Below are 55396 nucleotides of genomic sequence, written 5' to 3' on the forward strand. Positions count from 1 at the left end.
GCGCCTGGCGCAAGGAAGGGGGCCTTCATGTACTCGGCAAGGTGTGAAGGTCGAGTTTCTTCGGCTGAGCCGAGGGAAGGGGTCCTTCACGCGCCGCCACTGTGGCTGTTCGGGCTGGTGGTGTCGCCGGCGCCTTCGAGTGGCGACCGTGTAGTCCGTCCAGTCACGCGAAACCGCCATCGGCCACCGGACTCACCACTCCAGAGGGGTGAGCACGCGATCCGCCGCGGCCCGGGTCCCGTCGACGGCGAACCATCCGCGCTCGAACAACTGCCAACGCCGCAGTTCCGCCAGGGAGTCCTCGCCGTCACGCTCGACACCGCGCTCCAGGCGTTCGGCCTCGCTCCCGCCGTCCAGCCAGGTCAGCAGGGACAACGACGGCCGCATCCGCGCGCGGCCACTGGAAACGCCCTCCAGCACCAGCACTTCGGGGACCGGGATCTCGACCTCTTCACCCGGCAGCGGGACACCACTGGACCAGTCCACTCGCCGGTACCGGCCTGCCCTGCCCGCGCGCAGCGGTTCCAGGACACCGGTTTCCAGCCGCGGCCACCACGAAACCGGTTCGTCCCAGGTGGCGAACTCGTCGGTGCTCACCAGCGCCACCCGGACGCCGCGGCCGGCCAGTTCGGCCACGATCTTTCCGGCCAGCGTGGACTTCCCGGAGCCGGACGGGCCGTCGACGGCCAGTACGCGGACGGCACCCAGCCTCGGCGGGGCCGCGAGAAGGGCGTCGATCAGCGTGCGCGTGCGGGGCTCACTTCGGGGAGCCCTTTGACGTTGTCGGGCGCGGCCGTCCTGGCTTCGAGCGCGGCGACCCGTTCTTCCAGGGCGCGCTGGGCGTCGGCGAGTTCGCAGCGGAGCAGCGCGATCTCCTCGACGGAGGTCCGGACCTCTTCTTCGAGATGCCCGACCTCGGTCGACAGATGCAGTGCGACCAAGGCCAGCACCACACCGGCCAAGAGGAATACGAAGTTCGACGGCGTCTGCACGCCGGTTATCCGCGCCATGAAGTCGGCCGCCTGCGGAACGAGGGCGAGCACGACCACGCCGACGGCGAGGACGAGCCAGACACCCGCGTACTTTTCCCGCAGTTTCCGCCGCCGCATCATCTCGAGGACGACGAACAGCACGAGACAGGCGACGACGATGCTGAGAATGCGCCAGCCAGCCATAATCAGCTCCTTTTACGCCGAATCCGACGAGTCGACGGCGGGACGGCGGCGCACCAGCGCCAGCAGCAGGGCGAGTCCGGCGCGGCCGAGGTAGATGGCCGATTTCACCGGCGAATGGCTCGGCGTTCCGGCCGCCCGTTCGCGCATGATCACCGGGATTTCCTTGATCTTCAGTTCGGCGCGGATCGCCATCACCAGCGATTCGACCGTGTCGCCGAGGTATTCGGCCGGGTAGTACGCGGCGAACAGTTTGATCGCGCGCGGGCCCATCGCCTTGAACCCGGAGGTCACGTCGGTGAGCTTGGTCTTCCCGAGCCGGGAGAAAACGACCGAGAGCGCGACCATCGCGTATTTCCGCGGGCCGCTCGCCTTGTACGAACCCTTGCCCGCGAACCGCGAGCCGATCGCGATGTCGGCGTCGTCGAGCGCGTCCAGCAGGGCCGCGACCTCGTCGGGATCGTGCTGACCGTCCGCGTCCACCTGGACGACGACGTCGTAGCCGCGGGCGGCCGCGTACCGGAAGCCGGTGCGCATCGCCCCGCCGACGCCGAGGTTCACCGCCAGGCGGGCCACCTCCGCGCCCGCCGCGCGGGCGAGCTTGGCCGTGTCGTCGGACGAGCCGTCGTCGACCACCAGCACGTCCATGCCCGGCAAGGACTGCTTGACCTGGGAAATGACCGCGCCGACACTGGCCTGCTCGTTCAGCGCGGGCATCACGATGAGTACGCGGCGGGTGGTCACGGACGTACTGGACACTGGATCACTCTATCTTCTTACTGGCCGTGAGCGGTGTCGGACCCGGCGGGGGCGCCGGCGGCGACCACACCTTGCTGACCTTCGATTTCGTAAACCGACGCGTCGAGGTTGTGGAAGACGCGCTTGAAACCCGGAGTGACGTCGAGGCGCTGGAGACCCACCGCGGACTGCGCGTTCGGGGCCACCTTGCCCTTGCCGACCAGCACGTAGCGCACCTTGAGGTCGGTGAGCGCCTCGCGCACGCGCGGCTCGCGGTTGAGGTCGTTGAGGAACACGCTGAGCCAGCCCGCCTTGGTGGTGAACTCGGCGCCGTAGTTGGTCCACTCGACCGGCTGAACCCCGGCGAGCGCGTACATCCACACCGAGCCGTCGGCCTTGTTGTTCATGACCCGCTCGCCGGGGACGACGTGCTTCCCGAGCCAGGCGTAGGCCTCTTCCTCGCCCTTGCTGACCGAGGGGCCGTCCGGGCCGTAGCTCATCGCGAGCCGCGCGGAGTTGCGGCCGATGTAACCGCCGCGGCTCAGCACCGCGACGACCAGGCCGACCACCAGCGCGCCCGCGACGGCCGCGGTGAACGGGTTCAGGTTCGGTTTCCGCTCGCCGAGCTTCTCGGCGAACTTGCCCGACGCGGTGTGCACGAACTCGCCGAACGCGACGGCGCCCGCCAACGGCACGAGCGCGCCGATCCGCCAGTGGTCGTTGTAGAACACGCCGGTCAGGGTGTGGATGAGCGGGGTCTCCAGCGAGATCGTCGCGGCGAACAGGCCGCCGAGCACGACGTACGCGCCGACCATCCAGAGCATCCGCCGGTGCTTGACCAGCAGGAACACCCCGATGATCGCCGGGATGCCGATCCACCACTGCGGGAACGCCGCCATCGGCGAGAACGTGATCGTCTGCCCGAGCGCGCCGGACACGCTGGTCTCCGAGGCCCAGAACGCGCTCGTCACCCCACCGGCGTTGTAGAGCGCCGGGAGGACCTGCGGCACGCCGAGCACGACCGCCATCACGACCGTGGCCACCAGCGAGGCGGCGCTGCGGCGCCAGCCGATCTTCTCGAAGCGGAACAGCACCGCGAGCAGGATCAGCAGGAAGTAGACCATGATCACGAAGATCAGGCTGGTGTGCAGGCCGGCCAGCCCGGCGACGCCGACGCCGATCGCGAGCGGTCCGGCGACGCCGTTCGGCTTCAGCAGCAGGCGGGCGAGCGCGAGCATGGCGGGCACGAGCGCCACCCCGGCGACGTACGGCCACAGCGGGCCGCGCCACAGCGAGTCGTACGGGAACGCGGTGAACCAGGTGGACACGGCCGCGGCGGCGGCGGTCGCGAGGACCGGCATACGCCAGGCCCGGCACATCGCCGCGACGCCGACCGGGACGGTCAGCACGACCGCGAGCGCCGCCAGGTTCAGCGTCGGCATCATCGTCAGGCCGCCCTTGCCGAAGATCAGGGCGAGCAGCGCGTGATAGGTGTCCGGGTAGAAGTAGTCGGTCTGGTTCGGCAGGTTCGCGATGGTGCCGACGGTCGACGCGCGCGCGTCGCCGTGTTCGGCGATCCAGCGCACCAGGTTGCCGTGGAACGGGGCGTCCCAGCCCTGCTGGACGTTCTCCAGTGAATGCGAGCCGCGCAGGAAGGTCACGGTGCCGACGCCGAGGCCGACCACGACACCGGCGCCGATCAGCAGGTGGTCGCGCAGGGAACGCTTCGTCTCGTCGTCGTCTTCGTCCTCGGCCCAGTCCGGGTGCCGCTTCGCGGTGAAGCGGAGGACGAGGAACGACAGGGCGAAACCGACGACAGAGAGGATCAGGACCCACAGGCCGACGTTCAGCATCGTCCAGCGGATGCCGAAGCGGCCGAGGATCGGAATGCCGATGGCGACGAGGCCGAAGGTCAGCAGCGGGGCCGCGGCGGCGAGCGTCCAGCCGCGCAGCCTGATGGCGGCACCGAAGACGAGCCCCGGCAGCCAGAACGCCAGCAAGACCAAAAGAACGTTCATCGAATTCGCTGTCCAACCCTATTCGGCGTCAAGGACGCCACCTCGTTCGCGGCGCGCGATGGCGCGGCCACACTATCGAGACGTTTCGGAAGGTCGCGCGTTGCCCGTCGCGGGGGTGCCCCTCACCACGAACGCCATGACGACCAGCAGGCCGACGGTCGGCCCGGCGGCGAGGCCGACGACGGCGCGCACGACCGTGTCGCCGGGGAAGAACAGCAGGACCAGCGCGGTCGCGACGACGACGGCAGCCCAGGTGATCAGCACCTTCGTGGCCTTGGCCTGCGCGACGAGGACGGCGGCGAGCAGCTGCATCGCGGCCAGCAGCACCGAGGACCAGACCAGTCCGGCCATCCACCAGGCTTCGGGATCGTTCTTGGCGCCGTAGACCAGGCGCACCACCCACGGGCCGATCAGCCAGCCGACCAGCGCGCCGAGCGCCGCGAGCGCCAGCGCGCCCGCCGAGCCGAGCGCGAGCAGCTTCCGTAGCCGGTGCTTGCCCTCCTCGGTGCTGGACAGGCGCACCACGGTCGGAACCGCGAGGGCCTGGACCGGCGCCATCAGCGTGAGCGGCGTCCTCGCCACGAACAGGGCGAGGAAGAGCACGCCGAGCTTGTCCATGTCGCCGCCGGGCGCGAGCAGGCTGACCAGCGCGGGGTAGCCGGTGATGACGCTCGCGGTGAGCCCGGCGCCCGCGAGGAGCATCAGCATGTTCGTGACCACCGGCTTCGCGGGCACGTCGGCTTCGAGCTTGGGATCGACCAGCTTGGCGGCGCCGCGGGCGAACAGCAGCCAGGCGAACGAGCCGGTCGCGGCGGCGACGGCGAACCAGTACAGCTGGGTAAGCCCGGCGACCACCAACGCTGCGACCACGAGGATCCGCACCGCGGCCTCGACCAGGATCAGCCACGAGTAGGACCGGACGTGGTCCTGGCCGATCAGCAGGCCTCGCGCGGTGAACTGGAAAGCGAACGAGACTCCGCCCGCGAGCACGATCACGGCGAGCGCGAACTGGCCGCCGTAGACCTTTTCGGTGATCGGCGGGAGCAACGTGACCAGCCCGACGATCGCCACGGCGATCGCGCTGGTGACGAAGGCGATGACCGCCGGGCGCCCTGCCTTGCGGCCTTCGAGCGCGGCGTGCGCGGACTGGCGGGAGATCTCCTGCTCCAGCGGGGAAAGGGCGGCGCCCAGTCCCATCAACATGCCCCAGAACGAGAGCAGGACGGCGTTGTCGGCCTTCGACAGCGTCCGGCCCCAGACCACGGTGAGGACGTAGCCGAGCGCGATGGCGATCAGCAGGTAGACGCCGATGCGGCCGGCGGACTTCCCGGTGTCCTTGGCCAATTCTTCACTGCTCACCGCGTTGCTCATCGCCGCAGCTTGGCCCGCAGCGCCATGAAGAGGCCTCGGAGCGCTCCGGCGCCGAAGCCGGCCGCGAACACCGGGGTGAGCTGGGCGACGGCCTTGGCCTCGGCCTTGGTCGCGCCGAACTTCGTCACCGCGAAGCCCGCGGCCGTGGACCCTGCGGCGGCCAGCGCGACAGCGGCCTTCGGGCGCTTCGCGGCGACACCGAGCCCGAGCACTCCGACGGCCATCGCGGCGAACAGGCCGTTGCGCGCGGGGCCGGGTGACGCGAGATACGAATCGACGAACGTGGTGCCGCGGAAATACGACTGCCCGACGAACTTCTTGAACGAATCCCGGCCGTGGTAGGTCGCGGAGAACTCCGGCGCGAGGAAGATGCGGTGGCGTTCGGCGATCCAGCGCAGAACGCCCGTGTCGTCACTGGCGAAACGGACGTCTTCGAAGAGCGACTCGAACGCGTTGGACGAATCCTCGAGAACGTCCTTCGGCGCGGAAAAGAATCCGGTGCCTTTGGGGAAGACGTCGAACTCCTCGATACCGAACGACATCAACCGCGGATCCGCGCAATAACGGCGCCACGGGATCTTGACCAGTCCCGCCATGAATCCCGCGTACGGATTGTGTTCGGACGCGACGTTGATGTGACCGTTCCACACCGTGCGCTCGGGATGATCGACGAGCTGGTCGCGGAGGAAGGTGAGCGAACCGGAGTCCACGATCACGCGGCTGTCGAGCAGCAGGATCTGCCGCCCGGACGCCTTCGCGATCCCGGCGCGGCGCGCCTCGAACCGGCCGCTGTTCGGCTGGGTGAGGACGGTGATGCCGTACAGCTCCTGCAGCTTGGCGAGCTTGTCGCCGGTGCCGTCGGTGCTGCCGTCGTCGACCACGACGACCTCGACCGGCCAGTTCGCCGTCTGTGCCGACGCGATCAGCGCGCCGACACTGCGATCGATCCAGTCCTGCTCGTTGTAGACCGGGATCACGACGGACAGGGCCGGGAGGAGCGAATTCGCACTCACCCCGGCGAGGCTACCTTGCGCGGCCCACCAGTATCCTTCGGGCACCGCAGACCCCGACAGAATGGCTCTTCCGGTGATTTCCTTCATTCTCGGCACCACGGCGGAACTGATCAAAATCGCGCCGGTCTACCACGGCATCCTCGAACGCGGGGTCCGGCCGAAGATCTGGTTCACCGCCCAGCACGTCGACGAGGTCTCGGACGTACTCGCCGATCTGAACCTTCCGGAGCCCGACGTCTGGCTCGTGCCGAAGGAGAAGGCGCACAACCTGGAGTCGCCCGCGCAGGTGCCGGGCTGGGCCACGCAGGTCCTGCGCACCGCGTGGAGCCGCCGGGCCGAACTGAAGGCCGCGCTGGTCGAGGACGGGCGTCCGCCGCTGGTGCTGGTGCACGGCGACACCTTCACCACGCCGTACGGCTCGCTCATCGGGAAGCGGATCCTCAAGTCGCGGGTCGGGCACGTCGAGGCGGGCGCGCGGTCGGGCAGCATCATGTCGCCGCTGCCGGAGGAGCTGAACCGGAAGATCGCCGCGAAGATCGTCGACATGCACTTCGCGCCGAGCGCGCGTGAGGTGAACAACCTCCGCAACGCGCGCGGCGTCGTCGTCGACACCGAGGCGAACACCGCGATCGACGCGATGCGGATGGCCATCAACGGGCCGCTGGACGTCGAGGGCCTGCCGGAGAAGTTCGGCCTCGCCACCCTGCACCGCTTCGAACTGGTCTCGCGCGCGGAGAAGTACCGCGAGGCGCTGGAGATCCTGCGCGAGCAGAGCAAGCAGATGCCGATCCTCTACATGGCGGGCGCGCCCGAGCGGGAGAAGATCCGTTCGCTCGGCCTGGCGAACCTCTTCGACGAGAAGAACTTCATCATCCAGCCGAAGATGCGGTACCTGAAGTTCCTGCCGCTGGTCGCGCGCGCCGAATACGTCGTCACCGACTCGGGTGGCCTGTCGGCCGAGTGCTACTACCTCGGCCTGCCGTGCGCCGTGCACCGCGAGCGCACCGAGACGCCGCAGCACCTCGGCGAGACCGTCGTGCTGACCGAGATGCGCGGGGACAAGCTGCAGAACTTCCTCGACACCTACCAGAACCGCCGCGGCGAGTCCTGGGTCGACAAGTTCCACCCGTCGGAGATCATCGTCGACACGCTGGCCCGCCTGGGCTACTGCTGACGCTTCGCTCGGCCCTTCACGCGCCATGAACGGTCCGTTACTTGCAAATTTTGCAAGTAACGGACCGTTCATGGCGTTTCGTGAGTGACTTCAGGGTCCGCAGGAGCTCCTCGCGGCCGTCACAGTGCGCGAGGGCCTAAAGAGCCCGGCGGCCCGAGAGCGCCCGGCCCAGCGTCAGCTCGTCCGCGAACTCCAGGTCGCCACCCATCGGCAGACCGGACGCCAGCCGCGTCACGGTCAGGCCGGGGAAGTCGCGCAGCATCCGCACGAGGTACGTCGCGGTCGCCTCGCCTTCGGTGTTCGGGTCGGTCGCGATGATGATCTCGCTGATCTCCGCGCCCCCGATCCGCGCGAGCAGCTCCCGCATGCGCAGCTGCTCCGGCCCGATGCCGGACAACGGGTCCAGCGCGCCGCCGAGCACGTGGTAGCGACCCTTGAACTCGCGCGTCCGTTCGACGGCGAGCACGTCCTTCGGCTCCTCGACCACGCAGATGACCGTGAGATCGCGGCGGGTGTCGCGGCAGATCCGGCAGGTCTCCTGCTCCGAGACGTTGCCGCAGACCTCGCAGAACTGCACGCCTTCCTTGACCTTGCCGAGCACTTCCTGCAGACGCGCGATATCCGCGGGATCGGCGGCCAGCAGGTGGAAGGCGATCCGCTGCGCGCTCTTGGGACCGACGCCGGGCAACCGCCCGAGTTCGTCGATCAGATCCTGGACGACACCCTCGTACAAGCTAGCCGCCGAGCCCGGGGAAGCCACCGAGGTCCGGCATCCCGCCGCCGAGGCCGCCTGCGAGCGGGCCGAGCTTCTGCTCGGTGAGCTTCTGCGCGTTGGCGGAAGCGTCCCGCACGGCCGCGACGACCAGGTCGGACAGGGTCTCGACGTCGTCGGGGTCGACCACCTTGGGGTCGATGGACAGCGATTTGAGCTGACTGTCGCCGGACACGGTCGCGGTGACCAGGCCGCCGCCGGAAGTACCGGTCACCTCCGTGTTGGCCAGCTCTTCCTGGGCCTCGACCAGCTTCTGCTGCATCTGCTGGGCCTGTTGCATGATCTGCGACAGGTCGAAGCCGCCACCGGGTTGCACCATGATCCGATCGGTCCTCTCCTGGAAAATCCCGTGCCGCCTACCAGCCTAGCCGTCACGCGTGTGGCACCGTGGGCGCCGTGCGACGACGGCTGGGCCTGGTGGTGGCGATCGGATTGACGCTGTTCACGGCGTGCGGGGTGGACACCCCCGCGTCCTCGCCGTCGAGTCCGGCTCCACCCGGCACCACGACGGTCCTCACCACCCTTCCGCAGCCGAGTCCCACGACGAGCACGGCACCTTCGAGCGCGCCGCCGCCTTCGAGCACGCAGCAGCCGAAGACGGGCAAGGTCGTCGTGCTCGATCCCGGTCACAACGGCGGGAACTCCGGCAAGCCCGGCGAGATCAACCGGCAGGTCCCGGCGGGACGCGGCAAGACGAAACCGTGCAACACCACCGGAACCTCGACGAATTCCGGCTATTCCGAGCACGCGTTCACCTGGGACGTCTCGCAGCGGATCTCACAGGCGTTGACGGCCAAGGGAATTCGCGTCGTCCTCACGCGGCAGAGCGACACCGGAGTCGGACCGTGCGTCAACGAACGCGCCGCGATCGGGAACGACGCGCAGGCCGACGCGGTCGTGTCGATCCACGCGGACGGCTCGAATTCCGCCGGGGCGCACGGTTTCCACGTCGCCTACTCGGCACCGCCGCTGAACGCCCAGCAGGGCGAGCCCTCGGTGAAACTCGCGACGGCGTTGCGGGACGGTCTCCGCGCGGGCGGCTTCCCGACGTCTACGTACCTCGGGACGAACGGGCTCGCCCCGCGCGCCGACCTCGGCGGGCTCAACCTCTCGACGCGGCCCGCCGCGCTCGTGGAATGCGGGAACATGCGCAACGCGGCCGAAGCGGCGGCGATGGCGAGCGAAGAAGGACGTCAGCAGTACGCCGCCGTCATCGCGAAGGCCATCGAGGACTACCTCGCCGGTTAGGGCTTGAGCAACGCCGGGCTGCCGGTGATCTCGACGGAGCCCGACCCGGTCTCCGGCCGCGTCCCGTCCAGCAGCTCCACGGTGCCGGGGGCGGACGATCTCGCGGTGCCGGCGGGCGCCCACGCGATCCGGAACTCCTCGCCGTCCCGCTCGAACCGGCATTGCCACAGGTTCTCCGGCAACCCGGCTCGCGTGCCCGCGCCGCAGGAGCGGATCTTCGCGCCGTCGAGCCACCGGCCGAGCCGTCCGACGTGGGCGGCGGCGCGGGTCGGCGGCCCGCCCGCGGGCTGCAGCACGATCGGCACGCGGTCGCTTCCCCAGTTGTAGAAGTACATCCGCTTGAAGCGCGCGTAGAGCCCGGTCAGGTAGAAGCGGGCGGCGTAGTCCGCGGCGAGCGCGGGATCGACCGGCGGTTGCAGTGGGACGTCGAAATCGGTACCGGTGCTCCACAGGTTCGCGTGCCCGTTGGTGCGGTGGAAACTCCGCTCGACCTCGTCCGCGAGCGCGAGCATGGTCTCGGGCGGATCCGCCATCCGGCCCGGGTGCAGTTTGACGGCGGCGGCGTCGCAGCTTTCGTAGCCGCGGAGTTCGCCGAACCGTTCCAGGACCCGCCGGGCCGCGGGATCGCCGAGCTGCCCCATCGACGGGCAGACCACCACGGCGCCGGGATCACCCGCCCTGATGATCCGGCTCGCCCGCCGGACCATCTCCACCAGCCGTTCGACCGGGCCGGTGAAGTACTTGGGGTGGTTGGCCATATCCCACAGCTCGTACGACTCGATCCGGCCGCGGTACCGCTCGACCACCTTCCCGACGAACGTGTCCCAGTCCGCGAGGTCGTCGGGCGCCGCCGCGCGGGAGCCGTCCGGGTAAGCCGACGGCGGTCCGCCCGGCGCCGCCCAGCCGGGTGTGCCACCTAAGACGAACAGCACCGGGAGCCCCGCCCGGCCCGCGCCGTCGACCAGCCTGTCCAAAGTGGACCATTCCGGCCTGCCGCGCTCCGGCTCCAGGTTCTGCCAGCGGGTCCCCGAATCCCAGAGCCGGACGGCCCCGGCACCGAACGACGGCATCAGCCCGGTCTCGCTGTTCGCGGTCACCCCGAAGAACTCGTCGCCCACCGGGGACGGCAGGTCCGTCCACATCGGGGCGTGGAACGTCCGCGCGACCGGTTCCGCCGCGGGCACGGCGCTCGCCCCGACCAGGGTGACCATGACGAGCGAAGCCACCAGCGGCCACCATCCGATCCGGTGCCGGGCACTGGGCTCCGGCACCGGATCGGGCGCGGGAGGCGCGGACACGACATCTCCCCTTGCCGCGTCCGCGCGTTCCCACAACCGGAAGAGCGCCGACAGTTCGTCGCGCCCCGCGTCGCAGGCCGTCGCGATCCGTTCCAGCGGCCCGAACGCGGCCGGGACACTGGCACCGCTGCAATAACGGTGGACGGTCGAACGACTCAGATGCGCCTTGACGCCGATCCGTTCGTAGCTGTGGCCGCTACGCCGTTTCAGCCCTTCGAGCAGTTCCGCCAAGGCCCGGCCGTGTCCTCCCCCTGTCATGGATCCCTCCCCGCGTGGTGCCTACTAAGCGTCACCGATGGACCCGCGACGGGACACACCTTTTCGTCCCAGCGAAAACATCACCGGCCCGAGACCTCCCGATGACGTCTCACGCACCGGCGTCTCCGCAGGTCGGAGCCGGGTTTCCGTCCCACCCTCCCGGATTGGGCCGAATGGCTTGTCTCGGCACGTCCGGCACGTTTGAGTTACCGGCGGAGAAGAAAATGCCGTCTTGAGGGGGACGAGGCATGACTCTGCGGATGATCTTCGATCGCAAGGATCTCCAGGGGATCCGGATAGCCGAAGCACCCGACCCGTTGTGGGAGCTGGTCCTCGGTTCACATCAGCTGAGAGAGGACCGCCCATCGGCATGGCGTCAACAGGTCCGGCTGAACCTGCGCCAGAACGAAGAAGCGGCCCGATCGCTGAAGACGCTGTTCACGCTGGTTCCGCCGAAGGGGAACTTTCCCGACTTCCTGACCCCGCCCACGTCGGCGGGCTCCTTCGAAAGCGGGCTGGAGGCGGTGGCGTGCACGCCGCGCGGACGGCTGCGCGCCGATCTCCGGACGGTGTTCACCGGCGCCGCGCCGGCCTGGGTGAAACGGCTCGCCGACGGCGATCGCGAGGAGGTCGGCGGGGTCGTCGGCGCGCTGCGGGACGCGTACGGACTGGTGATCGAGCCGTTCTGGCACAGCATGCGCGAGACCGTCGCGGCCGACCGCGCCCACCGCGTCCGCACGCTGGCCACCGAGGGGGCGGGGGCGATGATGCGCGGCATCCCCGGCGTCCGCGGCTGGGACGGCGAGGTGCTGGAGATCGCGTACCCGCGGGAACGGACCGTCCATCTCGACGGCCGGGGGCTGACCCTGATCCCGAGCCGGTTCTGCGCGAACACACCGGTCACGTTCATCGATCCGGCGCTGCCGCCGGTGCTGCTCTACCCGGCAAGGCCGACCGGCGCCCGCCCGGCGGACGTGTCTCCCGAACTGGTGGCGCTCCTCGGCAGGACCCGCGCCGAAAGCCTCGGCGCGCTGCGTGTCCCGCGTACGACCAGCAAGCTGGCCTCATGCCTCGGCACGTCGATCGGCACGGCCAGCAAACAGGCCGCCGTGCTGCGCGAGGCCGGGCTCGTCACCAGCGCCAGGCAGGGCAGCGCCATCCTGCACCACCTCACCCGGCTCGGCACGGCACTGCTCACCGGGGAGCTCGACGAAGGGACCGCTCCCTGACGCGTTTCGTCCTCTGAATGCGGTAGTTGGCGGTACGAACCACCGCATCGAGAGGACTACTTGCGCTCGTCGAGCGGGCGGGCGTTGAGATGGTCGGCGAGCAGCTTCCTGGCGATCTCTTCGGGATCCTGCTCGGGCGGGAGCGGCGGAGGCGGCGGGGCGGGGCTCGCGTCCTCGTTGTAGAGGTCCTCGTCCTCCTCGACCGGCTCGGGCGGGAGCGGGATGTCCGGCTCGGCGGTCGTCACCTTCGGCCGCTGAGGCTCCGGCTTGGGCGCGGGCGGCGCGGGAGGGGCGGCGGCCGGCGTTTCGACGGACCGGCGGGTGAAAGACCGCTCGGGCGCCGGTGGCTGCGGCGCGGCCTTGGGTGCCGCGGCCTGCCGAGGCTGCGCGGCGCCGTGGACGCAGCGCACCTGCCAATCGCCGCCGAAGACCTCCTTGAACGCGGTCGCGACGCGCTCCGCGTTGTGCGGTTCGGAAAGCCGCCGGGCCAGCGGCTCGGCGCTGTGCGTGAGCGTGACGGCGTTGCCCTCGACACTCACCACGCTCGCCTGCGTGAGCATCGCTTCGGTGCTGCGGCCACCCGGCACCTTGCGGATGGCGGCGAGCACCTGCGGCCAGCGGCCGCGGATCCCGTCCACGTCCGTCGCGCCACCGGAAGCAGCGGCGGGAGCGGGCGCCGCCGGGGACGGGGCGGGCCGCTCGGCGACCGGCTCGGGCCGCGCGGCGGGCTGGGGTGCGGCCTGCGGGGCCGCTTGGGGAGCCGGGGCGGCCTGCGGCTGCGCGGGCGCGGCGGCCCGTTGCGACGGCCGCTGGAACTCGCGGACGGGCTCACCCGCCGGAGCGACCGGGGCGGACTGCGCCACCGGAGCCGCCTGAACGCCTTGAGCGGCCGGAGCCGGAGCGGCGACGGGTGCCGGAGCCGTAGCGGCACGGCGTTCGAGCCGTTCGAGCCGGGCGAGCAACGCGTCGGTGCCCTCGGCGACCGACGGCAGCAGCATCCGCGCCGTGAGCAGCTCCAGCACCAGCCTCGGCGAGGTCGCGCCCCGCATCTCCAAAAGTCCATTGTGGACGATGTCGGCGTAGCGCGAGAGCGTGGCGGGCTCCAGTTTGCCCGCCTGCTCCTTCATCTTCTTGAGCTCGTCGTCCGGCGCGGCGACCAGGCCGCGCTCACCCGCGTCCGGCACCGAACGCAGCATCACCAGGTCGCGCAGTCGGTCGAGCAGGTCGGTGGCGAACCGGCGCGGGTCGTGCCCGGCCTCGGCGAGCCGCTCGACGGTGCCGAACACCGCGGCCGCGTCGTCCGCGGCCAGCGCGTCGACCATGCCGTCGATGAGCGCGACGTCGGTGACCCCCAGCAGCGACACCGCGCGCGAGTAGTCGACACCGTCCGGCCCGGCCCCGGCCAGCAACTGGTCCAGCACCGACTGCGTGTCCCGCGCCGAACCCCCGCCCGCGCGAATGACCAGCGGGTACACCGCGGGCTCGACCTTCGCGCCCTCGGCGGCGACGTTGCGTTCCAGCAGTTCACGCATGGAACTGGGCGGGATCAGCCGGAAGGGGTAGTGGTGCGTCCGCGACCGGATGGTGGGGAGCACCTTGTCCGGTTCGGTGGTCGCGAAGATGAAGATCAGGTGCTCCGGCGGCTCTTCCACGATCTTCAGCAGGGCGTTGAAACCCTGCGTGGTGACCATGTGCGCCTCGTCGATGATGAAGACGCGATAGCGCGAGTCGGCCGGGGCGTAGAAGGCCCTGTCCCGCAGCTCACGGGCGTCGTCGACACCACCGTGGCTGGCGGCGTCGAGTTCGGTGACGTCGACACTGCCCGGGCCTTCGGGCGCGAGGTTGCGGCACGAATTGCACTCGCCGCACGGATCCGGCGTCGGGCCCTTCGCACAGTTCAGCGAACGCGCCATGATGCGGGCGCTCGACGTCTTGCCGCAGCCGCGCGGGCCGGAGAAGAGGTAGGCGTGGTTGATGCGCCCGGCGGCCAGGGCCGTACGCAGCGGATCGGTCACATGCTCCTGCCCGACGACCTCGGCGAAGGTAGCCGGACGGTACTTTCGGTATAGAGCTAGAGCCACGCGTTGAATCTAACAGTGGCGCGTAGCGTCTCCTTTGAGGGCGGCGGCGGGGGCATGGATGGATACCGGGAGGGCACGACAGGTGAGACCGGCACCGACCCCCGGCAGGTATCCGGTCCGCTTCGGCACCGCCGAACTGCTCCAGGACGCCGACCGGCCCAACGCCTGGATGATCACGGTCGACGGCGTCGCCCAGTCGCACGTCAACCTCGACGACCCCAGGGATCTCGAGTTCGACTACATCCGCCGGATCGCCGACGTAGTCGACTGCCTCGGCGAAGGCCCGCTCGACGTGCTGCACGTCGGCGGGGCGGCTTGCACGCTTCCGCGCTACATCGCCGCGGCCCGGCCGCGCTCACGGCAGCTGGTCTTCGACGCCGACGGCGAACTCGTGGCGCTCGTCCGGGAGCAATTGGGCCTGAAGGGGTTGAAGGTCCGCGTCGGCGACGGCCGCGAAGGCGTCTCCGGCAGGTACGACGCTTCGGCCGACCTGGTCATCGTGGACGCTTTCGAACGCGGAGTCCTGGCAGGCGGGCTCGCGACCGTCGAGTTCACGAGTGAGATCGCGCGGGTCCTCCGCCCGGCCGGGACCTACGTCGCCAACGTCTCCGACGGGCCGAACCTGCCGTTCCTCCGCCGGTTCCTGGCGACCTTGGCGACTTCCTTCCCTCACCTGGCGATCTTGGCCGAGCCAGGCGTCCTGCGAGGCCGCCGCTTCGGGAACATCGTGGTCGCCGCCTCACGCACCGAACTCCCCGTGACAAAGATGACCCGCCGAGCCGCTTCCTCGGCATACCCCGCCCGCTGCGTAGCCAACGACGACCTACGCGACCTCCAAGGCAAAGCCCGACCAATCACCGACGCGGAAGCCCTACCGTCCCCAGTACCACCAAAAGACGTCTTCGGGATCTTCTGAACCGGCCCCCTGGTCACTCACGCAACCGACCGCGGGGGTCCGGGGGGCGAAGCCCCGCCGGCCGGGTGTGGGGTCGGACCCCACAAAATAAGGCGGATCCCGCGCACCCGTCAGAGCTTGCTTATCCTTGCTGCCTTCCGGCCCTGGGGAGGTTCACAAGATGGACGCCGCGCGGGATCCGAGGACCAGTGTAGTCACTCCCGTCCATGTATGGAGGACAGTGGGGGGTATGAGTACTCCGACCTGGGCAGATGTCCGTAAGGCCGCCGAGGCCGTCCACCCGTTCGTGCGACACACGCCGCTGCTGCGCGCGGAGGTCGACGGGCGGCCGCTGGTCCTCAAGCTGGAGCATCTGCAGCGAAGCGGATCGTTCAAACTGCGGGGCGCGGTGAACGCGCTGGTGAGCGGTCCGTTGCCGGAGCGGGTGCTGACGGCGTCCGGCGGCAACCACGGGCTGGGCGTGGCGACGGCGGCTTCGCTGCTGAATCTGCCCGCGACGGTGTATGTGCCGGAGTCGGCTCCGCAGGCGAAGACGGCCCGGATCGAGGCGGCGGGCGCGAAGCTCATCCGCCACGGAGCGACGTACGCCGAGGCCGCCGCGAAGGCGCTCGAAGCCGCCTCCGAGCCGGGTACGCGGTATCTGCACGCGTACGACGATCCCGCCGTCGTCGCAGGTCAGGGCACTGTGGCGGCCGAAGTGATCCAGGACGCGCCGGACGTCGACGCGTTCCTGGTCGCGGTCGGCGGTGGCGGGCTGGTCGCGGGGACGTCGCTGGCCGGGTTGCCGACGTTCGCCGTCGAACCGGAGCGGTGCCGCGCGCTCGACGCGGCGCTGAAGGCAGGCGAGCCCGTGGACGTGGAGATCGACTCGGTGGCCGCGTCCGCGCTCGGCGCGACCAGGATCGGGAGCGTCCCGTTCGCCGTGCTCCGCGATCGGGTGACGTCCGTGCTGGTCAGCGACGCGGAGCTGCTCGCCGCGCGGGACCGGCTCTGGGACGAGTTCCGCCTCGCCGTCGAACCGGCCGCCGCGGTCCCGTTCGCGGCGTGGCTGGCGGGGCGGACCGAGGGCGAGCTGCCCTGCGTCATCCTGTGCGGCGCTAACAGTGACTGGACGCCCTGAGCTCGACCCGGAATTCCGTCCGACCCGGACGGCTGGCGACCCCGACCCGCCCGCCGTGCGCGGCGACGACGGCCGCGACGATGGCCAGGCCGAGTCCCGTGCTGCCGGCGGCCCGCGACCGTGAGTCGTCGCCGCGGGCGAACCGTTCGAACACCTCCGGGAGGATCTCCGGCGGGATCCCCGGGCCACCGTCGACAATGGACAGTGTCACCATCGAGTCCACTATGGACAAAGCGGTGGTGACCTCGGTGCCCGCCGGGGTGTGCGTGCGCGCGTTGCCGAGCAGGTTGATCACCACCTGGTGCAGCTGATCCGCGTCGCCGAGGACGGTGATCGGCTCCGGCGGCACCTCCAGCAGCCATTTGTGCTCCGGCCCGGCGACGTGCGCGTCGGCGACGGCGTCCGCGACCAGCCGGGAGAGATCGACCGGCTGATGCACCACCGGACGCCCGGAGTCGAGCCTGGCGAGCAGCAGCAGATCCTCGACCAGGCCGGTCATCCTCGTCGATTCCGACTCGACCCGGCCCATCGCGAACGCGATGTCCGGCGGCACCTCGGAGCCGGAGCGCCGGGTGAGTTCCGCGTAGCCGCGGATGGCCGCGAGCGGCGTCCGGAGTTCGTGACTGGCGTCCGCGACGAACCGGCGCACCCGGCTTTCACTGGCCTGACGGGCGGAAAGCGCGTTCGAGATGTGGCCGAGCATGCGGTTGAGCGCGAATCCGACCTTCCCGACCTCGGTCCGCGGATCGGTGTCCACTTCGGACACTCGCTCGGACAGGGCGACCTCGCCACGGTCGAGCGGGAGCTCGGCGACCCTGGCCGCGGTGGCGGCCAGGCGATCGAGGGGTTTCATGGTGCGCCGCACGGTCACCGCGCCGAGCGCGCCCGCCAGCAGGATGCCGCCGATGGCGACGCCCCCGAAGATGAAACCCAGGTTCCACAAGGTGTCCGTGACGTCCTTTGTGGGCAGTCCGGTGATCGAGATACCGCCGTTGGACGCCTGTTTGGCCACCACGCGGTACTCCCCGAGCGTTCCGAGGTCCACGTCGGCAGGCCTGTCGGTCGGCGTCGACCGCAACAGGGCCGAGAGCTGGGCCGGGCCGATCGGGTCGTGGGGGAACGGGTCGGCGACCTTCGCGTCGTAGCTGGACCGCAGTACCGCCGCGACCACGCGACCGTCCGGGAGGATGTTCACGAACAACGAACCGGTGCTCTGGCCGTACGCGCGCAGGCCTTCCGGCACCCGTTCCCCGCCGGGACGCCCCGGCGGTGGCGGACGGCTGGCGCGTTCGCTGGTCTCGGCGATCCGCGCGTCGAGCTGGTCGAACAGGAAGTCCCGCAGCGCCAGTTCGGTCACCACGCCCACCACCAGGCAGACGAGCGCGAGCAGCCCCGCGACCTGCGCGATCAGCCGCCGCCGCAGGGACCAAGGCCGCCTACCCCGCGGGTTTGAGGACATACCCGGCGCCGCGCATCGTATGGATCATCGGTTCCCTGTCGGCGTCGATCTTCTTGCGGAGATAGGAGATGTACAGCTCGACGATATTGGCCTGGCCGCCGAAGTCGTAGCTCCAGACGCGGTCGAGGATCTGCGCCTTGGACAGCACCCGCTTGGGATTGCGCATGAGATAACGCAGCAGTTCGAACTCGGTGGCGGTCAGCGGTACCGGATCGCCACCGCGGTGCACTTCGCGGCTGTCCTCGTCCAAGGTCAGGTCGCCGACGACCAGCATCGATCCGCTCGGCCCGGCGACGCCGCCCGCGCGCCGGAGCAGCGCGCGCAGCCGTAACGCGACCTCCTCCAGGCTGAACGGTTTGGTGACGTAGTCGTCGCCGCCCGCGGTGAGCCCGGCGATCCGGTCCTCCACCGCGTCCTTCGCGGTCAGGAACAGCACCGGCAGGTTCGGCACCTCGGAACGCAGGCGCCGCAACACTTCCAGGCCGCTCAGATCCGGCAGCATGACGTCCAGCACCACCGCGTCCGGCCGGAATTCCCGTGCGACGCGGACGGCCTCGGTGCCGTCGGCGGCGGTGCGGATGTCCCAGCCCTCCATGCGCAGCGCCATCGACACGAGTTCGGACAGGGTCGCCTCGTCGTCGACGACCAGCACCCGCACGGGGCTGCCGTCGACACGGCGCAGGACGTTCACACTGGGCATGCTGCCATCCTGGGCGGCGGCGATGAGGCTTCTCTGTGTGCAGCCTGTGCGTTTCCTGTGAACGATCACCCTCCCGGGGCGGAATCACAGCGCGTGCCCACCGATGGCACAGCTCCCGCACAGCGACGGCGCCGAGCATGGCCGCAACCGAGTACACGGAGGCGACCAGATGACCGAACCGACCAAACCCGCCGACCCCCCGGCGGCCGAGCCCGCCGCCTGGGGCGCGCCTGCCCCGGCGGGTGAACCGAAGAAGACCTGGTCGGGTCGCAAGACCGCGATCGCGGCCGGGGTGGCGGTGGTGATCGCCGTCGGCGGCGGGGCCGCGATCTGGGCAGGAACCGCCGCGAACGGCGCCGTACAGGGCGGGATGATGGGCGGCCCCGGCGGCGGCCGGGTGCTCATGGGTCCTGGCGGCGGCATGCCACGCGACGCGCTGCACGGCGACTTCGTCGTCTCGGACGGCAAGGGCGGCTTCAGCACCGAACGGATGCAGACCGGCGAGATCACCGAGATCAGCGCGACTTCCGTCAGCCTGACCAGCAAGGACGGCTACAAACAGGTCTACACGATCGACGCGTCCACGAAGAAGACCGGTGATCCCAAGACCGGCGAAACGGTGACGGTGAACGCGAAGGTCACCGGCGACACCGCGACGGCGACGAGTATCGGCAAGCCCGCGCAGAACCAGCGTGGCGGGCCGCCGGACGGCCAGCGGCGTTACTGAGCCACGACGGCGAGTAGCGCGGCGGCCGTTTCGGGGGGTTCCTGTCCGGAGGTGTCAAGGACGACGCGATCGCCGCCGGAGCGCCGCATCCGGGCAGCCTCGGCGACCGCGCGTGCGGCCACCCGGTCTCGTACGCCGGGTGGCGCGCCGCGTAACTCGTCGCCTGCCAGCAACGCGGACTCGCCTTCGGCCCGGCGCCGGACTCGCTCGGTGAGCGACGGTTCGTCCGCGTCGAGGTGGACGACGGTGACCTCGTCGAAGACCCGCCGGTGCTCAGGGAGGAATTCCCGGGCGACGACGATCAGCCGCTTCGCTCCCGCGTCGCGATAGCCGCGCCAGACGGCCGACAGGAGCGCCGCTTCCAGCGCCGGATCGGGGCCGGGGTGCGCGAACCCGAGTTGCGCGAGATCGACATACGCGACGGGCAGGTCCCGCTCCCACAAGTCCCGCAGCGCGCTGAACGCGGCAGTCGACTTGCCGACCGCCGTCGGACCGGTCACCACGGTCACCGGTCCGGGCCGCGGCTGTCCGGGGTCCGGCGGCCGGACGGTTCCGGCTTCCACGGCACAGCGGTGGAACAGCGCCTCCACGGTCTCCTCGGGCCGTTGCCCGGTCGTGTCCATCTCCTCGCCGAAACCGGCGCGGTCGTAGACATCCGCCACCGCGAAGAGGTCGGGCAAGGCAGCGGCGGGTGAGCCACGGCCGAGAAACCGGCTCCGGAGTTCGTCGCGATCACACGTCAGGCGGACGAGCGTGAGGGCGAAGTCGCGGCTCTCGATGTACGGCTTCTCCGGGTCCACCACACCGGACACGACGAGCTGAGCGACACCGCGCGCACGCAGGATTTCCAGCACCCGCAGCAGGTTGGCCGCCTTGATCGCGTGCGCGGCGTCCCCGCCGCCTGGCGGCGGGCCGATCAGCCCGAGCTGGTCGATGTCGACGTACGCGACGTTGCCGTCGGCTTCCACGACGCGGCGGTACAAACCCCAGGCCGTGGTGGATTTCCCGGTACCCGGCGCCCCGGTCGTCCAGAGCACGGGCGTCTTCGCGGTCCCCATGGCTTTCGATCTTAGGAACCCCTGTCCAGCGAAATAGGGCAGAGTTGAGCGCGTGCGGGACATCAGTGGTTCGCTGGCGAGGCAGGCCTGGGCGGTCGCGGCCGTCTGCCTGGTCGCCGACGCGGGGCTGTTCCTCATCGCGGGACCGCCGCTCTCGCTCGGCTGGCAGGTGTGGGTGGTGCTGCTGGGCGGCATCCTCGCGAACGTCGCGCTCGCCGGGCCTTCGCGGTATTCCGGCTGGGTTTCGGCCGCGCACGGCGTGCTGCTCACCGCCGCGCCGCTCCTGCTGTACCCGTACGACCATTACCTGCAGGCCACCAACGCGGGCGTGCTGATCGCGGGTTACCGCGCGGGCGCCTGGCTTTCGGCCAAACCGGCGCTGGCCGCGCTGGCGGTGATGCTCGCCGGTCTTTTCGCCTGCAACCTCATCCCGGTCGACCGGGCCGACCGGGACTGGCGGCTCCTGCTCATCGATGTCGGCGTGAGCGGCCTGCTGCCGTGGATGGTCGGCCGCTACACGACCGCCCGGCGCGCGTACATCGCCGATCTCCAGCGAGCCGAAGAACAACGGCGACAGCACGAAGCCGAAGCGGTCCGCCGTGCCGTCGCCGAGGAACGCACGACGATCGCCCGCGACCTGCACGACGTGATCTCCCACCATGTCAGCGCGATCGGCGTGCACGCGGGCGCCGCGCGGCTCGGGCTGCCGGAGGGCGAACCGGCCGTCCGGCGTTCGCTGTCCGCGGTCGAATCGTCGAGCCGGGCCGCGATGGCCGATCTGCGGCGTCTGCTGGATCTGTTGCTCGGCAAGGAGAACGGCGACGCGCAGCGGCAGCCGGGGCTGGACAACCTCGACGAGCTGCTCGACAACCTCCGCACCGCCGGGTTACCCGCGCGGCTGACGAGCCACGGTGGGCCGCGGGAACTGCCGGGTTCGGTGGACATCGCGTTGTACCGCATCGCGCAGGAGGCGCTGACGAACGCGCTCCGGCACGGCTCCGGCGGGATCGTCGAGATCGATCTCGCCTACCGGCAGACGGAGGTGGTCCTCACGATCACGAACGGGATCGGCCGCGCGAACGCGGCGGCCGAGTCGACGAAACGCGGGCTCGCCGGGATCCGGCAGCGGGTCGCGTTGTTCGGCGGACAGGCGGAATGCGGACCGCTCGACGACGGCAGGAGCTGGCGGGTCCGCGTCGGTTTTCCTTTGGAGGCACAGTGATCCGGGTTCTGCTCGCCGACGACCACGCGATGTTCCGGTCCGGGATGCGCGCGGTGCTCGACACCCAGGCGGACTTCGAATGCGTCGGGGAGGCGGCGGACGGACGCGAGGCCGTCGCACAGGCGGCCGAACTGCGCCCGGACGTCGCCGTGCTCGACGTCCGGATGCCCAAATTGGACGGTCTGGCCGCGACCGAGGCGATCATGTCCGCGCCGGGGAACGACACGCGCGTCCTCGTGCTGACGACGTACGACTCCGACGAGTACGTCTACCGGGCGCTTCGTGCCGGCGCGAGCGGGTTCCTGTTGAAGAGCCTCGCCCCCGAAGAGCTCGTCTCCGCCATGCGGGTGGCCGCGCGCGGCGACGCGCTGATCGACCCGACGGTGACCCGGCGGCTGGTGTCGACCTTCGCCACGAGCATCGAACCCGTGGCCGCCGAACCGGCGGAACTGGAACGGCTCACCTCCCGCGAACGCGAAGTCCTGCTGCTCGTCGCCGACGCCTCCAGCAACGCGGAGATCGCCGCGCATCTGCACGTGGGCGAGGAGACGGTGAAGACCCACGTCTCCCGGATCCTGGCGAAGCTCGGGCTGCGGGACAGGGTGCACGCCGTCGTCTACGCCTATCGGAACGGACTTGTCGGCGGCCGGTGATCGGTTCGCCGGACGGGGCTCCCGGTGCCAGAATCGCCGCAGGGCACGTCGAGGCGGGGAGCTGTGGATGAAACGCTGGGTCACGCTCACGGTCGGGCTGGTCTTCCTGCTGGTCGGCGGCGTCTGGGTGCTCCAGGGCGCCGGCGTGCTGACCGGCAGCTTCATGACCGGGCAGAAACTGTGGTTCCTGATCGGGCTCGTCGCGTTCCTGGTCGGGGTGGTGCTGGTGGCCGCCACCGCCCGCCGTCCGCGCCGGGCACCCACCGACGACTAGCCCGCGCTCTCCCTTTCGGTCGTTCGGTCGGCACCGGGCGAGTTACGCCTCCAGTCACGCGAGTTACGCCTCTGATCACGCGAGTTCGCCCTCCAATCACGTGAGTTCGCCGTCTGATCACGTGAGTCGTCCGTCTGGACACGCGGGGACGGGCAGTCTGGCGTGATCGGACACGTGACTCGCGTGCTTGAGGGCGTAACTCGCGTGCTTGGAGGCGTAACTCGCGGCATCAGGCGAGTTTGAAGATCGGGTAGCCGGGCGCGATCTCCAGCAACTTCTCGTCGGACGCCTTCGCGTCGACACCGTCGAAGAACACACCGACCTCGAACTTCCAGCGCTTGAGGTACGCGCGCAGGATTTCGGGCTTCTCGTCGTCGGCGAGTTCGGTGTAGGTGAACGTCTCGGTACGGCGCCCGACGCTGAGCTGACCTTCCCCGGCGACGCGCAGGTTCCGCACCCACTGCGTGACACCGCGCGGCGCGACCAGGTAGCGCTCCCCGTCCAGCTTCAGCAGGTTGACCGGCACCGAGCGCAGTTCGCCGCTCTTGCGGCCGCGGACCGAAAGCACCCGGCTGCCCAGGACGCTGACGCCGAGCCTCGTCAGCTTGAGCACGAATTCGTTGAACGCGCTGGTCGCCTTGGCGGGCTCGAGGTAGCGGGTCGTGGCGGCGGAAGCGGCGGTGGTCATCTCGTCTCCTCAAAGTCTGCGAGAGCAGTGCTCTCTGTTAAGAGCAGTGAACACCAGAGCAGTGCGCCATGTCAAGAGCAGCGCTCTCGTTTAGGTGCGATGCTCTAGAGTGAGAGCATGGCTGCCACTCAGACCGCACGGGAACGCGCCCGCGCCGAGCTCACCCGCGAGATCAAGGACGAAGCCCGCCGCCAGCTCGCCGAAGTCGGCGCGCTCGGCCTCTCGCTCCGTGCGGTGGCCAGGGAGCTGGGCATGGTCTCGTCGGCGCTCTACCGGTACTTCTCCAGCCGCGAAGAGCTGCTGACCGCCCTGATCGTCGACGCCTACAACGCCGTCGGCGAAGCCGCGGAAGCGGCCGACGACCCGAAGAAGACCTCACTGGAGCGATGGGAGTCGATCTGGCACGCGGTGCGCGCCTGGGCGAAGGCGCACCCGCACGAGTACGCGCTGATCTACGGCTCGCCGATCCCCGGCTACCAGGCCCCGCAGGACACCGTCGCCCCCGCCGGCCGGGTGGCGTTCGCGCTGGTCGCCGTCCTGCGCGACGCGAACCTCCGCGTCGAGACCGAGGCCGGCGAGATGCCCGTCGCACTACTGCGCCAGCTCGACACCCTCGCCGGGATCCTCAAGATCAACCTGGGCCCCGAGACGGCCTCCCGGCTGATCATGGCCTGGACCCAGCTGTTCGGGATGATCAACTTCGAGCTGTTCGGCCAGTACGTCGGCTCGGTGGATCCGGCGGACGACTTCTTCGCGCACGGGATCCGTCAGATGGCCGAGTTCACCGGGATCAGGATGACCGGCTGAGCGCGGTCCACGACCGCATCAGCAACTGGACCGCGTCCACCACGTCCTCGTCCCCGGTCCCCTCGGGACTGAGGAAACGCTGCAACAGGAGACCGTCCTCGAGCGCGTGCAGGATCAGCGCGAGAAAGGCCGGGTCGGCGGGCGGTTCGACGCCCCGTGCGGCGAGTTCGGTCCGGACCGAGGTCTCCAGCAGTGCCCTTGTCGACTTCTCGCCTTCGCCGACCAGCGGGCGCGCGTCGGGATTCCGCAAGGCGTAAAGCGCCAGCTCGGTGCGCAGGGTCAGCCAGCCTGCGAGATGCTCGGCGCGCTCGACGTTCCACGCGCGCAGCCGGTCCATCATCTCGGCGAAGGAGCCGACGCCGTCCCGCAGCGCCGCGACCTCGTCGGCCTCGCGCTGGGTCCGGCGGCGCAGCAGCTCGACGACCAGCTCGTGCTTGCCGTCGAAGTTGCCGTAGAAGGCGCCTCGGGAGAATCCGGCCCGTTCGGCGATCTGCTCGACGGACGTGCCGTTGACCCCGCGTTCGGAGAACAGCTCGGCGGCCGCCCCGAGCAGGCGCTGCCTGGTCTGCTCGCGGCTTTCTTCCCGCGTCAAGCGTTTCGCCGTCACATGGCGATCTTAGAGTTCGGTGTTCGCCTTCCGGCCGGTCAGCCACACCCCGCCGGCGAGGACGGCGGCGGCGACCACGACGGCCAGTGCGGTGAGCGACCACAACGCCTGGCTCGCCAGGAACGCGGCGACGGCGCCGAAGAGAACGGCGACGAGGAGCAACGGCGTGGTCCGGACGGCTGTGGCGGCGGGGACGGTGGCCATGGGAGCTTTCCCTTCGGGGTGGGGCGCGGAACACTCGGTTTTCACGGAGGGGACCGCACCCGGCCGGTGGCCTTACGCCGAGCTGGGCACGGATCACCCTTCCGGGCGAGATATCGGCGTGGCGGCTAGCGTCACGCCGGGAACGACTTCGAGGGAAAGGCGGCTCGCGGTGGAGAAGTGGGCGGAGCAGGTCGGCAGGATCCGGGTCATCGGAACCGGGGTGATGGGCCGGGGCATCGTCCAGCTCGCCGTGACGGCGGGGCTCGAGGTCGAGCTCGCCGACGCCCGGCCCGACGCGGTCGGCGAGGCCATCGAGCACGTCGGCGCGATGCTCGGCAAGCTCGCTTCGAAGGGCAGGATCAGCGAGGAAGCCGCCGAGTCGGCGAAGGGCAGGCTGATCGCGGCCGAGGGCCCGCTGGCCCCCGCCGACGGCGTCGACCTCGTCATCGAGGCGGTGCGCGAGGACCTGGAGATCAAACGCACGCTGTTCGCCGAGCTGGAACGGGTGTGCGGGCCGGACACCGTGTTCGCCACCAACACCAGCTCGCTTTCGGTGACCGAGATCGGGGCCGCGCTGACCGATCCCGGCCGGTTGCTCGGCCTCCACTTCTTCAACCCGGTCCCGCTGATGCGGCTGGTCGAGGTCGTACCCGGCGCGCGGACCGCCGCCTGGCTGCCGTCGGCCGTGACCGAACTCGTCCGCGGCTGGGGGCACGAACCCGTCCTCGCCCGCGACGCGCCGGGCTTCCTGGTCAACCACGCCGGCCGCGGGCTGGGCACCGAGGCGCTGCAGATCCTCGCCGAGGGAATCGCGAGCCCGGCCGAGGTGGACCGCGTCGCCCGTGACGTGCTCGGCCTGAAACTCGGTCCGTTCGAACTGCTCGACCTCACCGGTCTCGACGTCTCGCACGCCGTGCTCGAAAGCATCTGGAGCGGTTTCCACGGCGAACCGCGGCTGCGGCCGTCGTGGCTGACGCGGCCGCGCGTCGCCGCCGGGTTGTTCGGCCGCAAGAACGGCGAAGGCTTCTACTCCTATGCAGACGGACAGCAGCAGGTCGATCCGGAGCCCGCCGCGCCGGAAGCCCCGGCCACGCCGGTGTGGGTCGACGACGAACGGCTCGGCACGCTGCTCTCGGCGGCGGGCATCCAGGTCGTGCACTCCGCCTACCCGGACACGGTCCTGATCGTCAGCCCGATCGGTTCGTCCACTGTGGACACCGCGCGCGCGGCGGGCCTTCCGGCGGAACGCGTCGTCGGCGTCGATCCGCTCGGTGGCTACGGGAAACGCCTGACGCTCTCGGTCCACCCCGCCCTCGACCCGGCCGCCGGCCGCACCGCCTGGGGCGCGCTCGCCGCGACCGGCCTGCCGGTGACCGTGGTCCGCGACGGTCCCGCGCCGATCGCGCAGCGGCTGCTGGCGTCGATCGTCAACACCGCCTGCTTCATCGCCGGGCAGCGGCTCGCGACGCCGGAGGACATCGACACCGCCGTCCGGCTCGGCCTCGGCTATCCGCGCGGGCCGCTGACCTGGGGCGACGAGGCGGGCCCGGATCTCGTGCTGCGGGTCCTGCGCGGACTCCTCGCGAACACCGGCGACCAGCGCTATCGGCCGAGCGCCTGGCTCACCGAACGCGTCGCGCTCGGTCTGCCGCTGACCTCGACCGGGACCACCCCCGCCGACCTGCTGCGTTGATACCCCGAAGCGCGTGAAGGCCCCTTCCCTCGGTCGAGCCGAGGGAAGGGGCCTTCACGCGTGGATCACCAGGGGCGGTCGGTCACCGCACCGGTGGTGGAGTTCCAGAACACGTAGCCGCCCTGGAAGTTGTTCTGCCGTCCGCCGGTGACCGCCATCTCGTCGGTGGTCGGGTAGCGCAGGTACGAACGCTCCCAGCCGAGCGACGCCCAGCGTTTGCGGATCTCACCCCACACACCGTGCGCGTCGGTCGCCGACGTCCAGTAGATGGAACCACCCTTGGTGAAGTGGTTGTAGCGGCCGACTCCGTCCGGAGTGCTCGTCTCGTCGGTGGCCGGGTAGCCCATCGGCCCGCGCTCCCAATCGAGCGCGGCCCACCGGGCGCGGATCCGTCCTTGGATCGCCTTCACGTCCGTCTGCGCCGTCCAGTAGATGGACGCGGCCTTGCTGAAGTGGTTGTACCGGCCGACACCGTCCGGAGTGCTCATCTCGTCGGTGGCCGGGTAGCCCATCGGCCCGCGCTCCCAATCGAGCGCGGCCCACTTCTGCCGGATCCTGCCGTAGATCGCGTTCGCCCCGGTTCCACCGGTGTAGTAGATCGACGCCTGGATGATGCCTGGCCACACCGGGAAGTGGTTGTACCGGCCGACACCGTCCGGAGTGGACTGTTCGTCGGTCGCGGGCGGCCCGAACTTCACATGCCCGCCCAGAGCGAGGTACTTCTTGAGGATCTCGCCCTCGATCTGCTTCACGCCCGTGTCCTTCGACCAGTACAGCCGTCCGCGCTCGTAGGTGCGGAAGCGGACCGTGCCGTCGACGGCCTCCGGCGCGGTCGGCGTACCGATTCGCTGCGCCAGCGCGGGTTCGTCGCGGTAGCGCTTGTCGATCGGGGTGATGTAGTTCGCCGTGATCGTCTGGTCTGCGGCGCCCATGGTGATGGTGGTCAGCCGCCCGGTGGCCCCGGTGGACCAGCCGGTGAAGGTCGACGCGCCGTCCGAAGCGACCTCGGCCGCCTGGATCTCCACGGTCGCGCCTTCGACCACCATCGCCGAAGCGGCCCCGCCTTCCGGCGTGATGCCGAGCGCCGCGGCGACGTTGCCGACGAGGGTCAGCCGGTGTTCGCGAGGCTTCGCGACGTAGGTCTTCGAGACCGTGACCCCGGCACTGTCGGTCGCCGACGCGGTGAACTCCAGGTTGGAGTCCGTGTGGTCGGTGAACGGCATGGTGAACTCGGGGCCGGTGCCGCTCTCGGCGGGATGCGCGTGGCAGACCGCGTTCTCCGGGCAGTGCCGGACCAGGGTGGTCCAGGTGACCGGGAGCGCGCCGTCCTCGGTGTCGGTGACGGTCGCGCCGACCTTGACCTCCTCGCCGACCGCGAACAGGCTGCCGCCGGGATCGGTCATGGTCAGCTTCGGCGAGTGGTTCCCGGGTGCCACGGCGATGTCCGTGCTCCCGGACGCCTGCAGGCCGTCCTTCACCGTCAGTTTGGCGGTGAACTTCTCGGTCCCGGCCGCGTAGGTGTGACTGACCTTCGCCCCGGTGCCGGTGGTGCCGTCGCCGAAGTCCCACGCGTAGGTCAGCTGGTCACCGTCGAAATCGTACGAACCGCTGCCGTCGAAGGAGACCGTGCGGGTTTCGGGGTTCGTCTCGGAAGTGGCGACCGCGACGGGCGCCTTGTTCCCGGTGGTGTAGCTGAGCCGCCGCAACAGGCCGGTGTAGATGTCCGCGTAGACGATGTCGCCGTTGGCCGCGGCCAGGAACTTGACCGGACCGCCGATACCGGTGAACTTCGGCGGCGTCTCCTGCGGGCGGACGACGCGGCCCTGCGTGTCGTATTTGGCCGTCCACAGCTTCTGCGTGGCGTAGTCGCCGAAGAAGTACGCGCCCCGGTATTCCTCGGGGTACGACTCTCCATTGTAGACAATGCCGCCGGTGACGCTGTTGCCGTTGTCGGGACCCTGGCCGTGCGGGACCACCAGCATCGGCGGGGTGTTCACGGCCGAGGCGCACTGCGGCATCGCCGAGAAACCGTCGGACGGCTGGTTCCCCTCGAAACACGGCCAACCGTGGTTCGCGCCCTTCTGGACGAAGTTGACCTCTTCCCACGTGCCCCAGCCGACGTCGCCGACCACCGGGAGGCCGGTGCTCGCGTCGATGCTGAACCGGAACGGGCTGCGGAAACCACTCGCGAACACCTTGGAGCGCACCGAATTCGGGTTCGTCGCGGTGTAGTACGGGTTGTCCGGCACGCCGGCGCCGTCGGTGGTGATGTGGAAGATCTTGCCGAAGATCTTGTCGACGTCGTACGCGTTGAGCGCGAACGGGTCCGCCGCGCCCTGGAAGCGGGCGCTGTCCCCGATCGAGACCCAGACCGTGCCGTCCGGGGCGGCCACGACACCGGTGATGCCGTGGACGTCGGTGTTGCCGGCGCCTTCGATCAAGATCTTCTCGCCGGTCAAACCGGTCGGCTCCGTGGTGCCGGACACCGTCCAGCTCGACGCCCGCAGAAGGAAGCCGCCACCGGCCTGTCCCACCGCGCGCGCCGTGTAGATCTTGCGCGAAGTGGCGAAGTCGGGCGCGATCGCGAGACCGGTCAGGCCCAGGTCGCCGGTGGTCCGGACATCGGTCAGGTTCGCGATCTCCCGGATCTGCCCGGTGGTGGACACCCAGGCGACCTTGCCCGACTTCCCGGTGGTCAGCATCGACCCGTCTGGCAGGTAGGCGAAGTCGGTCAGGTCGTATGGAGCCTGCCCGCTCTGCTGGTCACGCAGGACGAAGCCGGGCGGCAGCAGGGGTGCCGCGGACGCCGAAGTCGACGTCAACGGCACCAGCAAGGTCGCTATCAGCACCGTCACGACGGCGTGACAGAGCGTACGGAATCTCGAAGGCATGCAAGGACCCCTTTCCCCAGTCGAACGTCTCATCGACGGGACCCACGTGGGCATTTCACACTTTCGAGTGGCTTGACCGAACCGTGATCACCACCGCCGGTCGATCACCTGGCCCGTGGTCCGGTTCCAGGTGACGTAGCCGCCCTGGAAGCTGTTCTGCCGTCCGATGGGGATGCCGAACTCATCCGTCGTCGGGTAACTCAGGTACGACCGCTCCCAGCCGAGCGCGGCCCAGCGCTGCCGGATCGCCCCGTAGATCCCGTGCGAGTCGGTGGCCATCGTCCAGTAGATCGAGCCGCCCTTGGTGAAGTGGTTGAAGCGGCCGACGCCGTCGGGGGTGCTCGTCTCGTCGGTGGCGGGGTATCCCAGCGGCCCGCGCTCCCAGCCCAGCGCCTCCCACCGGACACGGATGCGGCCCCAGATCGCGCGCGCGTCCGTCTGCAGGGTGTAGTAGATCGACGCCTTCTTGCTGAAGTGGTTGAAGCGGGCGACACCGTCCGGAGTGCCCATCTCGTCGGTGGCCGGGTACCCCAGCGGCCCGCGCTCCCAGCCCAGCGCCTCCCACTTGACCCGGATCCGCCCGTACACCGCGTGCGCGCCGGTCGACGGGGTCCAGTAGATCGACGACCGCATCGGGCCCGGCCGGTGCGGGAAGTGGTTGTACCGGCCGACGCCGTCCGGCGTGGCGGTCTCGTCGGTCGCGGGCGGCCCGAACGTCCGGTGCCCGCCCAGCGCGAGGTACCTCGCCAGGATCTGGCCTTCGATCTGCTTCACGCCGGTCTCGGCACTCCAGTAGAGCCTGCCGTTCGTGTACGGCCGGAAGCGCACGGGCCCGTCGGCGACCTCCGGTCCGACGGGCGCGCCGAGCCGTTGCCGCAGGGCGGGTTCCGCCTGGTAGCGCCGGTCGATCGGGGTGAGGTAGTTCGCGGTCAGGGTCAGGTCGCCCGCCGGGGCGGTGACGGTCACCGAGCGCGTGGTCCGCCCGTCGGACCAGTTCGCGAACGTCGAAACGCCGTCCGCGGCGATCTCCTCCGCCACGACCTCGAACGTCGCGCCCTCGGTCACCATCGCGGTGTTGGTGCCACCCTCCGCCGGGATGCTCAGCGCCGCGGGGACGGTGGAGGTCAAGGTCAACCGGTGCTCACGCGGCATCGCGACGTACGTCCTGCCGGCCGTCACCCCGGCGCTGTCGGTCACCGTCGCGGTGAGCTCGACGCGGGAGTCCTGGTGCTCGGTGAAGGGCACCGTGAAAACCGGTCCGCCGCCCGGCGAACCGGGATGCGCGTGGCAGGTCGCCTCCTCCGGGCAATGGCGGATCAGCGTCGTCCACTCGACCGGCAGCGCGCCGTCCTCGGCGTCGGTGGCCGTCACCTCGGCGGTGACCGGCTCCCCGACGGCGAACGTCCGCGCACCGGGATCCGTCATCGCGAGTTCCGGCGAATGGTTGCCGGGAACCACGACGACGTCCGCGCTCGCGGACGCGCCGAGCCGATCGGTGACGGTGAGGCGCGCTGTCGTCCGTTCGGCCTCGTGGCCGTAGACATGGGTCACGCGGACACCGGTCTGGCTCGTGCCGTCGCCGAAATCCCAGTGGTACGTCAGCGGATCGCCGTCGAAATCGTAGGAACCGGCGCCGTCGAAGGTCACCGTCCTCGTCGACGGCTCGGTGCTCGACGCCGCCACCGCGACCGGTTCCGCGTTCGTCCCCGGATAGCTGAGCCGACGCAGGTTCCCGGTGTGGATGTCGGCGAAGACGATGTCACCGTTGGCCGCGGCCGCGAACTTGACCGGACCGCCGACACCGGTGAACTTCGGCGGCCGCTCGGGCGCGCGGACGAGTCTGCCCTGGCTGTCGTAGGTCATCGTCCAGATCTTCTGCGTGACGTAGTCCCCGAAGAAGAACGCGCCCCGGTATTCGTCCGGATAGGACGATCCACTGTAGACGATCCCCGCGGTGACGCTGTTGCCTTCGTCAGCGCCGGAACCGTGGTGGTACGCGGCGATCGGTGGCGTATTGACCACTCCCGCGCACCCAGCGAGACCGGAATACCCTGGCGTCGGGGCGTTTCCTTCCCAGCAGGGCCAACCGTTGATCGCCCCCGGTCGCACGACGTCCACCTCTTCCCAGGTGTTCCAGCCGACGTCACCGACGACCGGAAGGCCGAGCCGCGGGTCGAGGGAGAACCGGAACGGGCTGCGGTAACCGCTGGAGAAGACCTTGGAACGAGTGGCGTTCGGCGCGGCGGCGGAGAAGTACGGGTTGCCGGGGACGCCGGCGCCGTCCGAAGTGACATGGAGGATCTTGCCGTAGAGCTGATCGAGGTCGAGCGAACGCAGCGCGCCGGGATCCACCCGGGTGAAGTCGGCGGCGTCGCCGACGGAGATCCACAAAGTCCCGTCGGGCGCCGCGACGAGCCCGCTGATGCCATGGACGTCGTGGAACCCGGGAAGGTCGACGAGCACTCGTTCGTTCGCGAGCCCCGTGGGGACGTCCGTGCCGGTCACCGTCCAGCGCGCCACCCGCATGGTGAACGCGCCGCCTGCCGTGTCGAACGACCACGTGAGGTAGATCTGGCGCGAGGTGGCGAAATCCGGTGCGACGGCCAGTCCGACGAGACCGAGGTCCCCGTCGTCGTGGACGGGAAGGTTCGCGATCGTCCGCGCCGGACCGCCGGTTGGCACCCACGCGATCTTGCCGCTCTTGCCGGTGCTGAGCACCGATCCGTCCGGCAGATAAGCGAAATCGGTCAGGTCGAACGCGGCTTGACCGCTCGGCTGGTCACGCAGGACGAAGCCGGACGGCAGGGAAGGCGCAGCGGTCGCCTCCGGCGGGCCCACCCATCCTGGGAGAAGGAGGATTGAAACCGACAGTGCGACAAGTATGCGAGTGAGTGCCCTGCTCGGCTTCATCGGCGCTTCCCCATTTCCGGCGTGTCATGGCACGTCGGAGCGGAAGGCCGCGTCATTGCGGCGAAGGGCTTTCATTTACCCCAAAGCAATCGAACCGAAATGATCCACATGAGACGGTGTCGCACGGTGGTCGCGAGCGGTGATTCCGGTTACCGGCGCTCAGGCCACGACCTGGACGACCCCGCCCTTCTGCAGCATCGTGAAGTACTTCTGCGAAGCCGCGGCGGACAGGTGGATGCAGCCGTGCGAGTACACCGAGAGGCTGCCAGTGTGGAACGCGATACCCGGCAGGAAGAACACGGAGTTCGGCATCGGCGCGTCGAAGGCCTTCGAGTGGTAGTTCTTGACCTTGGCCGAAACGTGGAAGACACCCGTCGGCGTCGCGTACCCCTTCTTTCCGGGCAGCTGCTTCACCGGGCCGTAGATGACCTTGCCGTCCTGCAGCAGCCATGTCTTCAGCGCGGAGAGGTCCACACAGGCGCTCACGCCCGGCGAGGCCAGCGCGGCCTTGCAGGGAACGTCGGCGGCGTTCGGGGCGGGCTTGGGCGTCGGCTTCGGGGTGGGTTTCGGCGTCGGCTTGGGCTTCGAGGACGTCGGCTTCGGCTGGGAACTGGAGCTGCTCGGCGACGGCGTCGGCGAAGACGTGGCAGGCGCGGACGTGGTCGTGGTCCCGCCCGCCGGGTCGCCCTGGGCGACGGCCCCGCCGCCGGGCGCGCTGCCGCCCGCGTTGCCGGAACACGCGGTCAGCACCAGCGCGGTGGCCAGTGCGGTCACCCCCACCAGGAATTTCTTCACGACCCGTACCCCCCCGTTTGCCCGTAGTCCGTCTGACATGGGTAAAGACGGAGCTCACCCGTCCGGGGTTGTTGATCGGAAGGTCACGATCGCGTCTCAGGGCACTCGGCCGACGACCCGCGCGTACATCCGGCCAGGATTGGCGCCTTCGTCCAGATAGCCGGGCAGTGACGGCAGCTCCCGCGCGAACCCGGCCAGCCTGCCGAACAGTTCGTTCGCGTCGGCGGGACGCCGTTCCGGGTCCTTTTCCAGCAGATCCGCGAGCAGGTCGTTCAGTCCACGCGGGACACCGTCCACTTCGGCCGGACTCTCCTTGACCTGTTTCTCGAACACCGCGTACGCCGTCGGCCCGGTGAACAGTTGCCTGCCGGTCAGCATTTCGTGCAGGACGCAGCCCAGCGCGTACAGGTCGCTGCGCGGCCCGGCGATACCCCGCTGGATCTGCTCGGGCGCCATGTACGCGGGGGTGCCCAGGATCTGCCCGGCGCGGGTGAACTGGGCGACGTCGGTCTCGCGCAGCATCGCGAGCCCGAAGTCGAGCACCTTCACGCTGCCGTCGGGGCACAGCATCAGGTTGGTGGGTTTGAGATCGCGGTGGCAGATGGACAGCGCGTGCGCGGCGGACAGCACGGCGCAGGCCTGCGCGGCGATCGCGGCCGCCCACGGCACCGGCAGCGGACCGTGTTCGGCGGCGAGATCCGCGACGGTCACGCCTTCGATGAACTGCATGACCTGGTACAACCGCTCGTCGTAGGTGCCGAAGTCGTAGAGCGTCGGCGCGCCGGCGTGCTCCAGGGTCGCGAGGATCCGCGCCTCGCGGATGAACCGCTGTTCGAGCTCGGCGTCGGGACCGCCGGGAAGCCCGAGGAACTTCACCGCCACGCGGCGGCCGAGATGCCGGTCGTGGCCGGCGTAGACCGCGCCCATCCCACCCCGGCCGAGTGGCAGCTCGTCGAGTTCGTAACGGTCCGCGATCAGCACCTAGTTCCCCGGCCTCAGTTGACCTTCCGTGAGCCCGGCCAAGCCTAGCCTCACCAGCTCCAGGCCCGATTCCGCCGCCTCTCGCAGGGCGGCCTCGAAGGCGGCGAGCCGGGTGAACGCCTCCCCGTGGGCGCGCTGCGCTTCGATCGGCAGGCGCGGGATCCGGGTGCGCTTGAGGTCGATCCTGGTCGAAGAGGTCGGGGCGATCTGTCCAGCCGCGCGCAGGCATCCGGCGAGGAACGCGGCATCAAGCCGTTCGGGATCGGTGCGGTACTTCGACATCGTCGGCTCGGGCACGCTCGACTCTCCACTGTGGACATACGCGGGCACGGACGGCGACGCGACGACATCCCCGTCTTCCACCGATTCCGGCACGGTGAGCACGCCGGACTTCAGCAGCTCGCCGATCGTGACGAACGAGGGCTTCTCGTCGGACACCGCCAGCGACGGCAGTTCCGGCCGGATTCCCTCGAAATACCTTCGGACTTCGAGGAAGGCTTCGCCCGCGTGTTCGTCCCGATCCTGGTACCGCGCGGGGGAAAGGTCGATCTCCTCGTCGAGCAGGTCGATGATCCGGACCGCGTCCGGCACCTCGGCGCCGCGGAGATGATCCCGCCACTGTTCCTCCACAGTGGACGGATCGGCCAGCAGGAGCACCCTGGACGGCGGCCGCTCCCCTGGCTCCGGCCGCCGCAGCAGCCAGAGATCCGCACCACCGACCGTGACCACGGCACGCAAAGCCCCGGCCCGCAACAGGTTCCCGCGGATGCGCCGCCCGGTCCGGCGTCCGGCGGCGGCGGGCGGCATGCGGATCGCGACCAGCCCGCCGGGTTTCACATGCGCGAGGCAGTGCTGCACCCAAGCCAGTTCCGGTTCGCCGCGCGGCGGCTGGCCGTACACCCAGCGCGGGTCGCCGACGAGTTCGTCGTAACCCCATTCCCGTTCGTTGAACGGTGGATCGCAGACGACGGTGTCCGCGAGCACCCCTTCGTAGGAGTCCATCGAAAGGGCGTCCGCCCCGTACATCTCCATGTCCGCGCCCGCGAGCAGTAGCCGGTGCGCCGCGATGCACGAGGTCGCCGGATCGTCGGCCTGGCCGAGCAGCCGGGTCCCGCCGGAGGCGAGCAGCAGGGTCCCGAGTCCGCACGCGGGGTCGAGCACCACGCCGGGCGCGGGGCCGACGAGCCGGGACATCAACTCCGCCACCGGCCCCGCCGTGACGGACAGTTGACGGGAGTGCGCCTCGACGTAGCGTTCGCACAGGAACTCGTAGGCCTCGCGCGCGCCTCGCTCGGCGGCGAACCGGTCCAGCAGTTCGAGCAACTCGGCGTCGTCGTAACGCGGCGAGAAGGTCCACTCGCGCGGCCGCGAGAGGTACGACCCCACCCTGCCGACCCGGTCGCCGAGCGCCAGGTCGTCGCCGAGGTTCCGCAGCCGCTGCCAGATCCGGTCCCCAAGCGAGATTTCGACCGGCTTGCCCCGTTCCCGCAGCCATTTCTCGACGGCGACCAGGGAAAAGAAGGGGCTCGACGCCGTCCCGCCGACAGGCGGCGGAAAATCGCCGTAACGTCGACGCCAGTTGCTGACGGCGGCGCGGCCGACGCCGGCGATCCGCGCGATGTCCGCCGCGGTGACGGTGGCTTGCTCCTCCATCGCCGCATCGTAACCGACAGCCGACTATTCCAGCCCTTTGTTTGTGAACTCAGTACACAACTGCTTTACTGGGCCCCATGAGGTACACCCTTCGGTACGCCGCCGGCTCGGACGTCGGGCGGCGCCGCCAGGTCAACCAGGACTCGGTCTACGCCAGCGCCAGGATGCTGGCCGTCGCCGACGGTATCGGCGGCCAGCCGCACGGCGAGGTGGCCAGCGCCGAGGCGGTGGGCGTCCTGTCCCGGCTCGACAAGGACCTCCATGGCTTCGACCTCGCGGACGTCGACCTGGTGGAGATCCTCACCGGCGGCCTCCGCGCCATCGACGACCGGCTCGCCGCGACGGCCGAGCAGGAGCCCGAGACGCGAGGCATGGGCACCACCCTGACGACCGTGCTGTTCGACGGTTCCCACTTCACCGCCGCCCACATCGGCGACTCGAAGGGCTACCTCCTCCGCGGCGGCACGCTTCAGCGCTTCACCCGTGACCACACGCTCGCGCAGGCCCTCGCGGACGACGGGCGCATCGACCCGTCGGAGGTCGAGGGGCACCCTCGCGGCTCGCTGTTGATGAAGGCGCTCCTGAGCACCGGCAGCGGCGAAGCGGACATCTGGACCTTCGACGCGGCGCCCGGAGACCGTCTCCTCCTGTGCTCGGACGGGTTAACGGCAACGGTTGTCGAAACCGTTATCAAGGACGTCCTCGGAGCCTTCCAAGATCCCGCGGAGACCGTTCCGAGGCTGATCGACCTGGCCAACGAAGGCGGCGGGCCGGACAACATCACCTGCGTCGTGGCCGACGTCCTCGCCCCCGCTCCCGCCTGAGCCCGCGAAGCCGCAAACGCAGGTCAGACCCGCCTTCGCGGGGGCGAAAGGGCATCCGGTAAAGTTCCCCACGGAGGATTGGCCGAGCGGCCTAAGGCGCACGCTTGGAAAGCGTGTTGGGTTCACGCCCTCGCAGGTTCGAATCCTGTATCCTCCGCCGTCAGCAAGGCCCCGGACGTTCCGACGTCCGGGGCCTTGTTGATTACTTAGCAGGACCTTCACTTAACAGAGTCAGTTGATCACGCTAAGTTTAATAGTGGTCGTTCCAGCCCCCGACGTCCCAAGGAGTCCGCCAAAATGGCCGGAGTCGAAGAGATCCGCGCTGGTATCGCGCTCGCGAACGAGAAGGCATCCGCGAGCATCGCCGCACTTCAGCAGGCAGCGCAGTCTCTCGAAGAAGCCCAGCTTTCGCTTTCCCAGGCCACCCAGGGCAGCACCCAGCACGAGGTGAGCCAGGCGCACGGGCTTCTCGCCGAGGCCCTGCAGGGCATCACCGGGATGCAGAGCACCATCCAGGCGGGCATCTCGTCGGCCGAGTCGTACTCGACCCGTCTCTGACATGTACCTCGAGGAGCTGCACCAGCTGCTGACGGCCGTCCAAACCGGCCTCGCCGACGGACGCGCTCACGCGGAGCGGGCCAGGAGCCTGCTCGAAGAGTCCCGGCGCGCCATCGTGGAACCCCAGGCCCAAGCCGTGCCATGGGTGCCGCCGCAGCTGGCGCAGGCCGACGAGGGAATGGAAAACCTCCTGACGCGCCTTTCCGCCGCTGACGACCTGGTCAGCGGTTACCAATCCCGCCTCTGAGATCGGCGAGCCGGTATGGGCAGCAAAGCGAGTGAACAGCGCAATCGCGTCGTTACGGCGCTGGAGCGGGTCCGGCACCAGATCGGGCTCGTCCTCGGCGCCGCCGCCGGCGCCCGCCAGAACGCCGAGGCGGATCTGGCCAAACTCGAACTGGAGCAGCACATAGTCCGGGTGGGGATGAACAACTCCACCTCGGACCAGTACGCCGAATGGTCCCGGCATCCCGCCGCGAACGAGGTGTTCGGCCTACTCGGCAGCGTGCGCGGCCAGTTCTACGCCGACTGGGAAGCGGGCCCGAACGCGTTGCGCGAACTCGTCGCGCACAACGCGCCGGGGCCCGCGAGCCAGCCGCCGGGCAACTGGCTCGGCCGCGTCGGCGGGAATCCCGGCATCACCGCGCCGGGACTGTGGCGCGTCGGCTCGGCGACCGTTTCGGGCAAGGACGTCCCGCGCACGTTCGACGTCGCGGTGCCCCTGCTCGACGAGTCGCATCTGTCCATCACGTCGGCGCCCAAGACCAGGGCCGCGGTGGACGGCATCGTGCAGAACCTGCTGATGCGGATCCTGAGCACGTTCGAACCCGGCGCGGTGCGCGTCCACCTGTGGGACGTCGGGCAGCTGACCGCGATCCTGCCCGACCTGTACCCATTGAGCCGCACGAGCGCGCTCACGCTGTACGACCCGGGGCGGCTCGAAGACCTCCTCGACGAGCTGGCGGGCCACATCCGCCGCATCCACGCGACCGGGATGCAGGCGGGGCACACGTCCTTGCGGGAGATCCGGCGGGCGAGCGGCCAGCGCGTCGAACCGTTCCGCGTCGCGGTGCTCTACGGCAACGGCGAGACCCTCGAACCGGAGCGCGCCCGCGAACTGAAACGGGTCGCCACCGGGGCGCTCGCGGCCGGGATCTGCCTGATCCTCGTCGACGTGCCGACCATGCTGTCGACGTCGGTCGAATCGCTGAGCCTGCACGACGAGCGGCGCGCGATGAGCAGCATGACCGGCCCCGACCTGATCGTCGACCTCGACCCGCCGATGCCGTCCGGGCAGGTCATCCGCGCCGCCGGGCGGATCGCCGAGGCGCTGATCGCCAAACAGGGCGGGCCACGCGCGTTCGCCGACCTCCTGCCGACCGAGCTCGGCAAGGAAAGCTCGGCGCGCGAGCTGCGGGCACCGGTCGGGTTCTTCGAGGGCGAGCCGGTGGAGGTCGTGATCGGGGACGCCAGCCCGCACGTGCTCATCGGCGGGCCGAGCGGTTCGGGCAAGACGAACTTCCTCTACTCGTTGCTCGGCAGCCTCGCGGCCCGCTACTCGCCGGACGAACTCGCGCTGTACCTGCTGGACTTCAAGGAAGGCGTGTCGTTCGCCGGGCTCGCGCCGGGGCGGCGGGACGCCAGCTGGCTGCCGCACGCCAAGCTCATCGGGGTCAACGTCAACACCGACCGCGAGTTCGGCCTGGCGCTGCTGCGCTTCCTCGCCGACGAGCTGCGCCGCCGGTCCGCCGCGGCGAAACTGCACGAGGTCACCAACCTCTCGGACCTGCGCGAACAGGACCCCGGCGGGCACTGGCCGCGGATCGTCGCGGTGATCGACGAATTCCAGTACCTGTTCGCCGGCCGCGACGGCGTGACGGCGACCGCGACCCAGCTGCTGGAGGACATCGCGCGGCGAGGCCGGTCGCAGGGCATCCATCTGGTGTTGGCCAGCCAGGACGTCGCCGGGATCGAAGCCTTCTGGGGCAAACCGGCGGTGTTCGAGCAGTGCACGCTGCGGATCGCGATGCCGAAGGCGCGGCGCGTGCTGGCCGAGACCAACAACGCGGCGGTTTCGGCGCCGAAGTGGCACGCGGTGATCAACCATGATTCCGGTGTGGCGCACGGGAACCAGCTCGCCCATGTGCCGGACGCGAGCACCAAGGACGTCTTCAACAAGCTGCAGCACCGGCTCTGGGAGCAGTACTCGGAGTCGTTCAAACGGCCGCGGCTGTTCGACGGCGCGCATTCCCCGGTGCTGGAACAGTTCCCGGCGTTCGCCGACCTGAAGCCGACGGACCGGCCGCGGGCGCTGCTCGGCCAGTCGATCGACGTCGACGAGGCCGCCTGCGGGGTCGAGCTGCCGAAGGCGCCAGGACGCAACGTCGCCGTCCTTGGCGCGGCCACCGCGGAAGCACTGTCCATCATGGACTCCGCCGCCCGGTCGCTGGCCCGCCAGTATCACTGCGAGTCGGTGGAGTTCGTGCTCTCGTGCCCCATCGAAGCGTCCGTCCCCGCGGTGGCGGAGCTGGCCGAGCGGCTGCGCGCGGAGGGACACGAGGCCACCCTTGTCGACGATCTGCCCGCACGGGTAATCGATATCGCGGAGAATCTGTCCTCTTTGGACAAAGCGCGGGTGCTGCTGCTGTACGGCGTCGACGCGTCGATTCCCGCGCTGGAGGCGAAGGCACCCGGACAGCTCAAAAGCGGGCTGGACCAGCTGCGGGTGCTGCTGAAACAGGGCCCGACACACGGTGTCCACACGATCGGCTGGTGGCGCAGCATCGCCCGGCTGAAGGACACGCTCGGTTTCGCGGGCACGGACGACATCGGGACCTGGGCGGCGTTGGACGTCCAGGGCAACGAACTGTCGCCGTTCGCCGCCGGCCAGGTCGTGCACTGGTCACCGCGGCCGGGCCGGGCGCTGTTCTTCGACCGCACCACCCACGGCGCCCCCGAGGTGATCATCCCGTTCCAGCGTCCGGAAGGGCTTCTCGATGGATGACGGCATCACCGCGGCCATGCGGTACAAGGAGATCGTCGGCCTCGCGCGCGCTTCGGCGGAAAACCTCCGCAACTGGGAGATCGGCCGCGCGGACGAACTGGAAGCCCGGCTCGCCGAGGCGCACCAGGCCGTCGCGGACGCCGCCGAACGCGAGCAACGCGCCGTCGACCGGTGCACGCGCTGGTGGAAGATGGCGCAGCACAACGTCGAGGGGCTCTCGTGGCTGCCCGACGATGAGGACCCGAGGCCGGTGCCGACCGCGCGGCCGGGCTACCTGGAGAAGTACCTGGAAGAGGTCAAGCCGAGCTACCAGGAACTCGTGCAGGCGGTGCTTTCCCTGGGATGGCGCGCCAAACGCTCCTGATCACGCGAGTCACGCCTCCAAGCACGTGTGTTACGCCTCCGATCACGCGTACACGATGGAGGGGACTCGTGATCAGACGGACGACACGCGTGATTGGAGGGACGACACGCGTGGCTGGGCGGCCGACACGGCGTAACTCGTGTGAAGGCCCCGTCCCTCGACTGAGCCGGGGGACGGGGCCTTCACACGGGGAAGTTACGGCTTCGGGAGGTGCGAGCCGAGCACCTTCTCCAGGTAGTCCGTCAGGTCGTTGAACGCGTCCTGGACCGGGTTGCCCGCGCTCGGCCGGAACCGCAGCACCTGCGGGTCGTGGTCACTCGCCTGCGTCGCGAACTCCGCGTTCAGGTGGACGACGTCGTAGTCGAGCCCGCGCGGCGCCCTCGACGCCAGGATGTGGTCCAGCACCTGCGACTGGCCCTCGAAAACGTAGCTGTACCGCTCGTTCTCGGGCAGCGACGCGATGAGGTCCTTCAGCGCGCCACCGGCGGTCAGCGTCTCCACGGCGGGCGAGAACGGGTAGTCGTTGATGTCACCGGCGACCACGATGTTCGCGTTCTTGTCCGACGCGAGCAGCTTGTCGACGAAGCCGCGGAGCACGGTCGCCTGCTTGACCCGCTGCACCTCGGAACTCCGGACCGGCGGCTGGTTGCGGCCGTGGGTCGGCTGGTCGCCGCCCTTGGAGTTGAAGTGGTTCGCGATGACGAACACGGTGCGGCCCTTGAAGACGAACTCGCCTGCCAGCGGTTTGCGGCTGGATTCCCACGCCTCGTTCCCGGGGTCGACCCGGCCGGGCGAGACGGTGAGGTGGGTCTTGCCGCGCTCCTTGACCACGCCGACCGGAGTGGTCGCGTCGCCGCCCTTGCGGTCCACAAAGGACACCCGAGCCGGGTTGAACAGGAAGCCGACGCGGATGTTGCCGCCCGGCTGGCCGCCGTCCTTGCCGTTCTCCGGGTCGATCTGACGCCACTCGTAGCGCGGACCGCCGGCGGCGGCGATCGCGTCGACGAACTTCCGCAACGTCTGGTCGGCGGCGACGGTGCCGTCGTTCGCCGGCCCGTTGTCGTCCTGGATCTCCTCCAGGTTCAGGATGTCCGGCTTCGCCAGGTTGCCGACGACGGCCTTTGCCAGCTCGCCGAACTTCTCCGCACTGTCCAAAGCGGACAGGTTCTCGACGTTGTAGGTCGCCACCGAAAGCTCACCGCTGCGCTGCGCGCGGGTGCTCTCGCGCCGCAACCCGTTGTCCTTGGCGGCGCCCAGCTTCGTCGCGAACAACGTGTAGCCGCCGAAGTTGCTGTACTCGACCGGGCCGGAGGTCTCGCCGGTGAGGACGTCACCGGTGTTGACCTTCGGGAACGGCTGCTGGGCGAACGGGATCAGCGAAGCGACCTTGAGGACGCCGGTGTTGAGCCGGTCGTAGTCCAGGTACACCGCGCCGCCGCGGACGCTCGGGTTCTGCTTCGGTTTGGTGGTCACGTAAAGCTCGTTGAACCTCGACGTCGGGCCGACGACGCGCGCGTCGGAGACGCTGACGATCTCACTCTCGTGCGTCTCCCAGAAGTCCAGCGAGTACTTCGCGGGCTCCAGCGGCAACGGCTCGATGCTGCCGCCCGGCGCGGGGGCGACGGTGTCCGGCACCGTGTCGGGCGAGACGACGGTCGGTGCGGGCAGGGCGTTCCCGCTCGACTGGACCGTCCACTGTGCACTCGTCAGCTCGGTGAGTGACTGGTACGGCGAGGTCGCGGGAGCGTCCGGGTAGAACTCGCGGACGGTACCGGTGGCAGTCACCGCGTCGCCGACGGCGACGGCGGGGGTGGTCGAGCCGGTGAAGACGAACAGGCCCTCGCTGGTACGCGGGTCCGCGTCGGGCGCGGTGTCTGTGATCCAGAACCCACGCGCCGAACCGAAGCTCCGGATCGCGGTCACGACGCCGGTGACCCCGGCGACCTTCCGGTCCTTGAACGGCGAAATCCGGGTGGTGCCCTGGATGTCGTGGATCTTGGCGTCGACCGGCGGCGGGCCGGTCTCGCCCGGCGTCTCACCCTTGCCGTTGGTCGGGGTGGGCGCGCCGGAGGTGAAGTCGGCGGCGTTGTCGTCGGTGTCCGCGAGCGTCGTCCCCCTGGCGACGGAGGCGGTGTTGGACGGCGCCGGCGCCGCGGCGCCCTCACGGATGGTGGCTGTCGAGCCGAAACCGACGAGGTCCTTGATCCGGGTGTCTGCCGCGCAGTCGGCGGCCGTCTTGCAGGTCAGCGCCGCGGTGCCCTGGACGAGCGCGATGGTGCCGGCGGTCGCGGACAGGGCCAGCGAGCCGGTGGCGTCCGGCGTCGGCAACGCGACGGTGCCGCCCGAGCCCTTGGCCTGCGCGATGAGGTACCGCGCGCCCGGCGCGACACTGCCCGCCAGCGGCGTGACCTGCCAGCTGTTCCCCGACGCGGGCGCGTACTGGACGCTGAAGCCGTCGAGGCTCACGGCGGCCGTGCCGCGGTTGGCGAGTTCGACGAAGTCGTTGGTCAGCGTGGCGCCCGAATTGCCGCCACCGCCGTAGACCTCGGCGATCACGGCGTCGGCGCTGGGCGCGGCGAGCGCGGCCGGAGCGGAGACGCCGCTCACGACCAGGCCGGAGGCGACGGCCACGGTCAGGGCCCGTCTCCGGGCGGCACGTCGGGATGTGGTCACGCTGAGTCCCCTTTTCACAAGATCGGTCGAGGCATACTCCCCCGAACAAGTGAAATGAGGAAGACGACAAGGCAACGATTCGTCACCGCTAGCCCGTTCGGACCCTCGCGTGAGAAGATCGACCTCCGCCGCCTGTTACGCACCAGGAGGCGTCTTCATGCGCGGACTGCTTTGCGCGCTCATCGCGGCCGGTCTCGTGATCCCGGTTCCCCCGGCGGCCGCCGAACCACCGGAGAAGGCCGCGTTCGAGGTGATGACCCCGGCGAGCACGGTCGCGTCGCGCACCGACCGGCGGCCGAACGCGGGCGGGATCTTCGACCCGGTCGCGCGCAAGACCTTCATCTCGTGGTCCGGCAAGGCCGCGGACACCTACGTCCAGGCCTACGACCACCGGACCGGCGTCTGGACGGCGCCGAAGAAGATCGCCGACGGCGAGTCCGATCCGCACAACTACCCGACGATGCTGCTGGCGGGCGACGGGCATCTGCTGATCTTCCGCGGTATGCACAACAAGCGGACCGTGCTCAGCCGCGCGCCGCTCGCGCATTCCCTCGACGGCACCTGGACCGACGTCGAGGTCCCCGAAGGGACCGCGGCGAGCTACCCGATGCCGGTGAAGACCGTCGACGGCACGCTGTTCCTGTTCTACCGCGAGACCACGAAGGAACTGGACCCGGCGGCGGACTCCGATTTCCGCCCGATGAAGTACCTCGTTTCCCGCGACCACGGGAAGACATGGACGAACTCCGTGCGGTTGACCGGGAAACAGTGGGCGTTCGGCTCGCTGGGCCGGGCCGACCACATGGACGAGATCTACGTCGGGCAGCTGCGGTACCTGCCGTCGACCGGGCGGATCCAGTTCGTCTACACGCTCGCGGGCGGCGGGCCCGCGCAGCACAAGCACGACGTCTACCACCGGAACGTCTACTACCTGTCGTTCGACGTCCGCACCCTGCGCTTCTTCTCCGCCGCGGGCCACGACCTCGGCACGCAGGTCGACGACGCCGAACAGGAGCGGTATCTCAAGGTCGTCGAAACGCCGCTCGAACTCCCCGGCGGGCTCAAGTCGCCGGACTACATCCTGCAGGTCGGCACCCAGCGCGACGGCAAACCGTTCGTCACCTGGTTCCAGTTCGACGCCGCGGGCTCGCCGCGCGATTTCGCGGGCGCGTGGAACGGCCGGAGCTGGGAGGTGCGCGAGGTCGCGAACGGGCTCCGATTGCGCGAGATCGAACAGCTCGATCGCGGCACTTGGCGCGTTTACGCGACCCGCGACGGAAAGCCGGACATGGAAACTTTCCTGCTCGAGAACGGGCGTACGTGGCGGCCGGAAACGGTGATCATCACACCGAAACCGGTCCAGCGTGTCGAAGTGATCACCGGTTTCCGGGACCCGGCCCGCATTCTGGCGACCGGCGCGTCCAGTGCCCGTGACGTCTCCGTGGCCGACGGTGACATTTATGTCGCGGGAGTACCGCGGAAATAGCCCATTGGTGTTCCGCTGCCTTAAATGAACCTCAAGTCCGGGTACAACCCGGCATTCCCGGAGCTACCTTTGGCGACGTGAGCGAGGACACAAAATCCTCGGCTCGCGTCGCCGGAGGAGGTGTCCGATGAACTGGCTCATCGTCGGTACGGCACTGGTTCTGCTGCTGACGATCGCGCTCGCCGTCGATCTGCGCGACCGGAAACGCGGCGTACGGCAGGTGGCCCATTTCGGCGGAGCGCGGCTCGACGCCGTACTGCGCGAGGCCGACATGGCCGACCGGCACACGACCTTCTGACGCTCGCCGGGGAGGGCGAGCAGGGGGAACTGGGGGCGCACCGCCGGTGCACGGGACCCGTCGGGGGAGGACGGAGCCCGTACACCGGCGGTGCGTCATATCCGCCACTCCGCACTCGCGTGATCAGAGCCGTAACTCGCGTGATCAGAGGCGTAACTCGCGTGCTTGGAGGCGTAACTCGCGTGCTTGGAGGCGTAACTCAGCGCTGGAGTTCCTGACGCGCCTTGTATTTCCCGATGAGCGACTTCGCCCCGGCGACCGCCGCCTTGCCCGCGCCCTTCGCGCTCGCGGCCAGGAACGTCGTCCAGTCGAAGTAGTCGCGCCACAGCACGATCCGGCCGTCGCGCACTTCGAACGTGCCGCACACCCAGAACTCGGCCTCCCACGAACCACGCCGCAGGACGTCGGTGCGTTCGGTCAGCACGATCGGCCCGTCGGCGGCGATATGGTGCGTGCGCGCCTCGAACCCGCTGCCGTAGCGCGCCATGGCGCGCAGTTGCTTCTCCACCGCGGAAAGGCCGCGGGCCGGGGGCAGCGGGACGTTCTGGTAGACGATGTCGATCGCCACGAAACCGAGCGCCCGATCGATGTCGAACTCTTCGAGGGCCTGAAGGAAACCGGTCACCACTGTCTTCGGATCCGTCATGCCCGCCAAGGCTAATCCGGTTTTGAACCGCCGGAAGGTCACAGCCGTATCACAGAACGGAGGGCCGCTTTTCCCCTGACTACGGAGGTATCGATGCGACGGCGACTGCCGATGGCCCTGTTCGGGCTGGTCGTCTGGGTGCTCGCGGGCTGTTCGGCGGCCACGGGCGCCGCACCGGCGACACCGGGCGCCAACCAGGCCGACATCACCTTCTCCCAGCAGATGGTCCCGCACCATCAGCAGTCGATCCAGGTCGCGAACCTGGCCTCGGAGCGGTCGGCCTCGGAATACGTGAAGGCCACCGCCGCCAAGATCGTCAAGGCCGAATCCGCCGAGGTGCGGACGATGACCGGCTGGTTGCAATCGTGGAACGCGGCCGTCCTTCCCGCGGCGGGTCACGCCGGGCACGCGATGCCGGGGATGATCACCGAGGGGCAGGTCGCCTCGCTGCAGAACCTGTCGGGCGCCGAGTTCGACAAGGTCTGGCTCCCGCTGATGGCCGAACATCTGCGCAACGGCGTCGCGATGGCCAAGACCGTGCTGTCGTCGGGCGAGCACGCCGAGACGAAGGCGCTCGCGCAGGAGATCGTGGAGAACCAGACGGCGGCGATCGACGAGATCACCGCGCAGCTTCCCTGACCCCCTGAAGACCCCGGAAGACCCTCCGGTATTGTTCTCGGCGGTGGCGTGTCCGAGCGGCCGAAGGAGCACGACTCGAAATCGTGTGACGGTTAATACCCGTCCGTGGGTTCAAATCCCACCGCCACCGCTGTAGGTACAGCGTTCAAGCCCCTGGTTGGAATCTTCTGACCAGGGGCTTGTTCTTCTTGGACCTCTTCGCGCCGGAAGAGGTCGGCGAGAACACCGTCACGTTGTTCTCGCCGCGACCCGAGTGGTCTGCCCTCACCTCTCCAGCTCGTCGACTCCGACCGTGAGCACAAGTACCCCGAACGTTCGAACGGCTCGGCGACCTCGCCCCAAGCGATCTCCCCACATCCGCCGACAGCTTCTCGAAGAAGCTCTGGTTGAGCTGCGTCCGGATGACAGGTGCCGCATCGGTCTACACCTTGGTTGCAGTGGCTCGCGACATAGAGGGGCACGAGCTGGTCGTCAAGGCTGGTCTCGTTCTCCGGGAACTGCGCCCGCCCAGTTCGGTCGTCAGACGCAAATCTCCCTCTTGAGCAGATCCCTGGGATGGCACCTTGGCAATGCGCCGCCAAGGGTCCTGGCGCTACTGTTCCGCCTCCTGGATTCGGCGACGAGCCCGCCGCTTCTCCATGTCTGCGACCGCCTACAGGCGCTCAAACTCCAACTTCGCCATGTAACGCTTGCGCACGCCCTGGCGAGTTCGATCCGACACCACATTGAGGAGGTGAAGTAGTCATGGCACGCAAGGTTTACCGCGTAGTTCCCAATGCCGGGAACTGGGATGTCACGCACGAGGGTCGGGTGCTGTCGCACCATTACCTCAAATCCGCCGCAGTGGAGGCCGGGATCAAGGTCGCGAAGGCGAATCAGCCGAGCCAGCTGGTCGTCCACAAGTCCGACGGCACGTTCGAGTACGAGCACACATACGGGAATGACCCGTACCCACCATCCGGCTGACGGACCAGCGCTCAACGACGAGTGATCACGCCGCGTGTGACGGCGGGATCACTCGTCGTTGACGAGGTTAACAGTCATTCAGCCCTTGGCGCTGCGGCTACTTCTCACAGAAGACATCTACCCAAGGCTTGGCAATCGCCGATCTTCTGCGCGTGGGTTTAAAGATCACCCACCGCCACCGCGGCGAAGAGCCGGTCTCCACGGAGACCGGCTCTTCTGCGTCCGGGACTACTTGTTGAACTTGTCCTTGAGGTCCTGCACCCCGCCTTCCGCACGGTCCCGCAGGTCGTGCCCGGCCTCCTTGACCTGGCCTTCGGTCTGGTCCGCCCGGCCGGAGTTCGCGAGGTCCTGGTTGTCGGTCTTCTCGCCGAGCTTCTCCTTGGCGGCGCCGATGGCCTGTTCGGCCTTGTCCTTCGCCTTGTCGAAAACGCTCATGGCGGATGTTCCTCCTTCGACCGCGGCCGCCGTTTGCGGCCGCCTGCCTCCGGGTTACCCGGGCCACGGGATCCGACACATCTGTCACCCGGTGCGGTTACCCCGTTGCCCGTGGAAGAAGTCTTCGAGCAGCGCCGCGCATTCGGCCTCCAGCACGCCGCCGACGACCTCCGCGCGGTGACTGAGCCGCCGGTCGCGGACGACGTCCCACAGCGACCCCACGGCCCCGGTCTTGGGTTCCCAGGCGCCGAAGACGACCTTCGCGACCCGGGCCATCACGAGGGCGCCGGCGCACATCGTGCACGGCTCCAGCGTCACGGCGAGCGTGCAGCCTTCGAGCCGCCAGCCGTCGCCGTAGCGCTCGGACGCGGCCCGCAGCGCGAGGATCTCCGCGTGCGCCGTCGGGTCGCCGAGTTCTTCGCGGGCGTTGCGCGCGGACGCGAGCGGGGTCCCGTCCGGCGACAGGACGACGGCGCCGATCGGCACGTCGTCGCCCGCACCTCGCGCCGCCGCGATCGCCGCCCGGACGGCGGCGATGTCGGCGGCGGAGGCGGCGGGACTCAGATCTCGTCCAGGATCTTGGAGAACTCGGCGGCGAATCCGCACCGCTGCGCGACCATCTGGAGTTGTTCGTCCGGATAGAGATCGACCTCGCCGACGATCACCTGCAGTTCGGCCCCGGGGAGTCCGAGGTCGGACAGGATCTCCAGGTCGCCTTCCGGCCAGACCGCGTCGTCGTCCTCGTCCGGGGGATCGACTCTCAGCACGTCGAGGACGTCCGCGGCGATGTCGTAGTCGAGCGCCGCGGCGGCGTCGGACAGCAGCAGCGAGGGACCTCTCGGGCTCGGCCGGACGATCACGAAGAACTCGTCGTCGACCGCCAGCAGCCCGAACGCGGCACCGGTGGAACGCAGTTTTCCCAGCTCGGTGATCGCAGCGTCGAGTTCGGCGAGCGCCCCCGGATCAAGAGAGCTGCACCGCCACCGACCGTCCTCCCGCACCACGGCCACCGCGAACCCCGTGATCGGCTCTTGCACCGCCATGCGCACACCGTATTCCGCCCGCATTCGGAACGCACGCACGGTGCGCCCGAAGCGCCGCATGCGCCACTATCGAGACATGACCGGACCCACCGACCTGCCCACCCTCCCCGACGCCCGCTTCGCCGGATTGCTGGAGGAGGCCCGCGCGCTCCAGACGAAAACCGTAGGGCTCCGCCGGGAGATCCACCGGAATCCGGAGATCGGGCTCCACCTGCCGAAAACCCAGTCCTCGATCAAAGCTGCCCTCGAAGGCCTCCCGCTCGAGATCATCGAGGGCAAATCGACCACTTCACTGACCGCCGTCCTCCGCGGCGCGAAGCCGGGCCCGGCGATCCTGCTCCGCGGCGACATGGACGCGCTGCCGCTGCACGAGGACACCGGCCTGGACTTCGCCTCCGAGGACGACGGCGCGATGCACGCCTGCGGGCACGACACCCACGTCGCGATGCTCGCGTCTGCCGCGCGGCTGCTCTGTGAGCACGTCGACGAGCTGGCCGGGTCGGTCGTGTTCATGTTCCAGCCCGGCGAGGAGGGCGAGCACGGCGCGCGCCACATGATCCACGAGGGTGTGCTCGACGCCTCGGGCGAACGCGTCGAGAAGGCGTTCGGCCTGCACATCTTCACCCAGGTCGCGTCGGGCATCGTCCAGACGCGGCCGGGGCCGATCATGGCGTCGGCCAACAGCTTCCACGTCACCGTCACCGGCAGGGGCGGCCACGGCTCGGCGCCGCACCAGGCGATCGACCCGGTGCCGGCGGCGGCCGCGATGGTGAGCGCGCTGCAGACGATGGTGACCCGCAAGGTCAGCGTGTTCGAACCCGCGGTGGTCTCGGTCACCCGGATCGAGGCGGGGACGACGACGAACATCATCCCGGAGACGGCGTTCCTGGAGGGCACGATCCGCACGCTGTCCGAGCGGACCCAGGCGTACGTGCGTGAGGAGCTGCCGAAGGTGTGCGAGGCGGTCGGCGCGGCGCACGGCGTCCGCGTGAGCGCCGAAGTCCTCCCCGGCTACCCGGTCACGGTGAACGACCCCCAGGTCGCGGCGCGGGTGCTGGACCTGGCGGCCGAGGTCCTCGGCGCGCGCAACTCCGAGGTCATGGAGAACCCGGTGATGGGCGCGGAGGACTTCTCCTACGTCCTGCAGCGGGTTCCGGGCGCCTTCGCGTTCCTGGGCGCCTGCCCGCCCGACGCCGACCTGGCAACGGTCGAGGCGAACCACTCGAACCGCGTGGTCTTCGACGAGGACGCGATGGCCAGCGGCGTCGCGATGTACGCCGCGTTCGCGCTGGACGCCCTTCGCTAGCCATTACACAACAGCGTTGATTTAATGGGTGCCATGAGCGATGACACCCTGGCCGTCCTGGCCGCGCAGGAGGAGCGCCTGGTCTTCCGCCGGTTCGACAACGAGACCGCGCTGGAGCTGGGCGCCCACCTGCTCGCGGCGGCACGGGACCGCGCCCACCCGGTGACGGTCTCCGTGCGCCGCGGCGGGCAGCGGCTGTTCCACGCGGCGTTGCCGGGCACCTCGGCCGACAACGACGCGTGGATCGACCGGAAGAGCCGCGTCGTCGACCGGTACGGGCACAGCTCGTTCCTCGTCGGCGAGCAGTTCCGCGCGAAGGGCACGACGTTCGAAGCCGATTCCCGGCTCGACCCGGATCTCTACGCCGCGCACGGCGGCGTGTTCCCGGTGATCGTCGAGGGCGTCGGCCCGGTCGGCACCGTCGGCGTCTCGGGATTGCCGCAGGCCGACGATCACGCGTTCGTCGTCGAGCAGCTGGAACTCTTCCTCGCCACGCGGCTCTGACCACCCGTCCCAACTTTCAGGACACCCGGACCGTTGCTCCGTCGTGCTACCGTGAGACGTCACATCATATATCAGATAGGGCATGCCAGTGACCTCCTCTTCCCGCTTCGACGAGCGGAAACGGCGGCTGTCCGGGGTCGTGGCCATCCCGGTGACCCCGTTCGACGCCGACGGCGCCGTGGATCCGGGCGCCTACGCGGAACTGGTGGGCCGGGTGATCGACGGCGGGGTCGGCGTCGTGACACCGAACGGGAACACCGGTGAGTTCTACGCGCTGGACGCGGCCGAGGCCCGGCACTGCCTCGAGTTGACGGTCAAGGCCGCGGCGGGGCGGGCGAGCGTGGTCGCCGGGGTCGGGCACGACGTCCGGACGGCGATCAGCGCGGCGCGGCACGCCGGTGAAGCCGGCGCCGATCTGATCATGATCCATCAGCCGGTGCATCCGTACGTCTCGGCGGACGGCTGGGTCGAGTACCACCGGGCCATCGCGGCGGCGGTCCCGGAGCTGGGTGTCGTGCTGTACGTGCGCGACGCGCGGGTCGAAGGCGAGCGGCTGGCCAGGCTCGCCGACGCCGCGGAGAACGTCATCGGGGTGAAGTACGCGGTGCCGGATCCGGTGCGGTTCGCGGCGGTGGCGCGCGACGCGGGGATCGATCGCTTCACGTGGATCGCCGGGCTGGCGGAGCTGTCCGCGCCGGGCTACTTCACCGTCGGCGCGACCGGGTTCACGTCGGGCTTGGTGAACGTCGCGCCGTCGCTTTCGCTGGAGATGTTCCGCACACTGCGCGACGGCGACTTCCGCGGCGCGATGGCCTGCTGGGAACGCGTCCGGCCGTTCGAGGAGCTACGGGCCGCGGACGGCAACGCCAGCAACGTGAGCGTGGTGAAGGAAGCGTTGGCACAGCTGGGTTTGTGCCGCGCCGACGTCCGCCCGCCGAGCCGCGTCCTGACCGGCGCGGAGCGAGAGCAAGTCCGCGCGGCGCTGAAGTTTTTCTGACCGTGTCCGCGCCCACTGGGGCGGGCGCGGACACGGTGACAGGTCAGAGGTCGTGGCCATCGACGATCGCGGCGTGGCCCTGATGGGCGCCTCGGGGCGCGCGTACGGCGCGGCGGGCGGCTGCTCACCGGCGAAGCCGGCGGGACCATGAGCGCGAAGAACGATGTCTGGCCGGTGCTCCTGTCTCCGGTCGAAGCTCGCGACCGGACGGAACCGGGGGAAATTTCCCTCGATGTCTTCGACTGTACGCCAGATCTTGCCGCTTTGGTGAATTGCTTCCGCTCCGTCGCCGTGGAACACTGGAGGCAGGCCACGGAGCGACCGTGGCGTGTTGTGGTACCAGTGCCTCTTCTCGGCCGAACCAGACCCTTTCGGTGTTTGTGAACCCGTTGCTGGATTGTCCACTTTCACGAACCAGAACGGTGTGATGCACCATGACCTCCACACAGACGAGGCAGGGCAGCGACTTCGCCGAACTGTCCAAATTGGTCAAAGACGCGGGCCTACTCGACCGGCGGCGAAAGTACTACGCGCTGAAGATCTCCTTGAACCTGCTCGCTTTCGCGGGCGGCTGGGTCGCCTTCGCGCATCTCGGGGATTCTTGGTGGCAGCTGTTCCTCGCCGCGTTCTTCGCGATGATGTTCACGCAGCTGTCCTTCATCGGCCACGACGCGGGACACAAGCAGATCTTCCGCGGCCGCAAGGCGAACGACGTCACCGGTTTCGTCCACGGTGGACTGACCGGGTTGAGCTACGGCTGGTGGATCGGCACGCACACCCGCCATCACGCCAACCCCAACCACGAGGACGAGGACCCGGACGTCAACCTCGCCGCGCTGATCTTCACCAAGGCGCAAGGCTCCGAACGGCGCGGTTTCCTGCGCTGGATGGCGAAATACCAGGCGTTCCTGTTCTTCCCGCTGCTGTTGCTGGAAGGCCTGAACCTGCACGCTTCGAGCGTGACGGCGATCTTCCAGCGCGGCTTCAAACGGCGGAAACTCGAAGCGGCGCTGATGCTGGCCCATGTCGCCGCGTACCTGACCGCGGTGTTCGTGGTCCTCTCGCCCGGTGTCGGCTTCGTCTTCATCGCCGTGCACCAATGCCTTTGGGGCGTGTACATGGGCTGCTCGTTCGCCCCGAACCACAAGGGCATGCCGACGCTGTCGGCCGGGCACACGCTCGACTTCCTGCGCAAGCAGGTACTCACCTCGCGCAACGTGCGCGGCGGCCCGGTCGTGGACTTCGCGCTCGGCGGGCTCAACTACCAGATCGAGCACCACCTCTTCCCGAGCATGGCGCGGCCGAACCTGAAGCACGCGCAGGTGATCGTGCGGGAGTTCTGCGCGAAACACGGCATCGACTACGCGCAGTGCGGCTGGGCGGCGTCGTACGGTTACGTGCTCCGGCATCTGCACGAAGTCGGGGCGCCGCTGCGTGCTCAACCGGCAGGTGCGCGATGACCTCCGTCCGCTCCCTCGGCGACGTCGCCGAGCCCGCCGCCGACGACCGGTGCCCGAGCTGCCCGCATCCGTTGTCCGCGCACGACGCGATCGCCCGCCGGTTCTGCACCGCGACCGCGGCCGGCGGCTTCAGCCGCGGCTGCACGTGCGCCACGAAACCCGAAACAACCGAATAGAGGATCACATGAACGCCGACACCGTCCCCGTCTCCAGGTACGAGATCCGGGTCGACACCGTGAAGAAGATCGTCAACGAACACACCGACCTCGGCAACGAGGCGGCGTTCGCGCTGGCCGTGCACATGGTGCGGGCGCTCGACACCGTGCCGGAGCCCGTCCGCTAGGCGGTGTCCGGTGTGTCCACACCTCCACCCGATGTCCGCTTGACGCGTATATGTACGGTTTTCAGGGGGCCGTGAGTGGCAAGTCAAACGAGTCGTGCTCGGCGGCGGGGTGCAGGCTCCCTTCGTCGCGCCTGATGCGGTGATGGGAGCCTTCGGCCCCGATCGTGCGCTGGTCGTGAGTGGCCTTCGCGGATAGTTGGGCCGGTGGTGGCGTACCGCAGGCGGTCGTGTGCAGCAGGAGCGTGTCGCGAGAAGACCGCCGACACAGGACCTACGGGACCCCGGCTGGCATCGTGACCGGGGTTACCCACGCGTTAACAAGGCGTCAGCGAGACCTCGCGGAGCGTCAGGGAGACGTTGGCGGGGCGGCCGGGCCGGGTCGATCGGAGTTGTGCTGACAGGGCACTGACCGATCGACGCGGAGGTAACCGTGACGCTCAGCGAGCTCCTGCCCAGCCTCGGTTGCGAGGCCGCCGACCATCTCGAACCCGGGGTCTGGCCGCGGAGCACCCGGCTCGGCCCCGGCGGGGAACTGCTGTTCGCCGGCGCGCCGGTGTCCCACCTCGCCGCGAGGTTCGGGACACCGGCGTATCTGCTCGATGAGGACGAAGTCCGTCAGAACGCCCGCGCGTACCGAAAGGCGCTCCCGGACGCCGAGGTGGCGTACGCGAGCAAGGCGCTGTGCATCCGCGCGGTCCTGCGCTGGGTCGCCGAGGAAGGGCTTTCCCTCGACACCTGCTCGGCGGGCGAGATCGCGGTGGCGCGATCGGCCGGCTTCCCCGCCGAGCGGATCCTGCTGCATGGCAACGCGAAAACCCCCGAAGACCTCAAGGCGGCGCTGTCCTACGGCGTCCGCCGGATCGTGGTGGATTCGCTCGACGAGATCGAGCAGCTCGGCGCGCTGGCCACCGGCGCGCAGCAGGTGCTGATCCGCGTGACACCCGACGTCGCGGCGGGCACGCACGCGGCGATCACCACCGGCACCGAGGGACAGAAGTTCGGCTTCTCGTTGCGTGAGGGCGTCCGCGACAACCTCTGCCGGGCCGTCTCCGCGGTGCTCGCGCAGCCAGGGCTCCGCCTGGCAGGCCTGCACTGCCACATCGGCTCGCAGGTGTCGCGGGTGGACTTCTACGAACTCGCCGCCCGCAAGATGATCGGGGTGCTCGTCGCGCTCCGCGAGACGCACGGTGTCACCCTGCGGGAGCTGGATCTCGGCGGCGGGCACGCCGTGCGTTATCTGCCGGGAGACACGGGTTTCGACATCGACGGCTATGTGCGCCGTCTGCGTGTCGCGCTCGCTTACGAATGCACCTCGCACGGCTTCCCCCTGCCGAAACTGACGATCGAACCGGGCCGCGCCATCGTCGGCCCGGCGGGCATCACCGTGTACCGGGTCTGCGCGGTGAAACGCGGCTCGCGCACCTTCGTCGCCGTCGACGGCGGGATGAGTGACAACGCGCGGCCCGCGCTCTACGGGGCGGCCTACACCGCTCGGCTGATCGGCAGGCGCGGCCGCGCGGCCAGGCGGCCGATGACGGTGGTCGGACGGCACTGCGAATCGGGTGACGTCCTCGCGGACGGGCTCTCGCTCCCCGACGACGTCCATCCCGGCGACCTGCTCGCCGTCCCGTGCACCGGGGCGTACCACCACTCGCTCGCGTCGAATTACAACCTCGTCGGCAGGCCACCGGTGATCGGCGTCTCCCGCGGTACGGCGACGCTGCTCGTCCGCCGCGAAACCGAGGAAGACCTGCTCAAACGCGATCTCGGCTGACGTGCCGTCCGAAATCCTCACGGTCCGGCCTGTCACGCGACAGAATCCTTTGCCCGAAGGGGCAGGGAAAGAGAATCACGACAAACAACTTAACGGCGGTAGCATTCTGGACACTTATCGATACGCTGCGCGACAAGAATCGCATGCCGAAACAAAGGGAGGGACGGCATGGGTGACGAACCACGCGCGCAGATGGAGCAGCGCACGCCAAGAGGTCTGGACAATACCGATCGGACGCTGATCGCTCTGCTGCAAGTCGACGGGCGGGCCTCGTTCACGGCCTTGGCCAAGGCCGTCGGACTGTCGGAGGGTGCCGTGCGGCAGCGGGTACAGCGGCTGCTGCGGG

General features: G+C 69.5%; 54 protein-coding genes, 2 tRNA genes and 1 other RNA gene (1 of these 57 cut by a window edge). 30 read left to right on the plus strand and 27 right to left on the minus strand.

Going from position 1 to position 55396, the window contains the following annotated elements; all coding sequences use genetic code 11:
* Positions 1-192: 192 nt before the first annotated feature.
* From ACFVM3_RS12220 to ACFVM3_RS12245, 6 genes are all read right to left on the minus strand, one after another.
* Positions 193-708 carry a uridine kinase gene (locus tag ACFVM3_RS12220; protein ID WP_378438198.1) on the minus strand — a complete coding sequence of 172 codons (516 nt, stop codon included), beginning with the start codon at positions 706-708 and terminating at the stop codon, positions 193-195.
* 29 nt (positions 709-737) lie between these two features.
* A complete protein-coding gene (locus ACFVM3_RS12225; RefSeq protein ID WP_378438052.1) occupies positions 738-1175 on the minus strand; it encodes a DUF2304 domain-containing protein in 438 nt (145 codons plus the stop codon).
* Between the two features lie 12 nt (positions 1176-1187).
* Entirely contained in the window at positions 1188-1889 is a 702-nt protein-coding gene (locus tag ACFVM3_RS12230) for a glycosyltransferase family 2 protein (protein ID WP_257489823.1), read from the minus strand.
* A gap of 59 nt (positions 1890-1948) precedes the next feature.
* Positions 1949-3928: a DUF6541 family protein gene (locus ACFVM3_RS12235; RefSeq protein WP_378438054.1), complete on the minus strand. Its 1980-nt coding sequence runs from the start codon at positions 3926-3928 to the stop codon at positions 1949-1951.
* A gap of 72 nt (positions 3929-4000) precedes the next feature.
* Complete coding sequence (locus ACFVM3_RS12240) at positions 4001-5299, minus strand: hypothetical protein (protein WP_378438056.1); 1299 nt, start codon at positions 5297-5299, stop codon at positions 4001-4003.
* Positions 5296-6312 (minus strand): glycosyltransferase family 2 protein, encoded by a 1017-nt coding sequence (locus tag ACFVM3_RS12245; protein ID WP_378438058.1) that lies wholly within the window; start codon positions 6310-6312, stop codon positions 5296-5298. The genes ACFVM3_RS12240 and ACFVM3_RS12245 overlap by 4 nt, the downstream gene beginning before the upstream one ends.
* Before the next feature lie 61 nt (positions 6313-6373).
* On the opposite strand from ACFVM3_RS12245, the gene ACFVM3_RS12250 reads away from it, so the two are divergent.
* Positions 6374-7486 carry a UDP-N-acetylglucosamine 2-epimerase gene (locus tag ACFVM3_RS12250; protein ID WP_257483280.1) on the plus strand — a complete coding sequence of 371 codons (1113 nt, stop codon included), beginning with the start codon at positions 6374-6376 and terminating at the stop codon, positions 7484-7486.
* Positions 7487-7622: 136 nt separating this feature from the next.
* On the opposite strand, the gene recR is transcribed toward ACFVM3_RS12250, so the two are convergent.
* Entirely contained in the window at positions 7623-8219 is a 597-nt protein-coding gene (gene recR / locus ACFVM3_RS12255) for a recombination mediator RecR (RefSeq protein ID WP_005166260.1), read from the minus strand.
* Between the two features lies 1 nt (position 8220).
* Positions 8221-8577 (minus strand): YbaB/EbfC family nucleoid-associated protein, encoded by a 357-nt coding sequence (locus ACFVM3_RS12260; protein WP_007035126.1) that lies wholly within the window; start codon positions 8575-8577, stop codon positions 8221-8223.
* Positions 8578-8645: 68 nt separating this feature from the next.
* Here ACFVM3_RS12260 and ACFVM3_RS12265 point away from each other — a divergent pair, with 68 nt between their 5' ends.
* Positions 8646-9506: an N-acetylmuramoyl-L-alanine amidase gene (locus tag ACFVM3_RS12265; protein WP_378438059.1), complete on the plus strand. Its 861-nt coding sequence runs from the start codon at positions 8646-8648 to the stop codon at positions 9504-9506.
* On the opposite strand, the gene ACFVM3_RS12270 is transcribed toward ACFVM3_RS12265, so the two are convergent.
* The gene (locus ACFVM3_RS12270) at positions 9503-11062 is read right to left on the minus strand and encodes a helix-turn-helix domain-containing protein (protein ID WP_378438061.1); all 1560 of its coding nucleotides are present in this window, start codon (positions 11060-11062) and stop codon (positions 9503-9505) included. The genes ACFVM3_RS12265 and ACFVM3_RS12270 overlap by 4 nt on opposite strands.
* A 248-nt stretch (positions 11063-11310) precedes the next feature.
* Between ACFVM3_RS12270 and ACFVM3_RS12275 the strand changes: the two genes are divergently transcribed.
* On the plus strand, positions 11311-12291 hold the full coding sequence (locus ACFVM3_RS12275) for an ArsR/SmtB family transcription factor (RefSeq protein ID WP_378438063.1): 981 nt from the start codon (positions 11311-11313) through the stop codon (positions 12289-12291).
* Positions 12292-12347: 56 nt separating this feature from the next.
* Here the strand turns inward: ACFVM3_RS12275 and ACFVM3_RS12280 are convergent, their stop codons facing one another.
* Entirely contained in the window at positions 12348-14372 is a 2025-nt protein-coding gene (locus ACFVM3_RS12280; protein ID WP_378438065.1) for a DNA polymerase III subunit gamma and tau, read from the minus strand.
* Between the two features lie 82 nt (positions 14373-14454).
* Between ACFVM3_RS12280 and ACFVM3_RS12285 the strand changes: the two genes are divergently transcribed.
* On the plus strand, positions 14455-15288 hold the full coding sequence (locus ACFVM3_RS12285) for a spermidine synthase (RefSeq protein ID WP_378438066.1): 834 nt from the start codon (positions 14455-14457) through the stop codon (positions 15286-15288).
* An 87-nt stretch (positions 15289-15375) separates the two neighbouring features.
* On the opposite strand, the gene ffs is transcribed toward ACFVM3_RS12285, so the two are convergent.
* Positions 15376-15472: signal recognition particle sRNA small type (ffs, locus tag ACFVM3_RS12290), an RNA gene on the minus strand.
* A gap of 45 nt (positions 15473-15517) precedes the next feature.
* On the opposite strand from ffs, the gene ACFVM3_RS12295 reads away from it, so the two are divergent.
* Positions 15518-16408, plus strand: coding sequence for a serine/threonine dehydratase (locus ACFVM3_RS12295; RefSeq protein ID WP_378438068.1), 891 nt, complete (start codon positions 15518-15520; stop codon positions 16406-16408).
* On the opposite strand, the gene ACFVM3_RS12300 is transcribed toward ACFVM3_RS12295, so the two are convergent.
* On the minus strand, positions 16386-17867 hold the full coding sequence (locus tag ACFVM3_RS12300; protein ID WP_378438070.1) for a sensor histidine kinase: 1482 nt from the start codon (positions 17865-17867) through the stop codon (positions 16386-16388). The genes ACFVM3_RS12295 and ACFVM3_RS12300 overlap by 23 nt on opposite strands.
* On the minus strand, positions 17845-18567 hold the full coding sequence (locus tag ACFVM3_RS12305; protein ID WP_378438072.1) for a response regulator transcription factor: 723 nt from the start codon (positions 18565-18567) through the stop codon (positions 17845-17847). Before ACFVM3_RS12305 ends, ACFVM3_RS12300 begins: the two co-directional genes overlap by 23 nt.
* A gap of 169 nt (positions 18568-18736) precedes the next feature.
* On the opposite strand from ACFVM3_RS12305, the gene ACFVM3_RS12310 reads away from it, so the two are divergent.
* Entirely contained in the window at positions 18737-19294 is a 558-nt protein-coding gene (locus ACFVM3_RS12310; RefSeq protein WP_378438073.1) for a hypothetical protein, read from the plus strand.
* Here the strand turns inward: ACFVM3_RS12310 and ACFVM3_RS12315 are convergent.
* Positions 19288-20352: an AAA family ATPase gene (locus tag ACFVM3_RS12315; RefSeq protein ID WP_378438075.1), complete on the minus strand. Its 1065-nt coding sequence runs from the start codon at positions 20350-20352 to the stop codon at positions 19288-19290. The two genes, ACFVM3_RS12310 and ACFVM3_RS12315, sit on opposite strands and share 7 nt — an antisense overlap.
* A 52-nt stretch (positions 20353-20404) precedes the next feature.
* On the opposite strand from ACFVM3_RS12315, the gene ACFVM3_RS12320 reads away from it, so the two are divergent.
* The 3 genes from ACFVM3_RS12320 to ACFVM3_RS12330 all read left to right on the plus strand — a co-directional run bounded on the left by ACFVM3_RS12320 (position 20405) and on the right by ACFVM3_RS12330 (position 22501).
* Positions 20405-21574 (plus strand): sensor histidine kinase, encoded by a 1170-nt coding sequence (locus ACFVM3_RS12320; protein WP_378438077.1) that lies wholly within the window; start codon positions 20405-20407, stop codon positions 21572-21574.
* Positions 21571-22227 (plus strand): response regulator, encoded by a 657-nt coding sequence (locus tag ACFVM3_RS12325; RefSeq protein ID WP_378438079.1) that lies wholly within the window; start codon positions 21571-21573, stop codon positions 22225-22227. Before ACFVM3_RS12320 ends, ACFVM3_RS12325 begins: the two co-directional genes overlap by 4 nt.
* Before the next feature lie 67 nt (positions 22228-22294).
* Positions 22295-22501 (plus strand): hypothetical protein, encoded by a 207-nt coding sequence (locus tag ACFVM3_RS12330; RefSeq protein WP_378438080.1) that lies wholly within the window; start codon positions 22295-22297, stop codon positions 22499-22501.
* 229 nt (positions 22502-22730) lie between these two features.
* On the opposite strand, the gene ACFVM3_RS12335 is transcribed toward ACFVM3_RS12330, so the two are convergent.
* Positions 22731-23189 carry a nitroreductase family deazaflavin-dependent oxidoreductase gene (locus tag ACFVM3_RS12335; protein ID WP_378438082.1) on the minus strand — a complete coding sequence of 153 codons (459 nt, stop codon included), beginning with the start codon at positions 23187-23189 and terminating at the stop codon, positions 22731-22733.
* 117 nt (positions 23190-23306) lie between these two features.
* On the opposite strand from ACFVM3_RS12335, the gene ACFVM3_RS12340 reads away from it, so the two are divergent.
* Positions 23307-23996, plus strand: a complete 690-nt coding sequence (locus tag ACFVM3_RS12340; RefSeq protein WP_378438084.1) for a TetR/AcrR family transcriptional regulator — start codon at positions 23307-23309, stop codon at positions 23994-23996.
* Here the strand turns inward: ACFVM3_RS12340 and ACFVM3_RS12345 are convergent.
* Positions 23980-24603, minus strand: a complete 624-nt coding sequence (locus ACFVM3_RS12345) for a TetR/AcrR family transcriptional regulator (protein ID WP_378438086.1) — start codon at positions 24601-24603, stop codon at positions 23980-23982. The genes ACFVM3_RS12340 and ACFVM3_RS12345 overlap by 17 nt on opposite strands.
* A gap of 9 nt (positions 24604-24612) precedes the next feature.
* Complete coding sequence (locus ACFVM3_RS12350; protein ID WP_378438088.1) at positions 24613-24807, minus strand: hypothetical protein; 195 nt, start codon at positions 24805-24807, stop codon at positions 24613-24615.
* Between the two features lie 169 nt (positions 24808-24976).
* On the opposite strand from ACFVM3_RS12350, the gene ACFVM3_RS12355 reads away from it, so the two are divergent.
* Complete coding sequence (locus ACFVM3_RS12355; protein ID WP_378438090.1) at positions 24977-26500, plus strand: 3-hydroxyacyl-CoA dehydrogenase; 1524 nt, start codon at positions 24977-24979, stop codon at positions 26498-26500.
* Positions 26501-26565: 65 nt separating this feature from the next.
* Here the strand turns inward: ACFVM3_RS12355 and ACFVM3_RS12360 are convergent, their stop codons facing one another.
* The 5 genes from ACFVM3_RS12360 to ACFVM3_RS12380 form a co-directional block, all read right to left on the minus strand.
* Positions 26566-29391: a PQQ-dependent sugar dehydrogenase gene (locus ACFVM3_RS12360; protein ID WP_378438091.1), complete on the minus strand. Its 2826-nt coding sequence runs from the start codon at positions 29389-29391 to the stop codon at positions 26566-26568.
* An 87-nt stretch (positions 29392-29478) separates the two neighbouring features.
* Complete coding sequence (locus ACFVM3_RS12365; RefSeq protein WP_378438093.1) at positions 29479-32301, minus strand: PQQ-dependent sugar dehydrogenase; 2823 nt, start codon at positions 32299-32301, stop codon at positions 29479-29481.
* A 159-nt stretch (positions 32302-32460) separates the two neighbouring features.
* The gene (locus tag ACFVM3_RS12370; RefSeq protein WP_378438095.1) at positions 32461-33096 is read right to left on the minus strand and encodes a L,D-transpeptidase; all 636 of its coding nucleotides are present in this window, start codon (positions 33094-33096) and stop codon (positions 32461-32463) included.
* 96 nt (positions 33097-33192) lie between these two features.
* On the minus strand, positions 33193-34077 hold the full coding sequence (locus tag ACFVM3_RS12375; RefSeq protein ID WP_378438096.1) for a serine/threonine-protein kinase: 885 nt from the start codon (positions 34075-34077) through the stop codon (positions 33193-33195).
* On the minus strand, positions 34078-35730 hold the full coding sequence (locus ACFVM3_RS12380) for an N-6 DNA methylase (RefSeq protein WP_378438098.1): 1653 nt from the start codon (positions 35728-35730) through the stop codon (positions 34078-34080).
* Positions 35731-35807: 77 nt separating this feature from the next.
* Here ACFVM3_RS12380 and ACFVM3_RS12385 point away from each other — a divergent pair, with 77 nt between their 5' ends.
* The 6 genes from ACFVM3_RS12385 to ACFVM3_RS12410 all read left to right on the plus strand — a co-directional run bounded on the left by ACFVM3_RS12385 (position 35808) and on the right by ACFVM3_RS12410 (position 40480).
* Positions 35808-36554: a PP2C family protein-serine/threonine phosphatase gene (locus ACFVM3_RS12385; RefSeq protein WP_378438100.1), complete on the plus strand. Its 747-nt coding sequence runs from the start codon at positions 35808-35810 to the stop codon at positions 36552-36554.
* Positions 36555-36626: 72 nt separating this feature from the next.
* A tRNA-Ser gene (locus ACFVM3_RS12390) sits at positions 36627-36711 on the plus strand.
* 140 nt (positions 36712-36851) lie between these two features.
* Positions 36852-37112 (plus strand): hypothetical protein, encoded by a 261-nt coding sequence (locus ACFVM3_RS12395; RefSeq protein ID WP_005167132.1) that lies wholly within the window; start codon positions 36852-36854, stop codon positions 37110-37112.
* A gap of 1 nt (position 37113) precedes the next feature.
* On the plus strand, positions 37114-37359 hold the full coding sequence (locus ACFVM3_RS12400) for a hypothetical protein (RefSeq protein WP_016337967.1): 246 nt from the start codon (positions 37114-37116) through the stop codon (positions 37357-37359).
* A gap of 15 nt (positions 37360-37374) precedes the next feature.
* Positions 37375-40116, plus strand: a complete 2742-nt coding sequence (locus ACFVM3_RS12405) for an FtsK/SpoIIIE domain-containing protein (RefSeq protein WP_378438102.1) — start codon at positions 37375-37377, stop codon at positions 40114-40116.
* Entirely contained in the window at positions 40109-40480 is a 372-nt protein-coding gene (locus ACFVM3_RS12410) for a hypothetical protein (RefSeq protein WP_378438104.1), read from the plus strand. Before ACFVM3_RS12405 ends, ACFVM3_RS12410 begins: the two co-directional genes overlap by 8 nt.
* A 195-nt stretch (positions 40481-40675) precedes the next feature.
* Here ACFVM3_RS12410 and ACFVM3_RS12415 read toward each other — a convergent pair whose 3' ends face one another.
* On the minus strand, positions 40676-43153 hold the full coding sequence (locus ACFVM3_RS12415; RefSeq protein ID WP_378438106.1) for a lamin tail domain-containing protein: 2478 nt from the start codon (positions 43151-43153) through the stop codon (positions 40676-40678).
* Positions 43154-43310: 157 nt separating this feature from the next.
* Between ACFVM3_RS12415 and ACFVM3_RS12420 the strand changes: the two genes are divergently transcribed.
* Both ACFVM3_RS12420 and ACFVM3_RS12425 read left to right on the plus strand, forming a co-directional pair.
* Positions 43311-44639, plus strand: a complete 1329-nt coding sequence (locus ACFVM3_RS12420; protein WP_378438107.1) for a BNR-4 repeat-containing protein — start codon at positions 43311-43313, stop codon at positions 44637-44639.
* Positions 44640-44766: 127 nt separating this feature from the next.
* Complete coding sequence (locus tag ACFVM3_RS12425) at positions 44767-44937, plus strand: hypothetical protein (protein ID WP_378438109.1); 171 nt, start codon at positions 44767-44769, stop codon at positions 44935-44937.
* Between the two features lie 199 nt (positions 44938-45136).
* On the opposite strand, the gene ACFVM3_RS12430 is transcribed toward ACFVM3_RS12425, so the two are convergent.
* On the minus strand, positions 45137-45583 hold the full coding sequence (locus tag ACFVM3_RS12430) for a limonene-1,2-epoxide hydrolase family protein (protein ID WP_378438111.1): 447 nt from the start codon (positions 45581-45583) through the stop codon (positions 45137-45139).
* Positions 45584-45676: 93 nt separating this feature from the next.
* Here ACFVM3_RS12430 and ACFVM3_RS12435 point away from each other — a divergent pair, with 93 nt between their 5' ends.
* From ACFVM3_RS12435 to ACFVM3_RS12445, 3 genes are all read left to right on the plus strand, one after another.
* Entirely contained in the window at positions 45677-46222 is a 546-nt protein-coding gene (locus ACFVM3_RS12435; protein ID WP_378438113.1) for a DUF305 domain-containing protein, read from the plus strand.
* Positions 46223-46264: 42 nt separating this feature from the next.
* Positions 46265-46352 (plus strand) — tRNA-Ser (locus ACFVM3_RS12440).
* A gap of 614 nt (positions 46353-46966) precedes the next feature.
* Positions 46967-47188: a DUF2188 domain-containing protein gene (locus tag ACFVM3_RS12445; protein ID WP_378438115.1), complete on the plus strand. Its 222-nt coding sequence runs from the start codon at positions 46967-46969 to the stop codon at positions 47186-47188.
* 228 nt (positions 47189-47416) lie between these two features.
* Here the strand turns inward: ACFVM3_RS12445 and ACFVM3_RS12450 are convergent, their stop codons facing one another.
* The 3 genes from ACFVM3_RS12450 to ACFVM3_RS12460 all read right to left on the minus strand — a co-directional run bounded on the left by ACFVM3_RS12450 (position 47417) and on the right by ACFVM3_RS12460 (position 48666).
* A complete protein-coding gene (locus ACFVM3_RS12450; protein WP_007035155.1) occupies positions 47417-47623 on the minus strand; it encodes a CsbD family protein in 207 nt (68 codons plus the stop codon).
* Positions 47624-47707: 84 nt separating this feature from the next.
* On the minus strand, positions 47708-48160 hold the full coding sequence (locus ACFVM3_RS12455) for a nucleoside deaminase (RefSeq protein ID WP_378438200.1): 453 nt from the start codon (positions 48158-48160) through the stop codon (positions 47708-47710).
* Positions 48161-48183: 23 nt separating this feature from the next.
* Positions 48184-48666, minus strand: a complete 483-nt coding sequence (locus ACFVM3_RS12460) for a tRNA adenosine deaminase-associated protein (protein WP_199745611.1) — start codon at positions 48664-48666, stop codon at positions 48184-48186.
* Between the two features lie 76 nt (positions 48667-48742).
* Between ACFVM3_RS12460 and ACFVM3_RS12465 the strand changes: the two genes are divergently transcribed.
* The 8 genes from ACFVM3_RS12465 to ACFVM3_RS12500 all read left to right on the plus strand — a co-directional run.
* A complete protein-coding gene (locus ACFVM3_RS12465) occupies positions 48743-49972 on the plus strand; it encodes a M20 family metallopeptidase (RefSeq protein WP_378438117.1) in 1230 nt (409 codons plus the stop codon).
* Between the two features lie 33 nt (positions 49973-50005).
* The gene (locus ACFVM3_RS12470) at positions 50006-50476 is read left to right on the plus strand and encodes a heme-degrading domain-containing protein (protein ID WP_378438119.1); all 471 of its coding nucleotides are present in this window, start codon (positions 50006-50008) and stop codon (positions 50474-50476) included.
* A gap of 82 nt (positions 50477-50558) precedes the next feature.
* Positions 50559-51473, plus strand: coding sequence for a dihydrodipicolinate synthase family protein (locus tag ACFVM3_RS12475; protein ID WP_378438121.1), 915 nt, complete (start codon positions 50559-50561; stop codon positions 51471-51473).
* A 434-nt stretch (positions 51474-51907) separates the two neighbouring features.
* The gene (locus tag ACFVM3_RS12480; RefSeq protein WP_378438123.1) at positions 51908-52933 is read left to right on the plus strand and encodes a fatty acid desaturase family protein; all 1026 of its coding nucleotides are present in this window, start codon (positions 51908-51910) and stop codon (positions 52931-52933) included.
* Positions 52930-53109, plus strand: a complete 180-nt coding sequence (locus tag ACFVM3_RS12485; RefSeq protein WP_378438125.1) for an RGCVC family protein — start codon at positions 52930-52932, stop codon at positions 53107-53109. Before ACFVM3_RS12480 ends, ACFVM3_RS12485 begins: the two co-directional genes overlap by 4 nt.
* A gap of 8 nt (positions 53110-53117) precedes the next feature.
* Positions 53118-53276 carry a DUF6307 family protein gene (locus tag ACFVM3_RS12490; protein WP_170064532.1) on the plus strand — a complete coding sequence of 53 codons (159 nt, stop codon included), beginning with the start codon at positions 53118-53120 and terminating at the stop codon, positions 53274-53276.
* 430 nt (positions 53277-53706) lie between these two features.
* Positions 53707-55050 (plus strand): diaminopimelate decarboxylase, encoded by a 1344-nt coding sequence (gene lysA, locus ACFVM3_RS12495; RefSeq protein WP_378438127.1) that lies wholly within the window; start codon positions 53707-53709, stop codon positions 55048-55050.
* 168 nt (positions 55051-55218) lie between these two features.
* A protein-coding gene (locus ACFVM3_RS12500; protein ID WP_016337981.1) for an Lrp/AsnC family transcriptional regulator crosses the window boundary here: on the plus strand, positions 55219-55396 show its 5' end (the start). The gene runs 317 nt beyond the window's last position; the window shows 178 of its 495 coding nt (coding positions 1-178); the start codon lies at positions 55219-55221; the stop codon falls past the right edge of the window.

Origin of the sequence: Amycolatopsis sp. NPDC057786 (assembly GCF_042797905.1) — a bacterium.
In the GTDB taxonomy this organism is placed as follows: domain Bacteria; phylum Actinomycetota; class Actinomycetes; order Mycobacteriales; family Pseudonocardiaceae; genus Amycolatopsis.

Coding starts and splice junctions, on each gene's coding strand:
- ACFVM3_RS12380 (WP_378438098.1), bottom strand. CDS start 35,730: ATGGAGGAGCAAGCCACCGTCACCGCGGCGGACATCGCGCGGATCGCC.
- ACFVM3_RS12425 (WP_378438109.1), top strand. CDS start 44,767: ATGAACTGGCTCATCGTCGGTACGGCACTGGTTCTGCTGCTGACGATC.
- ACFVM3_RS12260 (WP_007035126.1), bottom strand. CDS start 8,577: ATGGTGCAACCCGGTGGCGGCTTCGACCTGTCGCAGATCATGCAACAG.
- ACFVM3_RS12230 (WP_257489823.1), bottom strand. CDS start 1,889: ATGCCCGCGCTGAACGAGCAGGCCAGTGTCGGCGCGGTCATTTCCCAG.
- ACFVM3_RS12385 (WP_378438100.1), top strand. CDS start 35,808: ATGAGGTACACCCTTCGGTACGCCGCCGGCTCGGACGTCGGGCGGCGC.
- ACFVM3_RS12360 (WP_378438091.1), bottom strand. CDS start 29,391: ATGCCTTCGAGATTCCGTACGCTCTGTCACGCCGTCGTGACGGTGCTG.
- ACFVM3_RS12240 (WP_378438056.1), bottom strand. CDS start 5,299: ATGAGCAACGCGGTGAGCAGTGAAGAATTGGCCAAGGACACCGGGAAG.
- ACFVM3_RS12475 (WP_378438121.1), top strand. CDS start 50,559: ATGCCAGTGACCTCCTCTTCCCGCTTCGACGAGCGGAAACGGCGGCTG.
- ACFVM3_RS12270 (WP_378438061.1), bottom strand. CDS start 11,062: ATGACAGGGGGAGGACACGGCCGGGCCTTGGCGGAACTGCTCGAAGGG.
- ACFVM3_RS12485 (WP_378438125.1), top strand. CDS start 52,930: ATGACCTCCGTCCGCTCCCTCGGCGACGTCGCCGAGCCCGCCGCCGAC.
- ACFVM3_RS12295 (WP_378438068.1), top strand. CDS start 15,518: ATGAGTACTCCGACCTGGGCAGATGTCCGTAAGGCCGCCGAGGCCGTC.
- ACFVM3_RS12405 (WP_378438102.1), top strand. CDS start 37,375: ATGGGCAGCAAAGCGAGTGAACAGCGCAATCGCGTCGTTACGGCGCTG.
- ACFVM3_RS12395 (WP_005167132.1), top strand. CDS start 36,852: ATGGCCGGAGTCGAAGAGATCCGCGCTGGTATCGCGCTCGCGAACGAG.
- ACFVM3_RS12470 (WP_378438119.1), top strand. CDS start 50,006: ATGAGCGATGACACCCTGGCCGTCCTGGCCGCGCAGGAGGAGCGCCTG.
- ACFVM3_RS12305 (WP_378438072.1), bottom strand. CDS start 18,567: ATGCCCAGTGTGAACGTCCTGCGCCGTGTCGACGGCAGCCCCGTGCGG.
- ACFVM3_RS12225 (WP_378438052.1), bottom strand. CDS start 1,175: ATGGCTGGCTGGCGCATTCTCAGCATCGTCGTCGCCTGTCTCGTGCTG.
- ACFVM3_RS12235 (WP_378438054.1), bottom strand. CDS start 3,928: ATGAACGTTCTTTTGGTCTTGCTGGCGTTCTGGCTGCCGGGGCTCGTC.
- ACFVM3_RS12350 (WP_378438088.1), bottom strand. CDS start 24,807: ATGGCCACCGTCCCCGCCGCCACAGCCGTCCGGACCACGCCGTTGCTC.
- ACFVM3_RS12275 (WP_378438063.1), top strand. CDS start 11,311: ATGACTCTGCGGATGATCTTCGATCGCAAGGATCTCCAGGGGATCCGG.
- ACFVM3_RS12465 (WP_378438117.1), top strand. CDS start 48,743: ATGACCGGACCCACCGACCTGCCCACCCTCCCCGACGCCCGCTTCGCC.
- ACFVM3_RS12330 (WP_378438080.1), top strand. CDS start 22,295: ATGAAACGCTGGGTCACGCTCACGGTCGGGCTGGTCTTCCTGCTGGTC.
- ACFVM3_RS12435 (WP_378438113.1), top strand. CDS start 45,677: ATGCGACGGCGACTGCCGATGGCCCTGTTCGGGCTGGTCGTCTGGGTG.
- ACFVM3_RS12400 (WP_016337967.1), top strand. CDS start 37,114: ATGTACCTCGAGGAGCTGCACCAGCTGCTGACGGCCGTCCAAACCGGC.
- ACFVM3_RS12340 (WP_378438084.1), top strand. CDS start 23,307: ATGGCTGCCACTCAGACCGCACGGGAACGCGCCCGCGCCGAGCTCACC.
- ACFVM3_RS12300 (WP_378438070.1), bottom strand. CDS start 17,867: ATGTCCTCAAACCCGCGGGGTAGGCGGCCTTGGTCCCTGCGGCGGCGG.
- ACFVM3_RS12490 (WP_170064532.1), top strand. CDS start 53,118: ATGAACGCCGACACCGTCCCCGTCTCCAGGTACGAGATCCGGGTCGAC.
- ACFVM3_RS12310 (WP_378438073.1), top strand. CDS start 18,737: ATGACCGAACCGACCAAACCCGCCGACCCCCCGGCGGCCGAGCCCGCC.
- ACFVM3_RS12420 (WP_378438107.1), top strand. CDS start 43,311: ATGCGCGGACTGCTTTGCGCGCTCATCGCGGCCGGTCTCGTGATCCCG.
- ACFVM3_RS12410 (WP_378438104.1), top strand. CDS start 40,109: ATGGATGACGGCATCACCGCGGCCATGCGGTACAAGGAGATCGTCGGC.
- ACFVM3_RS12335 (WP_378438082.1), bottom strand. CDS start 23,189: ATGACCACCGCCGCTTCCGCCGCCACGACCCGCTACCTCGAGCCCGCC.
- ACFVM3_RS12365 (WP_378438093.1), bottom strand. CDS start 32,301: ATGAAGCCGAGCAGGGCACTCACTCGCATACTTGTCGCACTGTCGGTT.
- ACFVM3_RS12250 (WP_257483280.1), top strand. CDS start 6,374: ATGGCTCTTCCGGTGATTTCCTTCATTCTCGGCACCACGGCGGAACTG.
- ACFVM3_RS12445 (WP_378438115.1), top strand. CDS start 46,967: ATGGCACGCAAGGTTTACCGCGTAGTTCCCAATGCCGGGAACTGGGAT.
- ACFVM3_RS12430 (WP_378438111.1), bottom strand. CDS start 45,583: ATGACGGATCCGAAGACAGTGGTGACCGGTTTCCTTCAGGCCCTCGAA.
- ACFVM3_RS12315 (WP_378438075.1), bottom strand. CDS start 20,352: ATGGGGACCGCGAAGACGCCCGTGCTCTGGACGACCGGGGCGCCGGGT.
- ACFVM3_RS12460 (WP_199745611.1), bottom strand. CDS start 48,666: ATGGCGGTGCAAGAGCCGATCACGGGGTTCGCGGTGGCCGTGGTGCGG.
- ACFVM3_RS12480 (WP_378438123.1), top strand. CDS start 51,908: ATGACCTCCACACAGACGAGGCAGGGCAGCGACTTCGCCGAACTGTCC.
- ACFVM3_RS12450 (WP_007035155.1), bottom strand. CDS start 47,623: ATGAGCGTTTTCGACAAGGCGAAGGACAAGGCCGAACAGGCCATCGGC.